Below are 57671 nucleotides of genomic sequence, written 5' to 3'. Positions count from 1 at the left end.
AATACTTAAACAGATAAAGGTGCGTTACTCTGGTGCTAATGTGCCTTTATTGGTAGTAAATTTAAAGCTAAAAATGGGAAGTATCTATAATCAGGATTTCTTTAATAATTTAGTTTTGAATCCATCTGAAAGTTTGTCTGTAGAGATTAAAAGATGGATCGATCCTCAATCTAAAGAGGGTATGGCGAAGATAGCCAAGACTTGCATTGCCCTCAGAAATAATGATGGAGGTATATTACTAATTGGTTTCAACAATGATAGTTCTCCTGATATTCAGGGAGCGCATCAAAATCCAAGAGAAAGTTTTCATCCTGATGTTATTCAGTCTATTGCCAGTAAATTTTGCAGTCAATCTTTTGAAGTAAAAATTCACTATCTTAAAAAAGATGGTCAAGAGTATCCAGCATTAGAGATTCCTTCTGGATTTATAACACCTGTAGCAGCAAAGACTGGCTTAAAGGATGAACAAGGTAAGGATCTAATTAAAGCTCATAGTGTTTATGTGCGAAGTCTGAATACAAATAATACTGTTAGCAGTTCAGAACCTCGCTGTAATGACTGGGAACGCATCATGAATTTATGCTTCGAGAATCGTGAAGCAGATATTGGTCGTTTTTTACGCCGCCATCTTGGTGGTGTCACGCCTTCTCTGCTCCGTGAATTGGCTTTCACAATTGCACAAGGAATACAACTAGAGGAACCAATTGAAGATATACTGCGATGTTATCTTCAAGAAAGTGAAGAAAGATTTAACACCGTAGTTAAAGAACGTAGTATTACTTTACCGGAGCATGGTACTTCGCAGGTAGCATTAATAATTATTGGAGAAGTACCTCTACACTCTGCAAATGAGCAATTCTTTAATCTCTTGAGTTTTAATAATCCTAAATATACTGGTTGGCCTGTGTGGCTAGATAGTCGAGGTTTCGTTGACAAAGACCGACCTTATGTTTATAACGGAGCTTGGGAAGCGCTTATTGTTAGTCTGGATTCAGGTTTGAGCAGAGATATTGACTTCATGCGGTTCGATCCAAAGGGTAAATTTTATCTGAGGCGAGCATTAGAAGATGATATGTCAGTCAAGAATTACGCACCCCCACCTATGACAGTTCTTGATTTTGCTCTACCTGTAATTAGAACGGCTGAAGCTATAGCAGTTGGTATGGAGTTTGCAAAGGCAATGGGTTGTGACCCAGAAAAAACGCAATTAGCTTTTGCATTTAAATGGACTGGCTTGCGGGGACGTAGACTTCGTTCTTGGGCAAATCAAGAGCGTTCTATTTATTCACAAGGTTCAGCATATCAAGATGAAGTTTTGGCGTTCGTTAATCTACCGCTTGAAACACCTCGCTCGGCGTTAGCACAGTACGTTAATCAGGCTGTTAGCCCTTTGTTTACGATTTTTAATGGATATCAACTGAGTATAGATGTAATCGAAGATTTAACTCGACTGTTGATAGAAAGAAGGTTGTAGTCAAGATACTAAGAACTAGGAAACTCTAACTCAGCGCTTCTCCGTTCTAACTGCACCACCTCAGATGGTAGCTGTCGCTCCAACCAATCTTCTAAATCAGCTAGTACCTCGCGGTAATTTAGGTCACTCTGAAGTTCGTGATAGGCTTCTGGATACTCGATTCTCAGCTTATCTGTGCAGTTTACCCGTTGGCAAAAGATGTCGCTTCCCCCCGGCAAAGCTACTCGGTCTGCACCACCGTGGAGAATCAGTAATGGTAATTGCCAATCACGTGCGTGAGCATTAATCCAATTAACTGTTGCAAAGAATTCTGTAGCTAGACGGGCAGTAGCACGGGTATGTCGCATTGTATCCTGAGCGATCGCGGCTAAAACCTGCGGATCTCGTGAAGCAGCACTGATGTCAATGCCTGTATTCAGGGTGAAACGTGGCCATACCCGTGAGAGCATTTTTCCTAAAAGTACCCGAATAGGTGAAACCCCTACTTTCCCCAAGCTTGGCGCAAGAGCGATCGCACCCTGCAATAATGATGCTTGTTGGAAATAGCGCAGAATGTAATCTAAGACAATCACTGCGCCTAAACTGTGACCCAAGAGAAAAACTGGGCATCCAGGATTCTGAGTCTGAATTAACTGTAAAAAAGCTCCCAGGTCTTCACGAAACTCACTCCAAGCGTTGATATAGCCTTGCTGACCTGGTGAGCGTCCATGACCGCGCAAGTCTAAGGCGTAGACAGCATATTGCTTGGGTATCAAATGCTCAATTACATTACTGTAGCGATCGCTGTGCGCTCCGAGTCCATGCACAATAACTAATATTGCCCGTACTTTACCCTCTGGATGCCAGCTTTGGTAATACAGTTCAAGTCCTCCAACACCTTGGAATCTGCCTTCTTTACGAGAAGCTAGGCGATCGCTATGGTCAATCATAGGGTTAATTTTTTACGTATTCTCCCAACAAGCTACTAAAAAGTCAACATCTATAGTAATTACAGTTAATTGAGTTACGCTCATCCATTCCTTTTTCAAAGTAAGGGTCGAACACCTTGAAAGGATACCTCATATCATGTCCGGTTAAAGACTTATCATTAAGACCGCTCCAGGGGCAGAGGGGCAGAGGTGCAGAGGGGATGGGTTTTTGGGCTTTCTGCATAGAGAAAGGGAATTATAACTAATTAGCCGGACATGATATCAGAAACCTGCAATTCTAGCAGTCAACTATCTCCACCACATCGATCCCTTGCTCCTCCTAGCTGAACTTCCCACCCAACCTTACTATTACATCCTGGGTGATGCTCGTACCCTCTATAAAAATAAAAGTGGTGGAAGCGCTTCATCCTGGATTTGCTGGGGGCGTGATTCCTTTGGAACGGGTGGGCAAAGAAGAAATTGCTGTCATAGAAGCGGCTAAAGCAGGAAGGCAAGATTCAGTTTATCTTGCAGCAGCAATTAAACAGACAGTACCCACAGGGCAAAACATGCATACACTGTGACAAATAGACCGGATTATTCTGGCAATTTTGACTCGTGGGGATGGGATGATTCTCTTTCCTGAAGGAAGACTAGGAACTGCTGAAGCTCAATTGCATCTCCCTTTGAAGCGCGGGACTGTAATTTATGCCTTGCGGGCTGGTGTACCGATTATTCCAATTGGGCTGATTGGAACTCATGACCTCTATTTGGGAAAAGAGTTAACAATTCGGGTAGGCGAACCATTACACTTTCCCCAAACAACCAGACCAAATCGCCAAGAAGTAGACATCGCTTTGGAAAAATTGCAAAATGCGATGCTGGCTCTTTTGCCAACTGATTACCCTGAACCAACAGGATTAAAGCTGTTACGTTATTTACTCAATCATATATTGTGGTGAGAGATTATTGTTCTAAAAAGTTTGTAACTTTGAAATTTGATGTTCCCTCCCAACAGTGGTTCAAAAATGCGTTTACTTGAGCATCTGCTGCATCAGCCGATTCCCTAGATGCATTAAATTGCACTGCTGTCACAATGTATTCAAAGATAATGACAAACTGCTTTTGGGGTGAAATTCTTTCGACTACAATTGTTTCACCTATCTTCGGGATTTGAGATACATTTACTACAAACCTCTCAATTTTCGGTTTATCTAATGGATTTTTGAAATTGAAGTATTTACAGTAAACAATAATTTTCACTTAGACAACCACCAATAACATTATAGATAATCTTAATTATCCTTAAATTGAAAAATTGCTACTATAATAGTTTATTAAAAAATATCTACTAGCTTATACAAATTCTCCAAAATTAGGCTACAGATGTAAACCTGGAAACCCAGATACAATTTGACAAGTCTTAATTACGAATTACGAATTAGTATTATTTCCCTTGCCATAGCTGCCGCAACGACTGAAAAATCTTTACAAATCTTTCTTCTAGCCAAACCATAACATAATCAAGCCATTCCAAAAGTTGCTCTAAGGGGTGCTTTTCATAGCCAGTTGAAGTTGCTGTCGTTTCTATCCAGTCTGGCTGTGCCTCAACTTGACTGCTTTGGTGAAATTGCTGTTGCAAAATTTCCCCTTTACGACTCTCGCTTTTAGTTTGGGAAATGCGGGTTTGAGTTTGTTTTACAGAGGCGACTTTTCCAGATGTTTTTTGACTTGAGGCGAGATTACTACTTGGTTGTTTTCTTTGTACCAAACCAGATCCGACTTTAGATTGTTTTACACTCAAATTATTTTGTGGAAAATGCCCTATTGATAAACTTGGGGCTAAAGCAGGATTTTTCCCCCCAGAAAGTCTAACTGGCTTGTCAGCAACGGTTTTGGTGTCACCAAATAAATCATTCCACGTTAGCCAAGGATCGTCTGTTAAATCCTGGTTCTCTACCAGAGGGCTTTTGGACAAAGCTTTTCTCAGGCGTGACGAAAATAGTTTACCTGGCAATCTCTCATTACTAGTTGTTGTCTCAAATGTTTTTCTATTACCGACACCAAAAAAGTAATTAAGCGCCGCCTCAATCAAAGCCTGAAAATTCTGTGAATGAGTTTCTAAACCATCAGCATTAGGGGCAATTTCTCCTTTGGCAGCTAATTGCTCTTTGCCATAAAGAAATATGTTTAACTGAGTTTGGGCAACTTGAACAATTTCCTGGCTACGTTCTTGCACTGGGACTAAAGCATTCGATTCCAACTTAGCAATGGCTATATCTAGAAATGCTAATAATCTATCTGTATTAAGTAAATCTTTTGGTATATCCTCCGCTAAAACTGGAATTTTAGCTGGATTTACGTCAGTGAGTTTTGCTAATAATCGGTCAATTTGTCGTAATAGCTGCGTTTCTTTTTTAGCTACAATCAAACGCCAGGACTGCCAGTAATTAGCAACTTCGTTAATAATTCGGTCTTCTAATTTTGCCTGTTGTTCGGGTGTTAAGATATCTAGAATTTCATTGTCGGCAGTAACAAGTACTAAATTTCGATTCATCAAATTTGTGGCAATTCCTCGAACTATTGGAAGACGCTGTTGAAGGGCATTCTCTAATTGTGAAGGGTTGAGACTTACAGCTTGATTAGCCGTAATATTTGATGATTGAGTAAGATTAGAGTTCTTTTCAACGAATTTCAGCCGAAAAACTTCCAATAAAGCCAAGGGATTGAAATGTTCAGCTGCTTTCGTAGGAGTGGAGGCGGGTTCATCTGATGACAGGTAATTGACTGCCTCTAGTACATTTTGAATGGGACTATCAGCATTGGGTAGAGTTTCAGGCTGGAAATCGGTATCATTTGGTTGTAACTTTAATCTAGTTTGTGGTTCTTTAGTATGTAGCGTTTTCCCAGATGATTCAGATGACTGAAACAGTAGATACACTGGGTAAAGTAGTACCTCGACACCCCACTTAGTGGCAACTTGCAAATGCCGAAAGGTATGTTCCCACTGTTGTGTCACCCGCCGAGATTGCTGGTGGACAAAGTTAAATAGTCTGCTTTGATAACGACCAGAGGAACCAGAAGACATAGTAGTAATTTTTTAGTTCAAGTCTTGTTAAGTTGTGAGACTCGCGCCAAACAATAAAAACGACCAACACCTCATCTTAGCGAATATATGACCCCGACTGTCTCTCAATCCCAGACCAAATTTATCTCACAAGCAATTGAGCAATTGCGCTCTTTTTGTCAAGTTAATCTTCAGTCTACGTGGCTGTATCAGGAATCTGACTTAGTTATTACTGATGTTGTAGCTGCTGATTTGTCTCATTGGCAACCTGCCCAGTTGAATGCTAAAGAACATATTGCTTGGACGGGCGGGAAAAAAGTGCTATGGCTAGTGCAAAGATTGGTGGTTCCCCAAGATTTACACGGTTATCCTTTAGCTGGGTTATCTTTGCGGCTGGTACTGGTTTGGTGGGCAGATTCTGCTGAGATTTATGTAAATGGTGAGTTAGTACTGGAGGGTGATTTATTTGATTGTTCGCCTAGAGTACTTCTCAGCCAGGGGGTGACGCCAGGGGAAGAATTCACTGTGGCTTTGCGGTTAGTGAGTCCGGGACATTGTGATGGTGCTTTAGTGCGATCGCTCCTAGTTTATGAGTCTTATGTTGATAATAATCCCGATCCAGGTTTTGTGGCTGATGAGTTAGCTGTAGTGCAGCTTTATTTGGAAAAATTTGCGCCGGAGAAGTTGGATGTTTTGGCGGCGATGGTGGCGGAGATTACGAACCGCAGAAGCACAGAGGACACGCAGGAAGAGAAGGGAGAGTTGGTACAGTCGTTTTTAGCTCTACGCCAAAATTTAATTCAATCTGATATCTTAGCCCCCTTTTTGAAGGCTACGGATATAAAATCTAAAATTTTTTTATTGGGTCATGCTCACTTAGATTTAGCATGGTTATGGCCTGTGAGTGAAACTTGGAATGCGGCGCAAAATACTTTTGAGTCGGTTCTGAAGTTGCAAGAAGATTTTCCTGAGTTAATTTTCTGTCATTCAAGTCCCGCACTTTATGCTTGGATTGAAGAACATCGCCCGGATTTGTTTAGGGCAATTCAAGCACAGGTAGCTGCTGGACGTTGGGAAGTTGTCGGCGGAATGTGGGTGGAACCAGAACTCAACCTAATTGCTGGTGAATCAATAGTCCGTCAGCTACTGTATGGTCAGCGCTATATCCAGGAGAAATTTGGCCAGCTTTCAACTGTGGAATGGGTTCCAGATTCTTTTGGTTTCTGTGCAACTTTACCGCAGTTTTTCGCTAATGCCGGAATTGAGTATTTTGTGACGCAGAAGTTGCGGTGGAATGATACTACTAAATTTGATTATGAGGCTTTTTGGTGGCGATCGCCTGACGGTAGCGAAGTCTTTAGTTTGATGTCTGCACTCATCGGTGAAAGCATTGACCCGCTTAAAATGGCAACTTATACTCTTGAGTGGCAAACCCAAACTAGTTTACCAGAATCTCTCTGGCTTCCCGGTGTCGGCGACCACGGCGGCGGCCCCACCCGTGATATGTTAGAAACGGCCCAACGCTGGCAAAAGTCGCCTTTATTTCCAGACTTAGAATTTACGACGGCTGAAAAGTATTTACGGCAAATCAGTAAAGGAGGCAGGAGGCAGGAAGCAGGAGGCACGAGGCAGGAGGCAGGAGATAATAGTGATAATTCTCCCTTATTCCCTACTTGGAATGACGAATTATACTTAGAATTCCATCGCGGTTGCTACACTACCCACGGAGATCAAAAACGCTGGAATCGTCGTTGTGAAAATTTATTATATCAAGCTGAACTATTTGCTACCTTGGCAACTGTAGGCTGTGGTGTGACATATCCGAAAGCAGAAATTGAAGCAGCTTGGAAATTTGTGTTATTTCAACAGTTTCACGATATTTTACCTGGTTCTTCAATTACCCAAGTTTACACAGATGCCTTGCCCCAATGGCAACAAGTGGAACAAGTGGGAACGAAAATATTACAGGAATCACTTTTAGCGATCGCATCTCACATTACCCTATCAGAACCACCAAAACCCGATAGTCTGCCTATTTTTGTTTTCAATTCTCTCAATTGGCAACGTTCTGAGGTAATCTCTGTAGCCTTACCCACACCACTAACAACTACCCAAGAATGGCAGATTTACGATGCTTCTGGAAAGCAACTTGTCTCGCAATTATCTGAACCATCAACCATACTATTTCTCGCCACCGAAATTCCACCCGTAGGCTACCGCATATTTTGGCTTTCCCCTTCACTCCCCAATACAGACGAGATTAATCGCGTCTCTCTCTCATCTCCCCCACTCCTCCCAGACTGGATTTTAGAAAATGAATTCTTGCGAGTTGTTATAGATCCTGACACCGGAGATTTATCAAGTGTTTTTGACAAAACTTATCAACGAGAAGTTTTGAGTGGGGCGGGGAATCAATTGCAAGCTTTTAAAGACAGTGGGCAATATTGGGATGCTTGGAATATAGACCCCAATTATGCTCAACATCCCTTACCCTCAACAAATCTTCAATCTATTCAGTGGTTAGAACAAGGCCCAGTGCAAAGTCGTGTACGCGTGGTACGTCAGTTGGGTGAATCGGAATTTTGCCAAGACTATATTCTGCAAAATGGTTCACGTCTGCTGAACATCGCTACAATTGTCAATTGGCAAGAAAATCATGTATTAGTGAAAGCTGCTTTTCCTTTAAATATTGAAGCCGACTTTGCTACTTATGAAATTCCCTGTGGCGCGATTCGCCGCCCAACTAAACCACAAACCCCCGCAGAACAAGCAAAATGGGAAGTTCCTGCTTTGCGTTGGGCTGATTTAACAGCAGAAGATACACAGACAAATACCACAATCCCAAATCGTTATGGTGTCAGTTTGCTCAATGATTGTAAATACGGTTATGACAGCAAACCAAATCAACTCCGCCTAACCCTGCTACGCAGTTCTAATTGGCCAGACTCAGAGGCTGACCGAGGTTTTCATGAGTTCAAATATACCTTGTATCCTCATGCTCATAGCTGGGAATCAGCCCATACAGTACGGCGTGGCTATGAATTGAATATACCGTTGCAAGTGATATTCAATTGGCCACTGGCTCAACCCTCCGCTACCGCTAACAGCACTATTGAAGGAGTAAGTTTCCTAGATTTATCAGCTGAAAATTTAATCTTGATGGCCTTGAAGCCATCTGAAGATGATCCACAGCAGTTAATTTTGCGATGTTATGAATCTCACGGAGAAACGGCCGAGTTATCTTTGCAAAGTGATTTAGGGTTGAATCTCGGAAATACAGTAGATTTATTAGAGCGTTCCGCGAGTACTGAATTTTCATCTCAGCAACAAATCTTGATGATACAACCTTGGAAAATCGCCAATTTCAAGGTGATACCAGCTATTAATCCCAGGCTGGAGTGAGCCACTATAGTTAATGGTTAGTGATTAATAGAACAACCACTAACCATTACAGAGACATCTGGTGAAATTAAATATATGTTATCCAAACTTTTGTAGAGATGTAGCAGTGCTGCGTCTCTACATTCTTTTTCACCAGATTTCTATTAACAATTGGCTTATATCATATCCGGCTAATTAGTTATAATTCCCGAATCTATCCAGAAAGACCAAAAACTCGTCCCCTCTGCCCCTCTGCACCTTTACCCCTCTGCGGTCTTAATGATATGTAAGTCTTTAACCGGACACGATATTATTTGTATCACCAGTCCTCAATAGACATCTCTAGAAACTAATTATGTGCCTTATCCAAAATCCTTAGTAGGCAAAATTCATGTAGCCGAAGGCTTCCTATACCACTTCGTGGAAGCAAGCTACGCGTAGCGTCTCTGTTATGAGAGGGGTATTATGCCTACGTCATTTTTACTCATATCTCTAATACCGTCGTCGGATAATCTGGTATCGTCCGTAGGGCTGCCGTCGTTCGATAATCTGGCGTTGTCCAAAACGCTGCCGTCGTTGGATTCTCTGATATCGTCCGTAAGGCTGCCGTCGTTGGATTCTCTGATATCGTCCGTAGGACTGCCGTCGTCGGATTATCTGCCGTCGTCGGATTCTCTGGTATCGTCCTGACCGCCGTTGAGCAATCAAAAGCTCTCCGGTTTTATTTCCAACCAGGTTAGCATCTGGTGCAATGCTCTGTTCATTCAGAGCATTACTTAAAGAAATATCTTTCGCTTCAGCTAATGAGGGCGGAGACACAAAGGCAAATAGCAATACTGCTATTGAAGATAACTTCCTGAAACCTTTCATGTTTTTGCTTCTCTAAACTTTCGGTAATAACTTTATTAAAACACTTTAAAGTCTGAAAATTACCGCTCGCGCACTTTTTTAAACTTAATTTAGTATGAAATTCAATATTGCAATTTCACCCTTTTGTATAATTGTAATTTTTATAAGCTTATGTATATAAAAAGTTAGTATTTAACAGGATGTAATTTATTTCACCACATAGATAAAGTATACAGTTATTAATTAAATACGCTAATTTTTTCTTGTGAGATGGGTTCAAAAGCCTGACTGGGTAAGGGAAATATCCTCCCAAATTTTGATTTTGGAAACACCTTAGATCAGACTTATCTCCATCCCACAAGATGTATCAAAACTGTATCAAATACAAACGATAACTGCTAAATATTCTTAGCGGAAGCTGTAAATAATAATCTGTCACTGGGTTTCTAGCTCCGACCAACTATCTTGTTAAGTGCTGCGTTTTTCCTATCTTCTGCCTCCTTTAAGGATATCTTCTGCTACCTCCACCCACTACACCAATTTTGTGGCGATAGGAGAGTTCAGCACCGAACCAACCAGAAGCACTAGTCAGTGTACCGACAACAAGCGAGATTAACAGTCCCCAAGGTACTATTCGGGACTCAGCGTCGCCCAAGCGTAGGAGAAAGTTAACGAGCGATAAAACTAGTATAGAAACGTTAAGTATCAAATGCGTCCAACCGGCGGTGCGCTTACGGACTCGTTCAATTTTCACAAAGTCGCTCAGACCGATCGCAGATGCAAGGAGGCCTCCAGCTAATCCAAGTCCGATTAACCATAGCGAAGCCCTAGCCCAAAAGAAATCGCCAGTTAACCAGTAACCAATGTCACTTCCCAAAGCGGCGGCTAAAAAGGCTATGGGAAAGATCACACTCAACGGGTGTAGAGGATGTCCGGCGATCGCAACTGTACTGGGTACACCAGTATCACGATACTCACTGTCGTTACTTTCAATAACTGGTGGAATATTTGGAAAAGGTGTTGAACCTGTTTGCGTTGTTTCTGTAGTTTCCATTATTAGTATCCTGAATTTATGAACGTTACATTTTTAAGCTGAAGGAATTTTTTCAACATAAGCTTCAGCCTGTAGGATTAGTTTGCCTACTTCTACTTTTAGTTGGTTGACTTGCAGACTCATACCATCTAAATCAAAGTTACTTAGATTCAAAATTTCGCTAGTTTGATCTATCAAAGCTTTTGTCAAATCTGGCGAGATTTCCTTACTTTCGCCATACTCGATATTTTCCAAAGTAACACTTTTTCCATTGCTGCTAATCCTGGGGACTGCAGAAAAAGCAACTTGCTGATTTTCACCAGTTTCTACTAATTTTATGCTGGCATTTAGTGCTACTTTCCCATCACCCGGTAATCGAAAATCTACATCTTGAGGTTCAATAGTCCTCAATTGTCCGTTAATATGTATTTTTTGACTTTGCAGTTGTGAACGCACATATTCGGAGTTGAAAGCACAATTGATATCAGCTTCGGTTAACACAACCTGTGCATGAGCTTCAGTCGGTTTAGTAAGTTCAATTTTGCCAAAAGCCACACTTAGAGGATTAATGGCAACATTAGTCATTTGCATTTCCAATTCCTCCATGCGGAGGTCTTTCTGCATAACCAAACCTTCACCTTGAATCGTGACTTCATCCACCTCTCCCTGAACCAGTTTCAGCGGGTCTGTCTTGATGTCTACATCTAGATTTTCTACTTCATCTAACTGACTAGATAATCCTATTTCTACCGCTTTATTGAGCGCTTGCTCTCCTAATCCAGGATTGCCTAGCATTATGTTAAGTTAACTCCTAGTTTAAAGTACATCCTTGAGTAAATTTAATAAACTAACAGCAGAGTTTTATCTATCTGGCGATGGAATATAGATTTAAATGTTGTTTATCTAATTTCAAATTTCAATTTTCCCCTTGTACCCTTTTCATTCTTTATTACCTCTGCACTTGGAGCGATTTGTTATAAAATTGACACAAACCCAATATTTCAGTTGAGTTCTTCTGACTGCTGGAATTTTTTTATACAATGCTCTCAGAACGTTTTACCGCAGCCCTTACCTACGCTACCCAACTACACGCTAACCAAGTTCGTAAAGGTTCAGGTGTCCCCTACGTTGCCCATTTATTAGGTGTCGCCAGTATTGCTTTAGAATACGGGGCAAATGAAGATGAAGCGATCGCAGCCCTCTTACACGATGCGATCGAAGATCAAGGTGGCGCTGCAACACGAGAAGAAATTCGTCGTCGCTTTGGTGACAATGTAACGGCAATTGTAGATGGTTGTACTGACGCTGATACAACTCCAAAACCCCCTTGGCGACAGCGTAAGGAGGCATACATTGCTCATATTGCTACTGCTTCCCCATCAGTTCTGCTGGTGTCATTAGCTGATAAACTTTACAATGCCCAATCTATTCTCAAAGATTATCGCATTTTGGGCGAATCTCTTTGGGAACGTTTTCATGGGCGTAAAGAAGGTACTCTTTGGTATTATCGAGCGCTTGTAGATGCCTTTAAAAAGACTGAAAGCACTGTAATAATTGAGGAATTAGAACGGGTGATTTTGCAAATTGAAGTGTTAGCATCTAAATAAAAAAATTTTATTTACCCAGAAGTAGATAAAAGATTTATCAAAACTAGACAAATAGATTTTTTATAAACACGATATAGTCATGTTTCTCAGGAATAAATTTTGGCTTTTAGGTTCTCTCTCTAGATAAAAAATCTTTCTCTCGATAGATAGGTGTACTGACATTATTATGGCTGCTATGTTACCAATATGACGATAGTAAGACAAAACACCCTAAATCCAACTGTAAATCCTTCAGTAAGTCCTCCAGAAAACTTGGCAGAAAAGTATATAGAAGCAGAGCGTATGCGTGATGTTCTGCTTTTACTGCAAAACTTGATTAACAGTGAAGAAGCCACTGTGAAACTAATTCTGGATTGTCTTTATGATGTTGGTTCAGTCAATTTGATTAATCAAAAGCTTCGCCTGAAACCTTTAAACAGGGTGATGAAATTAATTGCCCGAATGTCTAAACCAGTTTTTAGAACCTTAGCTTTAAATTGGTTTAAAAAGAACTGTCCCCAACTGATTACTAATTGGCTACACACGCAAGTCTCTTTTAAAAATCCCCAAAAGACACCCGAACAAGTAGCTATTGAAGTTGTACAACTGGAACCATATTCCATACCACAGACACAAAGTCTGAGCCAAGAGATTAAAAATCTGCGCTCTCAGGTAAGATGGCTAGCTGGAATTTCAATAATTGCGATCGCTGTTTTAGTAGTAAAAGCCACTTGGTTAAACTGAAACCTATGAATGATGAATAATGAATGATGAATTATGAATATTATGTCTCTGCCAAAACCCCTCTTGGAGGATATAGAAATACACCTGCTCTTGGAGGGTGTGTATCAGTACTATGGTTATGACTTTCGCAATTATGCTCTTTCCTCACTCAAGCGTCGTATTCAGGGCTTCATGCAATTAGAAGGGTTAGCAAATGTTTCTGCATTGCAAGAGCGGTTACTCCACAATCGCCCCTATTTAGAACGATTTTTGCTTGCTCTGACGGTGAATGTAACATCAATGTTTCGCGATCCCAGCTTTTATAATACCTTCAGAAATCAGGTTATTCCCTTCTTACAAACCTATCCGTTTATTCGGATCTGGCACGCTGGATGCTCAACTGGTGAAGAAGTCTACTCAATGGCAATTTTACTGCAAGAAGAAGGACTTTATCATCGTTGCCGCATATATGCCACTGATACGAATGAGAAGGTATTACAAAATGCCAAAAGTGGGATTTTCTCGCTGAAACTGATGCAGGAATATACTCACCTTTATCTGAAAGCAGGTGGCAAGAAATCTTTCTCCGAATATTATACAGCAGCTTATGATAATGCTATTTTTCGATCGTCCCTAAGAGAAAATGTTGTTTTTGCCCAGCATAATTTAGCCACTGATAGTTCTTTTAATGAGTTTAATGTTATTCTTTGTCGTAATGTCCTTATATATTTTAATCAGAGACTTCAAAAGCGGGTACACGAACTATTTTATAATAGCCTTTGCACCTTTGGCATCTTGGGTTTAGGAAGACAAGAATCTATCAGGTTTACCTCTTATGAGCAGTACTACGAAGAGTTAATCAAGGGTGAGAAAATATATAGGAAAATAGCAGGTGGGTGAAGAGAATGCTTTGAATGGGTAATTGAATTATGAATTATGAAGTATGAATTATCCTAAAATAACTAATGCCCAATGCCCCAAAAATTATGAATAAAATTGCGTAGGCGTAGCCCATCGTAGATATCGCTGTCAAAAGACAGTCTGTCAAACATTTTTTATTGTGTTCAGAAGATAGATTTAGACATCGCTTAAGGTAAATTACACATTAAAGTCTTAAAGGAGATTGTCGATGCAACTTCTCGAATGTCCTCCTGTTGCAGTTATTGCTGGAGAAAATGCGGTTCATGTTTCTCAACTACCTTCTATATGGCAAGACATTGCTAGAGGAACCACGAGTGTCGGACTTTCCCAACCCGAAAGCTATGTTGAGATGGCACAGTTGTTTTTGTATAAATTAGAACGTGGTGATGTTGATTTATTTAGCGATCGCCCCCAACTAGCTCACTTGATACCGTCATTTTCCCAGTTATTTGCACAACTGGCATGGGAAACTTTAGAGTTTTTTGGGCAAGACTTTCTCAAACACAGCTATCCGAACTTTGCAGAAATTCTCCGTGATGTGGAGTCAAAAGGAATCGATTACGCTGATGAAATAAAAGTGGCTCGTATTGGCATAGATTTGTTCAATGAATTTGGTTATGAACTACCTGCTAGCTTTTATCACGTGCATTTAGCACCAATTTACCGCGATCATGTTTTTGAAGAACGTGCTTTACGATTCGATCAACGCGATATTGAGCATAAACGTGCTTGGGATGCCATACTCCATGCAGGTAAGGTATTTGCTATTCAAATGAAGGTGCAAAGTATTGCTTCTAAATATGGTTTTACTTATCAGCATGGCTGCGGTTGCAACTCTCACCTATCTTCCATTGATGTATCTCGTGGGGCGTTTGAATATGAATTGAGTCTCGACAAGCGTCAGCGATGGATTCGCAGTTTCATCTGGACTGCTTGGTACGAGTATGCCTTCTTTGCGATCATACCTAATACAAGTTATTTGGTTTAACAACAAAGGAGTCAGGAGTCAGAATTCAGAATTGAATTGTGTGCGACTGGTGGATAGCGCAAGGGTAGCGAGTCCAGCCTTGCAGCCAACAAAGCAAGCTACACGGAGCGTCATGTAGAGAACATCTTGATTCTTACCGGAGGCGGAGTGTCTCCGGCTCCACTCCTGAATTCTTCTTCAAGAAATCGGTTCAAAAACCATTTGCGGAATCAACACTTCATCTTGTAATTGTCCAACACCTAAAAAACGAATCTCTTCTTGATAAACTCGCACTATCCCAGTAACATCAGAATTTAGAGAAACTCGCTGACCTTGACACCATTTTTGAGCAGATGTTGCTGGTAAAGTCACAGACAACAAATGTTGTAAGGCTGCATCAGGGGTAAGAGGTTGAAATGTCCCGCCTTGCAATTTAGTTTCTAAGTCGGTGAAAGTGAGACTATCTGTTAAATCGAAACCACTGCTTTGGGTACGGATCAAAGCCGCAAGAGTGCCACCGGTTTCTAAGATTGTACCTAAGTCACGAGCGATCGCTCTAATATATGTACCAGATCCACAGGCGATCGCCACATCCAATTCAGGAAAATCTCCTTCTCTCCAGTCCAAAATTTCTATGTGAAAAATTTCCACTGTCCGCACTGGAACTTCCACTATTTTCCCTTGGCGTGCTAAGTCATAGAGACGTTTGCCATCCACTTGAATTGCACTATAATTTGGTGGGATTTGCTCAATCTTGCCTTCAAATTGTGCCAGTGCAGTTTTCACCTTTGCCAAACTCAACCCAGCACAAGCTTGAGAACTAATGATTTCACCTTCTAAATCATCGGTTGTAGTCTGCACACCCAGACGAATCGTAGCCTTGTAAGCTTTGTTTTCTGGCAGATATTGCAATAATCTTGTAGCTTTACCAAGTGCGATCGGTAAAACGCCTGTTGCTGCTGGATCTAAGGTTCCCGCATGTCCTACACGCTTGAGGCGCAACAATTTTCGCACCCGTGCTACGCAGTCGTGGGAAGTCCAGTCAAATGGTTTGTTTAAGTTGAGAAAACCTTGAAATAACACAAAATCAATACTTACAGCTTCTAAACTCTATTAAATACTTATTTAATGCTCAAAGCATTAATATTTATACCATTTCTTTGTGAGCCTGCGCCAAATCCTTTAACTTCATTCTTTCTTTGTGTCCTTTGCGTCCTTTGCGGTTCGTTTTTCTTTCTTATCCTTAAACATGGTTTAGCGCATCTTCATACAGAATTGGTATTAGCAATCAAAGTTTATTTAAGCATTATTTTATCAGTATCAAGACATTCTCTAAGCACTTTACCGAATAATATACAAAAAGTGCAGATAACGCCGAGTATTTTCCGCAAATATCACGATGTCATTTATAACTTCCAAGACATAAAACTGTAATAATCAAGAAATATCATAGAAAACTTCATGAAAGTTTTTATTGCCAATCAAATATTTTACCGTAGCGCTTTTAGTAAAACAACTATCAATAGCTTTTATGAACATAAATCAAATGAAAAAATCAATCTTCACTACTACATTTATTTTTTGCTCTATGTTGATTGTAAGTTGTAGTAACTCTGGCAATAGTGCTTCTCAACAGAATAAAGTTAATCCAGCAAATACTGCAACAGCTACCCAAGTGAATTCTGAATCTATTTCTGTAAATAAAGTCAAACTAGATAATAACCAAAAAACTATTAATTCAGCATCAACTGAAAAAACATCTCCTAAAAACAATCAATCCAAGGAAATTAAAAACGATAATCCAATTTCTGGTACTATCAAAGATATGCAAAACGGAGACTTAAAATGCTACGTTACTGTTGTCGATAAAAATGGCAAAGTATATGAAGGTGTCGGTGCAGTCTTTGAGGTTTGCAAACCAGAGAAATACGTCAACAAAAAAGTAAAAATGTCTTATTCTCTAGAGAACGTCAGTGATTGCCAAAGTTCTGAGCCTTGCGGGAAAACAATCAAAGAATGGTTAATTAGCAAGATAGAAATTCAAGATCAATAATTACAATATGCTTTTTAAAATTATCTAAATCAAGTGGATGATGGGGATAGTTGACCAGTTGGGCATATCTTTGGTAAGCTAACTGTAACTTTAGTTCCTTGCCCCACTTCACTCGACAAGGTAATATTGCCACTATGTAACTCGACACAAGCTTTAGCGATCGCTAGCCCTAAGCCTGTACCAGGAATTGTGTCAACGTTACTTCCACGACTGAAGGATTGAAACAAATTTTCTTGATCTGCCATCGGGATACCAATTCCTCGATCTTTGATGTAAAAAATTGCTTCTGATTCTTTGCCGATCAGGTGGAATTCTATGCTACCTCCATCTGGAGAGTACTTGATTGCATTGGACATTAAGTTAATAAAAATTTGTTGCAAAAGTCCGCGATCGCCCCAAAATCCATGATGATTACCAGTAATTTTAAAAATCAATTCGTGGCGATCGCCTACTGTTTCTCGCTCTTGTTCTACAAGGTCAGAAAAAAATTGCAGTAAATTGACTGAAATTGGTTTAAACTTGGGTTTTTCCAGTTCAAGTTGGTTAACCAATAGCATATTATCCACGAGTTTGGACATATACCTTGCTTTCTGTTCAATGATTCCCAAGAACCTCTGTTGTTTAGATTCATCTAGTTGCTGTCTATGTTTTACCAAAGTTGATGCCGCAGCCAGAATTGAAGTTAGCGGCGTTCGATACTCATGGGAAACCGTTGTAATTATTTGGGATTTAAATACATTGAGTTGCTTTTCTTTGGCAAGGGCTGCTTGAGTTTGGGCTAACAATTCCGCTTGTTGAATAGCAATTGCTAGTTGCACTGATACTTCATTGAGCATTTCTGCATCATCAGTTTGCCAGTGTCGCTCCCCGGAATTATGGTGAGCAATCAATAAACCCCAAAGCTTGGGGGTTGGGTTCCCATTGTTGCTCAGATTAATCGGAACTACCAGATTTGCCTTAGTATTAAATTGCTCTTTGAGGCTGACACAATTACACAAGCCAAGCTCATAGATGTAAGGGATTGGGGATGGGGAATTGGGCACAAGAGGCAGAGGGGCACAGGGACGGAGGGGCACAGGGGAAACACCTACTGCAACTTCCTCCCTGCTCCTCTGCTCCTCTGCTCCCCTGCTCCCCTGCTCCCCAATCCCGACGCGATCGCACAATGCCACAGTGCGGTATGACTCAACTGATGAGGCGACTATTTTACCATTTGTATCTGGGGCAAACTGATAAACCATCACGCGATCGCACTTCAGAAGTTGCTGTACCTCAGCTACAGCCGTATTCAAAATTTGCTCTAGGTTAAGAGACTGGCGAATTCGTAAAGCAGTTGTGGCAATTAGGCGTTGTCGCTCTTGAGTTTTGATCAGTTGGGCTTGCAAGCACGATTGCTTAATGGCGTTGCGGACTGCTAGTTGCAGCACATCCTGTGTAAGATTTTGCTTGACTAAATAATCCAAAGCACCCCGTTTCATTACCTGCACAGCGATTTCTTCATCGCCGCGCCCTGTCAACATAATCACGGGGATAGAAGTCTTAAATATCTCCTGCTGTATGCGATCAAAAAGTTCTAACCCACTCATATCAGGTAGGCAGAAATCCAGCAAAATGACATCGCAGCGTACTTTTTGGCACAAAGCAAGTCCTTCTTCTGCACAGTCTGCCTCCAAAATCTGGTATGACTGGTGCGGATCTTTCAAAAGATATCGACGATAGATTTTCCGATCTGCGGCACAATCATCGATGATAAGTAGCGTCCATGTGTCCAACATAAGGTTATGAGGATCAGGGAGCCATATAGATCCCTTTTATCCAGATTGTGTTTTCTTGCATAATTCTAAAAATAATATAAAATAAGTGTAAATAAAATCTAAATTCTTTAGTAATCCTAAAGAAACACCAAATAGTCAAAAACAGGAAAATGGGGAAAAGGAATCTAACACAGACAAACAGACACACTGACTCAAACAGGAAAATGTCTCTGTGTCCTCTGAGCCATCTCCTTTATTATCGTTCTTCCCCTACTGCTACATCAACAAAAAATAAACAAATTAATCCAACACAGGCGGCGTATTGGCTTCAAGCCAGTAATCCACGAATGCCTGAATCGTCTTTTTTAGTTCCTGAGCATCCATCGGTTTTACCAGATATCCATTTGCGCCCTTTTGGTAGCACAATTCAATATCCTTGGGGTTAGATGATGTGGTAAAAACAACGATGGGGATTCCCTTGAAACTCTTGTCTTGCTTGAGCCGATCTAAAATGTCACGCCCATCAATACCTGGCAAATTCAGATCGAGCAAGATTACAGAGGGTCGTAATGCTACTTTAGAGTTGGGTAAGTCTTCGTCCTTAGCGTAGGCATTGTTTCCCTGTTGATAAAGAAACTCTAAAACCTCATCTCCATTAGTACAACGGTGTATGGGGTTCTGGACGGACATACGCCGCATCAGACGTTGCAGCATCCGAAAATCTTCATTGCTGTCCTCAACAACGAGCAGCGGTTCATGAAGTTTTTTTGTCATTCGTGGTCTTAAAAGAGCTTAACAAAAATACATATTTAGCATTTAGCCACTATCTTAAACTATTCCAGCGTAAAATAGAACATTGAGCCAACGCCTACAGTAGATTTCACCCAAATTTTACCGTTATGAAGCTCAACAATCTTCTTAACAATAGCTAGTCCTGCACCGGCTCCTCCACCGTATTTTTCCTGGGAATGGAGCCGCTTAAATAGTCTAAAGATAGTTTCTAGGTGATGGTGTGGAATTCCAATACCGTTATCTCGGATATAAAAGATTGGGCATTGGGCATTGGGCATTGGGAAAGAGGAGGCAGGAGGCAGGAGGCAGAAGTTCTTTAATTTTGAATTTTGAATTTTGAATTTTGAATTGATTTCTCCCTCATCTCCCCCTGCTCCCCTGCTCCCCTGGCCCTCTGCCTCTTCTTGAGAAATGTAGCCAATCTCAACCCATTGCTTTGCCTTATCGTTGTATTTGAACGCATTACCAATCAGATTGCTGAAGACTTCATTAACGAGAACTCGGTCACACTGAACTGTTGGTAAAGGGCGAGGGATGCGAATATCCACAAGCTGAAAGTCTTGCCGACTAGCACGAAAGACTTCAATTACTTGGTTGAGCAATTCGTTGAGGTCAGTTGCTTGCACACGCAGTTGCGCTTGTCCTAACTGTGAGAGTCGCAATAGAGCATCAATCAGAGTTTCCATGCGTACAGACAAGGATACTACTGTTTGCAAACACTCAATTCCCTCATCATCTAATACTTGGGCATAGTCTTCTAGCAACACTGTCGAGAAGTTATAAATGCCCCGCAAAGGTTCTTTGAGGTCATGGGAAGCGGCGTAGGCAAAGGATGCCAGTTCTTGGTTGCTGCGCTCTAACTCCAGGTTGATTTTAGCTAATTCATCCGCTTTCGAGAGTACAATACCAACGATCGCATTTCTCAAAGCGATCGCACTGTCAAGTTCACAAGGTTTCCAAGGTAGAGAAGTTAATCTAACCGTTTCTTGCCATTGTTCAAAGGATTTTCGGGGAGATAGGCTAAAGCTACCATCTGCCTGTGCTTGCATGGATTCCTGTGGATTTCCTGCCCAGTGTACCGTTTGGATAACTTCAGGGCGAAACCAAAGGATGTAATAGCGCCGGACTTTAGAAATCCGCAGTAGTAACAAGCCACTAACAGTATCTTTAAATATCAGCGCCTCTTGGTAAAGCTTTGGCAGAGAATCAGTAGAAAATAGGTTATCACTAACTTGGGTATCCGCCCATTCAATAAGTGCCTGAACTTCATGAATATTTGGTGTTGCTCCCACCAGGGTAATTTCATTATCCAGACAAACCGCCGCTCCTGAAGCACTAACAAGATCGAGCAAGCGGATTTCCGGTTTGATTAGGGCATCGATAAAATTGTCTGCTTGGGAAATAGATTCTAGAAACTCAGACTGTAACGATTTGAGTTTTACTTTATAATCCCATTCCGAGTAACTAATTTTGTGCGCTAACTCTGAAGACGCAATCTGTCCCAAAAATTCGCACATCTTGCGGACTTCGTAAGAAATATACTTTGGTGTTTGATGGTGACAGGATATTAATCCCCAAAGCTTTTGCTCTTGAATGAGTGAAATCACCAAAAGAGCCTTTACTCCCATATTTTGATGATATTCCGCACAACACCAATCAAAACTTCGTAGCACAGAGTAACTTAAGTCAAGATGCTGATGTGTTGTCGGATTTTCCGTTGGAACTAGTTTAATCGGTTCGGCAGTCAAATCGGGGAGAAATCGCAAAAAGCAGCGCGTATATAACTCCCTAGCCTGCGCCGGAATGTCTGTAGCGGGATAGTGGAGTCCTAAATAAGGTGATAAATCCTCCCGTTTAACTTCTGCAACAACAGAACCCGCTTCTGACTGGTCAAATTGATAGACCATCACCCGGTCAAAACCGATGATTTTTTGGATTTCTTCAGCTACCAGATGCAAAAATTCTATCAGATTGGATGTGCTTTGCATTTTTGCGATCGCTTCACCCGCCAAAGCATGAAAGCCCAAGAAACTCAACTCCGATTCCGAGTCTGTGGGTTCTAACTCCAGAATCACAGCCTCTTCTGTACGATGAGCAATAGCATCAAAATCTCGTTCCCCATCCAAAATACTTATTGATACTTTTAAAGCATTAGCACTGCCAATCTTTTTTACTAAGCACTGCTTGACAATTTCCACTTGCTGAGGGTCAAGTAAATAGCTCAAAGGTTGACCGAGCATATCTTCTGGCTTTTTGCCCAAATACACTTGGGTATTGTTGCTAACTTGCAGTATCTCTAGCTGAGTACTGAGTGCCAGTAGAACGCCATGAGGTTGAATAGAGCCAGGTATGTGAATAGGTTTGCGATCGTGGTTAGTCAGGGCAGTAACTTGGGCTGTAGTATATTCAGGCTGGCTCATAACTGAACTTATGTAAAGCTGACTTTTACAATAGCGCAATTAAATGTCACATTTCTTTAAAGTATACGTCGAGAAGTATGAATGCGATCGTATATCAATTGGGCTTGTTAGAGTTTTTACAATAAGTAGGTAAGCGCAAATAATTAGAAGATGGTTTTCGGTACGTTATAGAAGCTGTAATATCATGTCCGTATAGCTAATTATTATTTACACCCATAGTTATTGCACCCTACTGACTCTAATAGTCACTGCCGTCTTAAATACGGTGAAAAGCTTGACTATCGTAATATACCTGACAACCTGACAAGTCTCCATCACATTGTTAGCCTGTTTTCACTAGCAACTTAGCGCAAACTGCAAGAAAACCACTGATGAGTGGATGAGGTTTAGAAGGAGTTGACGAAGTTTGCGGCACAAACAAACTTGCTAGAAAGAAGGGATGAGTTGGTAACTCCAAAATACGAGGTTCACCATCTTGGTCTGTGCCAGAAATCTGCATACCTGCCTCAATGAGAGCATCACGATACATCGGATTCATTCCAAAGTGGCAGAAGTATTCCTCAACTGCTACGTTGTTGCTGTAGAGATCGTGAGCAAGACTGTTGGGTTGAATATTGACAGTCATCTTCTCTCCTGCAATGTTACACGCAAGCGGAGTCAGAATTAATCGAGGAGCAGATGGATCGAATTCAGCACTGGTAGCATCTGCAATCCATAATACGTTGCGGGCAAACTCAATAACCGCATACTGAAATCCAGCACATGTTCCAAAATAGGGCTTGTGATTTTCACGAGCGAAGCGAATTCCTTGGAGCGTTCCTTCCAACTCCTGAACATCTCCTGGCCCGCCAAAGATGCCATCAAAATCCTGCAACATTGCACTTGCATTAGGCTTGGCAAGAGTTTCTGTTGGTATCCATGTTTCTGTAACTTCTAGGTCAAGAACTGCTGCGGCATGACGGAGCGCTACGCCCAATGTAGCTTGAGGTGGAAACACTGGGTCATAGTCACCAACAACGGCTACCTTGATTGGTTTCATTGGCTTACCTCGATTTGTAGTATTTTTGTAGCATAACTTCTTGTCTTCAGTGCTTCTATCACTCTACAGACAGATTCAAAACTCTGCCCCCACCAATAACTTGAGGGCTAACTAGTTATTAGAACAATCGAATGGCTTCTATAGTTATAGTTTGTCCAATTACTAATCAAAAAAAAAGGTCTTAACTTTGAGGTTCCGCTTGCTGACGGAATGATAACCAGTGGCGTAGTGCTAGCCGATCAGATCAAATCACTGGATTGGAAAGCTAGGAAGGTGTTGTTTGTAAAGAAAGTTGAACAGGAGCTAATTGAAGAAGTGCAAGCAAGAATTAAGTCTCTAATTTTATAAAGACGCAAATAAATTTTATAGACGTAATTAATTACGTCTGTACAAATCAAATAAAAATCATTACATGCAGCAATGCAACACCAATATCCAACATCCAAAATCCGAAGCTGACTATGGTGTTGGGAACTTTTTTTTTACGAGTTTGGCTCCTTTGATATCCAATAATTGTGCTAATTCGGTTGTATTCAATGACTTGACGAGACTCAAACCAAGAGACTTACTAGAAATGCTTTGAGTATAGGCGGCGTTCAGGTAGGGCGTGTATTGCGGCCTGCCTGCAATGTATGTTTGGAAGAAAGGTAAACTTAAAACATTCATGTAACGACGTGCTTGAGAAGCATCACCAATCATATCGGCAGGTAATGCAACTTGTTGATTTGCAGGGTTTGCATTGCCAATGGTGGAAAAGTGTGTGCCACCAACAAGCATGACGAGATACTTTTGGGAATTTGTCAACCAGGAGAAAGGTAAAATTTGCTCGGATAAAGCTGGTGCAACTGTATCATCACTACTGCTGACAATCATCACTGGAGTTTTAATTTGACTTAAGCCAGCTTTGCCGAAAATCGAACTAGTAATGGGATTAACTGCGATCACAGCTTTTACTCTCTCATCCCGCAGGTTATAATCTTTACCAGACTTGCTGATGCTCAATTCTAAAGCGCGACACTGGAGCAGTAAAGACATATTCCAGGTATTTTGCAGTGCTGCTGGTTGACAGTCTTGTTTTAGCTGCTCAAAGTTGATTTTAGCGCCTGCTAGGGCCAAGGCTGTGTAGCCTCCCAAAGATTGACCAAATACTCCGACTTGTTGCAGATTTAGGCGACCTTTAAACCGTGAATCAGATTGATTACCTTTTTGCAATTGATTCAGTATATATGTTACATCCAAAGGTCGGTCTTGAAATTCACTTGGTTTTGCTATTTCAATAGCGCGTCCTTTTAACAGAGAACGTAATTGTTTCGCATCACTACCAGGGTGATTGGGAACAACGACAGCAAATCCGTAAGAAGCTAGATGAGTGGCTAAATATTGAAAGTTACTGCTGTCTAAACCCAAGCCGTGAGAAATTACAATTATCGGTGCAGTCTTCTGGACATTGGGAATGTAAACATCAGTCAATAAAAGTCGATTGCGGGTTGAGTCGAAAAACTTCAGGATGTATTTTTGCGACTTAAATTTTCCCGGAACCTTTAAATTGGGCAATTGCGAGAAATTTGGTTGGGAAATGCTATCAGCTTCTATTTTAGACTTTTGGGAAACAGCTGCGATCGCTTGATGGGTTTGGTTAACAAGTTTCTCCAATTCCGTAGCTATTTCCAAAGTCTCAGCGACATCAAGGCGAATGCTACTAGTGGGATATTTACGCAACACATTTAAAAGTGTCAAGCCTCCCGATTCACCAGAGGCTAAAATTAGCGCCGAACGCAAAGCACCAAATCCTGGTTCTGGTTGACTGGTTTTAATCACTTGCGCCAAGCGATGCAGTAAAAATTCTCCTTGGGGTGTGTAGAGAAGTTGCGAAACTACTACTGGACTAACTTTCACACGATTAAGCAAAATCCGCCGCAATTCTTGAAGCTGTTCTAAAGGCAGATATCGCTGATAGGCTGCTAAGTCTTCGTTAATTACACCTGTTTTGGCGTAGTTCTCTAAAGTCGTGACTGAAATGGAAAGCTCCAAAGCTGAATAAGATGCATAAATCCGCTCTGCTGCCAAGACAGAATTACTAATTCCAAATGTTGGCAGCACCATTGAAAGAACCAGCAATAAAGAATTTTTTCTGAGGGTGCTGGCCCAATTACCAAACAAACTATTCATCGCTCAACTGTTTCGGTGGTCTGGTTTTATCGGGTGTTGGCTTTGGTAGTTATTCGGGCGCCCTGCTTGGTTTACTTAAAGTTATCAGCCTCAATTTTATCAAAACAGAATTTAGGAGTCAGTAGTTATAATTCACGATGAATTATGTATGACTTGCGAATGTAGCTGACTGAAAATAATGGGTATAAATGGGTTTAAAATCTCCACCAAATCTTAGATTTAGTAGTCAAACAAAGTAGTGATTCCCAATGCCCTAGTAATTTATTCTGACTCCTGAATTTTGATTTTTGAATTCTTTTGCAAGGATATTTCGGCTATAAAGTCAACAATCAAATACTACAAAGTCACGCAGATGGGTAAAGTATGCGGCTGACTTCAGTAGTTTGCCTTCACTATTAAATCATAACAAATAAAAAATAGTCTGCCTCAGTATTTATGTTGTAGCTTTGAATATTGCACAAATTCACTAGCTGAAAAATCCAGTAAAAAGCCTGAAAAACATGGTGATTAATCAGCTTTTCCCAAGGCGATCGCTACTGAACCTGTAACTACTAAACCCGCTCCGAATATTGCTATGAGGGTGAAGTGTTCTGGTGGTGTCCAAGAAGGTGCAATAACTGATACAACCGCAACTGATATTAATGTCACAATGGGAGCTAAAGCTATTACTGCACTTACTCGTGATGCTTCCCAATGTTGTAATGATTCAGAAAAAGCACCGTAAGCGATTAAAGTATTCAAGGCACAAAAAATTAACATTCCTAAATGGAAAGTATCGAGTATAAAAAGTGATTTAATTTTAGCTAGAGGAGTGAATAATAAAGCACAGCCTCCATAAATAATCAACATGATGCTGGTGGAAGATAAAGATTGTAATAACTGCTTTTGTGCCAAAGCATAAATAGCCCAAGCCGTTGAGCCTAGCGCAATTAAAATACTACCTAGTATATATGTGCCATGTGCTGTAATTAAATTCGTTAGTTGTTCATGGAAAAATAAAAGATAACCACAAATCATTACACTAACGCCAATCCATTGAGACAGCCGATAACGTTCTTTAAAAATTACTAACCCTCCAAAACCTAATAAAAGGGTAGATAATTGAATGAGAACTTCAGCATTAGCAGGCGATGTTAATGCTAAACCTTGGGTAAACGAAAAGTAATTAATCCCTAAGAATATTGTCGCGATCGCTAATAATTTTCCAGAAGCAGAGCGCAGTTGTTCTAATTTTGGTAATTTGCCGCGTATCCCTAAATACATAGCAAGCAATACAAATGATACCAAAAAGCGAAACCAAATAACGGTATAGACATCAATTACTTGTAGAGTTACTCCAAGAGCAATAGGTAAAATTCCCCACAACAACACTGTCAATAGCGATAACGCTAGCCCTAAGCGCCACCGACCAGAACTTTGATGTAGTAACATTAAAATATCCTAAAAGTAGGACTGATAAATAAGTTATATCTAATTTAAATATCTAAACATTTTATCAAACTCTTATCGATAAAATATATTAGTAGCTTAGTTAATGCAAATTCAATATAAAATAATCCGCTGACCAAACTCAATTTATTATTCGTAGCCCCAAGAGAGTATTTTTTGTGTTCACGTAAAATTCGTAATTTGCGTGTTTATTTTACATGAATATTAAATTTCAAACTTCCTCGTAAATGTATACTTTATCTCGGTGTTACTTTATAATACAACTATGGGGATTATACCCATAATCAGCTTAGTAATCTTTACCACTGCTTTATCAAGTTGCTTATTGCTGACCTCAAGAGGTCGATTTTTGCTCAAATCTTTGGTGACAAAAATAAAGCAGCAAGAGTGGAGATTCAGATATGGCAAGCCTAACTACTTGAGATCGAGATTTTCAAGGACTATAACAATTGCTGCCATTATTCTGGCAGCAGTAATAGCTGGAAATACTGTATCAGCAGGGGTTACAGGCCCATCCCCAATTTCGCTCAAGAGCGTATCGGTTCCAGAACCTAACAATCTTGGAGACTTCGTAAAAGACAAAACAGCTGCAATCAAGTTAGGAAAGACTCTTTTTTGGGATATGCAGGTTGGGAGCGATGGAAAGACCTCCTGTGCTAGTTGTCACTTCCATGCTGGAGCCGACAATAGATCCAAAAATCAGATTGCTCCTGGGCTTTTGCGGGTCAACGCCGATGGTACAGAGAATCCAGATTCAGTTTTTAATGTCGGCGGACTACCAAACTATCAGCTCAAACCAGAAGATTTCCCCTTCCACAAGCTGTCAAACCCAAACGATCCTAAGACTGTTGTATCTGACCATAACGATGTCAGTTCTTCTCAGGGGATTTTCAATACGAAGTTTGTGGATGTCACACCTGGTAATGCAGAAGACAAAGTTACAACCGAGCCAGATCCGGTGTTTAAAGTCGGAGGTATCAATGTGCGGCGCGTCGAGCCGCGTAACACGCCAACCGTGATTAATGCCGCATTCAACTTCCGCAACTTTTGGGATGGAAGGGCACAAGACATCTTTAATGGGGTGAATCCCTTCGGTTTAAGAGATCCTAACGCCGCTGTCGTCAAGGCTATAAACCCAATTCGTGTAGAATTTGTGAAAGTCAGCCTAAAGAACTCGTCTTTGGCATCTCAAGCTGTTGGGCCGCCACTCAGTTCCTTTGAGTCATCCGCAGATGGTCGCACTTTTCAAGAAATTGGTGATAAGTTCGGGGGTGATAAGTTCGGGCGAATTGACATAACACCTCTCACCGTTGGTAAGGGTAAAAAGCTCCCCCGAAAACTTGCGAAAAAGTTATTACCTCTTAGACCGCTAGCTAAACAGATTGTGCATCCACAAGACAGCGTTTTAGGTAAAGATAGTAGATCGCCTCAACCTGGACTTAAAGATAGAACATACGAGCAGATGATTCAAGATGCCTTCAAGCCGGAGTGGTGGAATTCTTATCGCCTCATCCAAGTTGACTCTGACGGTAAACGGACTATTGTCAAGAGGCCCGATCGCACCTTGAATAGTAATGAGTACACATTGCTAGAGTACAACTTCTCGCTATTCTTTGGGCTGGCAATTCAGTTGTACGAGTCTACGCTCATTTCCAGTGATACGCCCTACGATCGCTACTTGGAAGGAAACACCAGCGCCTTAACCGCGCAGCAGCAACGAGGGAAAGGACTGTTTGAGGGCAAAGGTCTGTGTATTGCTTGCCACAGTGGAGTAGAATTAACAGCTGCTTCAGTAAGCAGCGTGGCTAAAGACGGACGAATCAAACGTGCGCCGTTCGGGCCAAAATCTCCTGAAGACAATGGTTTCTTCAATATCGGTGTCAGACCTGCCACAGACGACCCCGGTTTGGGTGGTTATGACGGTTTGCAGAATAACGGTCAACGTAATCCGCTTTCAGAGGCACGATTGGCTCAGTTGGGTAAATTTAAGGATCTCCTTGGCGAAAATCCCCCAACCCTTAATCCACCATTGAATTCCGGTGAAACTGTGTTTGCAAATGGAGCTTTCAAAGCACCTGGACTTCGCAATGTAGAACTAACTGCTCCCTACTTCCACAATGGAGGTCAGGCGACTCTAGAGCAAGTGATTGATTTTTATAATCGTGGTGGTGATTTTGCAGTACTTCCGCCGCTAAATCTTTCACCAGAAGAAAAACAGGAATTGGTCGCCTTTTTAAAAGGGCTGACTGATGACCGAGTTCGGTATGATAAAGCGCCCTTTGACCATCCACAATTGTTTATCCCTAATGGACATGTGGGTAATTCTAATTATGTTGTCAATGACGGCACTGGTAAAGCTACAGATGACACAGTGGAAATTCCTGCTGTTGGTAGGAGTGGTAATGGTGGTACACCAAATTTCCTGAGTTAATCCCATTTCACGACGAAATACCTGAATACAGATAGATATATAGGGATGTACAGATGTACGTCCCTATTTTTGCGATTTGGTGCAATAGTGGTAGTTACGATCGCAAGACTTAACGAGTGCGTAGGCGTAGCCCGCCGGAGGCATCGCCAAGTATTGGTTCTATATTGCTAACTTTGGTATTGTCTAGGTAATTATAGACTCTTCTGGAAACTTCACGGACAAAATCTCCAGCTTTGGGATCGTAGTTTGGTCTTTGCACCAAAACACCTGCTAAATAGCTTTTGCCGTTGGGCATTTGAATAATACCCGCATCACCAATGATAAATCTCAATGTTCCAGTTTTGTGGGCGATGGTCGCTCCTTGACCGATACCAGCTGGTAGTAAACTATTGGTTTTGACATGGCGCATAATGCCTAAAACTTGATTGCGGCTAGTTGGGGATAACAAACGATTATTAGAAACTAACGCCGCCAATCTGACCAAATCTTTGGAACTAGTTGTATTTGTGCCACCGATGTCTGGAAGGAGATTCCGAAGTGCTGTATTTTGCAATCCCCAGCTACGAAAACGTTGGCTAACTTTTGCGGCGCCACCCAAGCGATCGAGAACTAGATTTGTGGCGGTATTATCGCTGATTGTCATCATCAAGGTAGCAGTTTCCAGGACACTAAATTTAGTGCCGATGGGTTTGTATTGCATAATTCCAGATTCGCCAACCTTTAAATCGCGCCGCATCACTAATTTATCGGTGAGTTTAATTCTCCCTGCGTCTATTTCTTGGAAAAGAGCCACTAATAAGGGAAATTTGATTGTACTGGCAGCAGCAAATCTTTTTTCGCCATTAATATCTATATAATTTCCTGTATCTAAATCTAAGAAAAATATTCCCGGATTCAATGTTTTATAACTTGCTAACAAACTGCGAATCTGAGAAGTAATACCAACCATCTCTTGACCAAGATTGACAACTCCAGCAAATGTAGCGGCATCTGTGGATTTGATGGCAATATCTTCTCGATTTTCTCCAACAATGGGATTATTTTGGCGGTTAAATGAATTGAATTTGAAAATCCAATGAGAACGGGAATCTCCTTTAATTGATATATTTTGGGAAGTAACATCAAAACCAGGAGCGAACTCTACGACAAAACGAGTGGTTTGAGAGTCTGGTTTACCAAGGCGAATTTCTTTCACCGCCTTACCAAAACTTTGTTTGACAGTCTCAGAATTAAAATTAGTTCCAGGTAAGTCAATCACCAATCGATTCGGATTATCTAATAAAAAGGCTTTTGGTTCTATTCCCGAAGTGGTAGTTAAGTCTAATTGGTTTTGGCTAGAATCATAGTACCAAGACTGTAATTGTGAGGCTTTAGCTTGTCCTGCAACTAGAACCAAACTGCTTAAACCAATCGCCAGTAGATGTGATTTCATTTTGTGAATGTGTGTGTGCAAGTAAGGAGCAACTAATCAGGTTTACTTAGATTGTTTTCTGATGACTGTGCTGAACTTCCGGAGAAAAAGTCATAAATCCCGTTGAGTTATTTTTACCAGATGAGTTTTGGGATTAGATAAGCACGATAAATCATCATTACTTATTAAAAGTAAATCGCTGACTGTTTTTTTTGTGGTGTGAGTTGACAACAACAGAAATTGTTAATCTAGCGGAAGGACGAGCGAAGGATTAATTATGTTTCCAACTTATGTTTTGTAGAGAGAGAAAGTAAAACCCATTCACTAAAACCCTAATACATATAGATTTCGCGTAGGGGCACGGCATTGCCCATACGTGTCAACTTAACGTGAAACCCTTGTTAAGACGTGATATTGAGTTCATTCACTTACGGTTACTCACCGCATCACCCCACCCCGGTTTTGTCTAAAGCCAAAACCGCCCCTCGCCGATGCCTCTATGGTGTATACACAAGTCTGAAATAGCTGATTAACCAGGGCTTTACCCCACCCTAACCCTCCCCTTGGAAAGGGGAGGGAACTAGATTTCTTATTTCCCCCCTTTATAAGGGGGGATTAAGGGGGGTAATTTGACTGTGTGTACACCGTAGTCTAAAAAAAGAAAGGCTTTGAGGCTTACTCCCCTTCCCTCTCTTCTCTACGAGAGGCTGCGCCAACGAGACGCTGCGCGAACGCAGGGAAGGGGCTGGGGGGTTAGGTCTGTATTTCCCGCAATTGAGAACCGCTATATTTGTTATTTTGGCGAACGCATTTGTTATTTTGGCAAACTCATTTGTTACTTTGGCGATCGCATTTGTTATTTCGGCGATCGCATTTGTTACTTTGGCGATCGCATTTGCTATTTCGGCGATCGCATTTGTTACTTTGGCGAACTCATTTGTTATTTCGGCGAACTCATTTGTTATTTCGGCGAACGCATTTGTTACTTTGGCGAACGCATTAGGGGAGGGAACTAGATTTCTTTTTTCCCCCTTCCAAGGCTACGGTGTATACACAAGTCTGAAATAGTTTACTCACCTGGTTTTCGCGTCAGTTTTACCCCACCCTAACCCTCCCCTTGGAAAGGGGAGGGAACTAGATTTCTTGTTTCCCCCCAATACATCGGGGGGATTAAGGGGGGTAATTTGACTTGTGTATACACCCTAGCCTTTCCAAAGGGGGATTAAGGGGGGTAAAGTCGCCAACCGAGAAATTTCTCAACCAGGATTTTCTTACCACGTTACTACTCGCTGCAACAACCGCGAGTTTAACCTGGCACAACGAGAATGTCGTGAGGTCTTTTTGTATGCTATCAAAAAGGCTTTGGATAAATATGGTTTTAAGCTTTATGCTCTGTGCATTCTGTCAAACCACGTACACTATCTCATAGAACCTGCCGCCCACCAAGACTTGCCCAAAATCATGCATTTCTTGAATTGGTACAGCCCCTTTGGGGAATTCAAAAATCAAAAGTCAAAAGTCAAAAAATAGGTACTTTCATCTCGTAGTGTGATGATATTTTTGCCAGATTATGTTTTTAGTATGAATAATCACATACCAATTTCTGATAGAACATTTGAGTTTGCTGTTAGAATAAGCAAACTTTGTTCTTATCTAGATAAGCAACCAGGAACACCGCGATTGCTAGCTGCTCAGTTATTTAGATCAGGTACATCAATAGGCGCAAATATTGAAGAATCTCGTTCGGCTGAAAGTGATAGAGATTTTATAAGTAAGCAGTCTATAGCTTTGAAAGAGGCAAAAGAAACAAGATATTGGCTAAAGCTCTTAATTAAATCAGAAATGATGTCTGAAGAGAAAATATTAAGTCTTTTGGATGAATGCGAACAGTTGATTAAAATTATTGCTAAATCAATAATAACAACTAAAGAAAAGTTGAAGAAATAATTTTTTGACTTTTGACTGTTGACTTTTGACTTCCCGATAGGGAGTGGCATCCAGCTTTTTTACAACTGGGCAAAACATTAGATGAATGTGCCAAAAAGTATCGCGGGTTTTGCCAAAGGTATAAACCGAAGTTAAAAACAGCCAGCAAGCCTTACTGGGGTAGTAAGATGCTGGCTGGTCAACCCCCTTTGGGGGAATTCAAAAGTAAAAAGTCAAAAGTCAAAATGAAAAGTCTTTTTTTTGACTTTTGACTTTATAGTTAATGTATCAAACCGTCACAGGAAAAATCAAGCTTTTATACAAAACATCGTACTTTTCCTACTTTTCCTACCTTTTTGACATACCGCTCCTTTAATAAGCCACACCGAAACTAACTTTTTTACATTTATTTGTTGGGAGACGGACATCCCTCTGTGTGATTTGATATCATGTCCAGTTGAACAATTGTCACAAGAGCGAAGCGTTGCGAAGCAATCGCAAAGGTGTTGAGATTGCTTCACTGCACTTCGTTCCGTTGGCAATGACATATCGCAACTATTTAGCGAACATGATATGACTACGCAAAACCGTCCCTACCTCAAAGAGGAACAGGCTTACCTTGAGTTCAACTCGCATAGAGGTTCGTTGACATCTCACATTAAAAAAAATCAGCCACCCAAGGAGAGCTACCTGCAAATATTTGCGTAGCTGCTGAAATAGCGGTTTGTGTCCCATGCAGTTTTCCGGCTATTTGTAAATGGTAGGGAGCGAACAAACTTGTATATAGTGGTGCTAATTCTCGGATATCTAACTGCAACTCACCTTTTCCACCTTTTGTAACTTCACCGCGTCCATTGGCAACAGAAAGAATGAATTTACCATTGTTTGCATCTAGCAAATTATCTTGAATATCTAGGTGCAATTCAGTTTCAATTCCCAAAGGATAACCCCGCATCTCCAGCGCCTTGACTACATCTACTACCCGCAGCATCCAACGCATCGTATGCCTAAGCTTGGCAGTTTGCTCTGGTAGCAGCAATGTCAAGGAATCGCTCACAGAACTTCTCCATCGCACGTGTTCAATTTGGGAGCGATGACTGGCAAGAAAAGACCAGAATGTTTGTGCAGCCGCTACTGTGAGAATTACCCAATCTTTGATTCGCAAAATTGCGCCATCCTCTTTTGAATGTTGACTGAAGAGGATGTAACCTTCGGGTTTCTCTTTTGTACCGATAAAATATGCGTAAAATGTTTCTTTCTCATCTGGCTGGATTAAGCGCTCCCAGATTGCTCGATGTCGGTCTAAATATCCATGCGTTAGTCTCGCCTGCTGCTGATATAGTTGATGAAATACTTGATGATTGATACTCACTATTGGTTGCAAAGGTAGGGGTTGCTCTCGTACTTGGATACTCTTAGTAGAAACTTCCCAATTACACCAGCTACCCCCCTGCTCATACCCGACTTTTCGATACAAGCTTTGAATAGACGGATAAAGAGCAGAGAGCGGTATACCTCTAGCATAAAGTTCTTTGAGCGTCTGCTGCATGAGAGCGATCGCAGCTCCCGAACCGCGATACTCTGGAGCAATACCCACAGCGGCAATTCCTGTCATTGGTACACGCACACCACCCCACCACTGACCCATATCCAGAGTTGCCAATCCACCAACTAATTGCCCAAATCCCCGAATAATACGGAAATTTTCTACGCCAATGAGATTGATATAAGCTTCCTCGCCACCAACTCCGCTGATGAAACACTGCTCAAGAATATACATTAGTTGCTGAATATCCTGTGGATCGGCAAGAGTGCTGTATTCAAATTGAGCTGTCATCTTTCATACCATTAGTAGGACAAAAACACAATCATACTACAGCAGACGTTGCCCCAATGCTTGAGCAATTTCATCGCCATAAGGCCCCGGAATCAGCCTCAATTATACTACTGCATATTTGGTTTTAAATGTCAGACACCTATACCGTTTCTTTGTGAAGCTGCATATATTTACCTACCGACTACGCCGTTCCCCCAAAGCATCCTCATTGAGAACTGATATTACACTTGTAAAAATTTTTCATGAGTTACTTCAGGACTGCTTATTCTATTTTTAGGGCGAGTTGCTCTTAACAAACCACTTACAAAAAATATGTCAACAAGTTGGATTTACCTTATATTAGCAATCCTCTTTGAAGTTTCAGGCACAACTTGCATGAAATTATCGCAGGGATTTACTAAAATAGTTCCTTCAGTATTAATATTTGTCTTCTATGGATTTTGTTTTACTTTTTTGACCTTTGCTCTCAAGAGACTTGAAGTGAGTGTCGCCTATTCTGTCTGGGCTGGATTGGGAACTATTCTAATTGCTATTATTGGTATTATTTGGTTTCGGGAATCTGCCACATTAATCAAACTTGTGTCGATCGCCTTAATCATCATCGGGGTAATTGGCATCAACGCAAGTAAATGAAGGAGGCAGGGGGCAGGAGGCAGAGGAGCAGGCTTGCCGTGAGCGTAGCCGAACGGGAGGAGGGGAGAGGGTTTGCAGATTTTACACAGCTTAGTATTCGCCGCTTTAGCTAAACATTACTTAGGTAGCGGTGAACAAATTGAATGGCGATCGAACCTTCTCCCACACCGGATGCCACCCGCTTAATTGAGCCATAGCGGACATCTCCGGCTGCGAAGATTCCGGGAATGTTGGTTTCTAGTAAAAAAGGAGAGCGTTCCAAAGGCCAACCACGAGGAGATTTGCCATTATGCATCAAGTCTGGGCCTGTGATGATAAACCCCTGAGCATCACGTTGAATAACACCATCGAGCCAATCAGTTTTGGGGCTAGCACCGATGAAGATAAACAGCGATCGCGCTGGCACGGTTTCGGTTTGTCCAGTGTTGGCATGGGCAATCACGATTGCTTCTAAATGTTCCTCTCCTTTCACTTCTACGACGCTGCAACCTGTGCAAACTTTGATATTTTCAGTCGCAGCAATTTGGTCAATCAAATATTGAGACATACTCAATGATAGTGACTCACCTCGCACCAACATAATCACTTTGCTGGCATACTTACAAAAATGCATTGCTGCCTGTCCAGCAGAGTTTGCCCCACCTACCAAGTAAACCTCTTCGTTGGTGCAGGCGATCGCCTCAGTCATGGCAGCACCATAATAAATTCCTGCTCCTGTGAGCTTCTCTGCTCCTGGAACCTTTAGCCAACGGTAGGAAACGCCGGTTGCAACTAAAAGTGCATGGCAACTAATCTCGCTACCATCCGCCAATTGCAGAATCCGATAAGGATCTTCCAGTCGAACCCCAGTTACTACTTGAGGAGTGAGAATTTCTACTCCAAATCGCCGTGCCTGGGTGACTCCCCGCCTTGCCAAATCACTGCCACTCAAACCAATAGGAAACCCTAAATAGTTCTCAATCCGCGAACTTGTACCTGCTTGTCCTCCTGGTGCTTCACGCTCAATTAAGACAGTACTCAATCCCTCAGAAGCACCATAGACGGCGGCTGCCAGTCCGGCAGGGCCAGCACCCACGATCGCTAAGTCATAGAAGGGTCGCTCTGCCTGAGTTTGCAGTCCAATTTTGGCGGCAATCTCTAAATTAGATGGTTGAATTAACCGGGAACCATCGGGAAACAGCACCAATGGCAATTGTTGTCTGCCATCAGCTTGTGCGTATTCTACTAATTTTGCGGCATCCGGTTCCAGTTCAATATCTAACCACTTGTATGGAATCTGGTTACGTGCTAGGAAGTCTTTCACCTGATGTGAAAAAGGCGACCAGCGATTACCAAAGACTCGAATGCCTTCAAAGGGTGGGCGGAATCCAGCTAGCCAGTCATCTAGCAAATCATCTAAAACCGGATATAGTCTCTCTTCTGGTGGATTCCAGGGCTTGAGTAAGTAATAATCAATTCTGGCACTATTAATCGATTTAATGGCAGCATCCGTATCTGCATAGGCCGTCAACAAGGCACGTTTCGCATCGGGAAAGATGCCTTTTGCCTGTTCTAGAAACTCTACGCCTCCCATTTGGGGCATACGTTGATCCACTAGAAATAAAGCAATTGCCTCATTCCGCAATTTTAGTTGCTGCACCACATCCAGAGCCGTGATACCTGAATCTGCCCGAACAATGCGGAAGCGATCGCCATACTGATGACGCAAGTCTCGTGACACCGCTTGCAACACTTCTGGATCGTCATCGACGGTTAAAATTGCTGGTTTCGCCATAACTACTGTTTCTTAACAATTGCAGTGTCTAGCCGTTATCTTCAAAAATCTGTCGTCAAAATATCTACTGTTTAACCAGTTGCTTTAAACGAAAGTATGCCTCTTCTGGTGTCAGCGGTTCCGATTGACTTTCATTAGGTATATAAAATACCCAAGTATCAGGAAAGTAATGTACCACAAAGCTGGGAATCAAACCCAAGCTTACTGCTTGCTTTCCGAGTTTTTCAGTTTGTTCCTCTAAACTCAGTTGGTCATGAAATGAGTGTTCAACCATACTTTTACATCTCCCTGTACTTTATTTGACCCTGGAAGAAAGTTCAAAACCAGCATTGCACGAATTTAGCTAAAGGTGATTTACTATTCACTATGTTTTAGAATGAGCTTGAGAATATTTTGGTAGTAAACCTAAATAATTTCAAATATGCTTTCGTAGAGAATCATAAAACTATTTTGGTCATTCAGGGTAACTGAAATTGGATTGAATCAGGCAACAGGGCATTCCTTACGTTGAGGTCTTAGGAAATCATTTTATACTACTCATACTCTCGGCACAATCAACGATGAGAGGCTTTGCCAACGGTGGTAAACTACCTTTTAGCCAAGTATTGCGCTATTGCTGTTCTCCACACTACTGAGAAATGGCAGGCGTTATGCAATTGGGTTGGAAAATCGTCCTATTCCTTTCCTCTCAAGGCATTAATTCATCTTGCCATCTCTAAAATAAGCGAACGAACAGCTACCATTTTTTTCTAAGAATTATAAGTAAGTATGCGATCGCTCCAGCTTGCGTGGGTATAGTGGTGGACAGAGTACAAGGGAGCCTTGAAGAAGAATTCAGATCGCAATGCTTATTTAAACCCCAATGGGAACAAATCTCTCCAACAGGCTAATTGTTGGCTGTAATGACTGGGCTTCAACAAATAGCGCACTTTGCTCACCAAAAGCAGTCCAATTTTGGTTATTGGATAAAGGCTCAGAAGCAACAATAACTTGGTTTGGCTGCTTGAGTTCATCATAAGACCAATAAAGAGTAGGTGCTTGTGTGCGATAAGCATAGCGAATTGCTGCAACTGCTTGACCATCACTGACAATTACATTGGCACTAAAGCTGGTGTCATGTTTTGATGCCAACTCAGTCAATTTTTGAAGTGTGGTATTTAATGCTGACAACAGAGTGCTGTCTGGAGACGACTGCCATATTTCGACTAGTAGGGCGAAGATGTGTTCAGAGTCAGTCGTACCTTTAATCAGGCGGTAAGTGGAATCAGAGAGGCTCTCACGTATTGGTCTACAAAGAGTTTGTTGAAAGTTTGATATCTCGCCATTATGCACAAACAAAAGTTTCCCACTACGAAATGGCTGACAATTGCTAATGTCGAGCGATTCACCTATCCCAGCTAATCGGACATAGCCTACAGTACAACTGGATTGTACATAGTTGCTCAACTCTTCCAGATTCGGCTCGTTCCACAGCGGGATAGTATTTCGGTAAATAAAGGGTTTACCCACTTCGTTGTACCAGCCTACACCTACTCCGTCTCCACAAACTACTCCTGATTTTAATTCCAAAGGACTGTAACTTTGTTTGTAGAGCGAATGCTCTTGTTTATACAGCAACTCATCTAAGAGGATGGCGTTACCAAGATAGCCAATTAATCTACACATAAAAAACGATGTTGCTGAAAGAGTAAGAAAAATCAGTCACAAGCCCCGATAGAAATCGAACCTGATATAACTGGACAATTATTGCAAATCATTACTAATTTAACAACTATTGTTTATCTTGTGTATGTTTGATCTGTGACTTTAGTCATGGTTTTGTTGTCTTGCTAAAAATATAGAACAGAAGCTAAAGTAATATTTATTCCTTACCTTTGTTTGAGCTTGATTTGTAAATTATCCGTTTGCATTCAAAGGATTTTAGAGAACTATGCCAATTAAAAAACACATTAACCTTAATCAAGGATGTTTCCTTAATCCCACAAATAAACTGATAGTTGTCAATTTAGGCAGTGAAGATATTTTAAATTTAATCACGCAAGAATTAAAAACTCGTTACTCCCCAGAAACTCAAAAAAACCTACTTGAGGAGAGTTCAAAGTTATTACCTAGTTTTGTATTTCAAGAATTATTACAACGCCAACAGCAGGTAGTAGATATTAACCCAGATAGTTTAATTGTCGTTAGCTGTCAGATAGCAGAGACAGAAGTCGATGATTTGGGATTTGATTTAAATGTCGAAGTATATTTTGTAGTTGGAGATACAAAAGGTCAAAACCATTTTCGGGCTAATCAAATAGTCCTTTGGTCGAATATATGGGGTGATGAAGAACAGCCTTTTGATTTAGAAGATGAGCTAGGTGAACAATTCTGGACAAGTTATCAAATTCAGTTGCTTTTTGATGAAAAAGAGCAGCAAACAATTGAACTGGAACTATCACAAACAGATGATTCTGCCGCGAGGTTAGAATTTTCCCCATCACTAAAAAGATTTTCACCGTCCATAGTTCCTTTTACGGATAATGACTTCTAAAAATTATTATCTGCACATACAGTGAATGTAAATTAATTATTTATATTCACTGAGGATTTTATTTTTTGGAAGTTATCTTTTAAAAAGATGAAGTCTTCAATCCCTCCTACATCCTCATTGTGGTTCGATAATTGAACCCATAAACAAAATGTTTCCCGTCTGATTATCCCTGATGGCACAGAAGAAGGGGCGATCAACAATCATTCGGAATGGTTCTGGTTCTTGTCTCAAAGATGTTGCTACTATTCCCACTGAAGTAGCCGCAGCCGCTTCCGTACCTTCTTCGTTTACTTCAACAAAAGTTTTATGCTTAACTTGGCTAATGGCAAAATTTTTACCCATGCCAGAAAAATTGGCTTTGTTGCTGAAAGCCTCCCCCATACCTAAAGTTTTTAAAGCATCATTGAGTGTAATATCGTAATCTGTTTTGAAGCGGGGTAGGCGAATAAAACCTTTTTGATTGTTGAACTGAGTCATCCATTTTTCCCAGTTCTCAACATTCAAGTTTTGATAAAACGCTTTGAGGTTAGAATTCTTTTTGGGTAAGAATATATAAAAACTTATCTTACCATCTTTCCCATAAGGTAAACTAACTGCCTGAAATTTTTCGCTTTCATAGTATCTATAATCACCCTTCTGTGACATCATTGGCTGTTGTTTTTGCCTGCCAAATGTGATGTAAAAAGGGTATGGAGCAGTTTGCTTTTTGTCAAACTCGTTACTCCAATTACCTTTAAAATATATGGCATTAATCAGAAATAACACCTGATCTGGTTCAATGTTTTCAACTATTTTAGTGATTTTGCCGTTAGTATTTTCTTTGACCCAGTTATTGATAATACTAGATGCGGCGGCATCTTGAAAGTTTAAATTGCTGACTTTGGCTTGATAGAAGTCCTGGGTTCTCTTGAGAAAGTCTGGTGCAAAGCTAACATCTTGATTTGCCCAAAGTGAGTTAGCAATTTTCAATTGCACTTTCGTATCCGAATTGTCTAAAAGCTGTTTTAATACCGCCGCGTAAGAAGAGTTGATTTCTGGTAGATTCATCCCCTGTAATTCCAGGGTTTTTGCCATTGCTTGTTGAGTCGAACCGCTAGCGCCGTTGTAAGTCATAGCAAGAGCGATCGCAACACTCGAAGGTGAGATAAAAATATTTTTCTCACCCCGATCGTTTTTCAGAACTTCTGAAAATAGTTTGAAGCCAAACTTATTGCTAGACTCAACAATTTTTGTATCAGTGTTGGCTGTTTTTTTTTGCAATGGAGTTTCTGGCTGAGGTAAACTAGATTGGGCAAGGGCACTTTTATTACTATCGACTTGAGAACACCCTAATACACTGAATAGAACAACACTTGCAGCAGCCAGCGCATAACGTCTGCCCAGACTAACACCGTAACGTCTTTGCAGGAAATTTTCTTTTGCATCACTCAATTTCTGGCGATTCATTCTGCTACCTCACTTGCCAAAGATTCCCGATTTGTGCTCAGAGTTGACGCAGATACTGTGTCAATGACTAACTATTGCATTTACTCCAATAGGAAAATGGGACTGTTACAGTTTTCGTAACAGCAAATTAGTAGCTTAGAGGAATTAAACACAACTTATGGAGTTGCTAATTCCTTATTGAGACGGCTATACAGACGAGTTATAAAAAATTTTGATTTCTAAGAATTTTTATCTTTACGTATAAACGTATTGTAAGCTACGTAATCATAAAATAACCACTTCTGTTAGGTTTTTATAGATTGAATAACGTTTCTCAGAGGCACGAAATCTCGTTCCCATACGGAGCATGGGAACGAGAAAAACGCTGTAATTTTACACAGATATTTGTGCTGTCCTATTTCAATTAATAGGTACACTCCACCAAGCTAAACTGTAGGGTTGAGTCGCTTCATTGAGCTTTTGACGAAACTGGACACGGATTTTGTAATTTCCAGTAACAGTAACGGGGCAGAAAATATGTTCTACACTATCAATTTGGCTGATTGAGGAGCAAACAGCACCAGCATCAGAATTTTGAGCATCAGCTTTGACCAAGTAGAGGTCGAGATTATTCAAACCGCGATCGCGAAAATTTTCGCCTACGTCATATTGCTGGTTTTTATTTTTATCGTTGAGTTCCACCAATCGATCCCAACTCAGGGTGACAGCAACAAAACTTCCCTGCTTTAACGGTTTTGCTAATATATAGTCAACAGATGCTCCAACATCAACTGTGCGATAATCCCAACCAATAGCCGGCACCGCAGTTGATGCCTGCCATTGACCAGCACTAAATTGCTGATAAGCGCGAAATACATTCAAATGACCCGCTCCCATTTGGGCATCCAAGGGAATCTTTGGATCTTTGTAAGCATCAGAATCTAGCCAGTTTTGATTTTGCTTATCAATTAGCGTCCGAGTCATTCCCAACCGTAAGCCATCGCCGCTATCTAGAAGTTTGTCTGCTGAATTCAGCAATACAGCTTTCATCACTTGATGACGCCGAGAATCAATGCTCCAGTGGGGTTGTTTTGTCCGCATCTGTCGGTCAGCAAGTTCCTGCAACAGAGCAACAGTAGCTGTAACTTGAGGTGCTGCAAAACTTGTACCTGTAACCTTGTTCAATTTGCCATCTGGATTGAGCAAAGGAATATTATTTCCAGGAGCAACTAAACTGATAGCGCGACGCCCATCAAGGTCAAATTCCCTTCCAGCGAGTCTTCCATTCACCCCTTGGTTAACACCCGCCAGATTCGCCACATCTACTTTGTTAAAAACTCCACCTCGGCGCGATGAAAAAGCCACATTTATTCCGTTAAAATTATCTGTAGGAATAGGAATACCGCCTTTACCCTGGTTGCCAGCGATCGCATACAAAACATCATGAGCGCGACTAGACCAGTCAACACATAAAGTTAGTAAAGCATTGCCGTCTAAAGTAGCTTCCGGTCGAGGATCGCGGCTCAGAGGTTCCCCAAAGCTAAAGTTAATCGCACGGACATCGCCACCATTTTGGAGCGCTATGTGCTGTGCCGATAAGCACTCCTCTGGCTGACCCATATTTTTAGTCGAACCCACCGCTGATGAATACAATCGCGCTCCCGGCGCAACTCCTGGCAAAGCTTTGTCTTGACTCACCATCACACCAGCAACATTGTAGGCGTGGGGGTCAACACCAGTATTAGACTTAGCTGGGCCATTGCGTAAGAAAACCGCTGCTAAAGATATGGCACGATTTTTAGACACTGCCTTATCCCATCCAAACATTCCCGGTCGGCCAATTTCCACTTGACCAATAGCAATCTTACGACCGATTAAATTATAAGGAGGTTTGTGTAACTTCAGAGCATCAATGCCATTAGTTCCTAGTGCAGATTCTAAAGCTGAAGCAATTACCGGCGCACTCAGACAAGAAGCAGTTAATCCCCAAAATATCCAAGTTAGTTTTTTAGTCATTAGTTATTAGTCATTGGTCATTAGTCATTGGTCATTAGTCATTGGTCATTAGTCATTGGGCATTGGGTATAGGTTATTCTCCTTGTCCCCACTCCCCAAAAAACCGGGATCAAAATTATGAGTCTTGTTCAATGTTTTGTTACAATGCGTACAGACGAGGACGCTTAAAAATCCACTAGCCATGACCCAAAACCTATCTCAAAAGCCCATTGTAATTGCTCCATCTATCCTATCAGCCGATTTTAGTCGTCTGGGTGACGAAATTCGCGCCATAGACGCGGCTGGAGCAGATTGGATTCATGTTGATGTCATGGACGGTCGTTTTGTACCTAATATTACGATAGGCCCTCTGATTGTGGAGGCGATTCGTCCGATTACAACCAAGCCACTGGATGTCCATTTGATGATTGTGGAGCCAGAAAAGTATGTAGAGGATTTTGCTAAGGCGGGTGCCGATCATATCACCGTACACTGCGAACATAATGCTTCTCCACACCTGCACCGCACCTTGGGGCAAATTAAAGAGCTTGGTAAGAAAGCTGGAGTTGTACTTAATCCTGGCAGCCCTCTAGAACTAATTGAATACGTTTTAGATTTGTGCGATTTAGTACTAATTATGAGCGTCAACCCTGGTTTTGGTGGTCAAAGCTTTATCCCTGGTATATTACCCAAAATCCGCAAGCTACGCCAAATGTGTGATGAACGTGGTCTTGACCCGTGGATTGAAGTAGATGGGGGACTGAAGGCAAATAATACCTGGCAAGTTTTGGAAGCGGGAGCCAATGCGATCGTCGCCGGTTCAGCTGTGTTTAACGCAAAAGATTATACTGAGGCTATTACAGCAATTCGCAACAGCAAGAGTCCTACTCCAGAATTAGCTAAGGTTTAATTCGTTTTTTAATTAACCAATCATTAAACATGGAAGTGAAAAAGAATGTAGAGACGTAGCGGTGCTACGTCTCTACAAGGGTTATAGATTAATTTCACCCTAGTCTTCACAAAAAATAAGGTGGGCAAATTGCCTACCTTATTTATTTTTATATACAGATAAAAAACTGGAAGCTATTCAAGTTTTGAACTTCCAGTAGTTGTATATAAATTGAAAGTTTAGAAACCAAAGATAATCCAGGTTAGGAGGACTAGGATTACAATAGTCGAAAGAGAAGCGTATGAGCTACTAGTTCTACCAGCCAAGGACAATAATTTCACCGTAACTTTTCTATTTCCGTTCCTGGAATTGATGTTAAGCGTTTGCTTTATTAACTAAAGCAACACCAACCACAGGATAGAAAGTTTTATCACCATTACTTGCACCGTCTGCAGTCAGTGAAAGCTGTGTAAAATTTGGATTGGGGGAATCCACCTTCCCAAATTATCTGTGCTCAGACTTCCTCAGAAAAAGAACCACCAGTAGCAACGGTTGGATTATTGGTCTTGGTCTAGGAGTTATTTACTCCATGAAATGCTGACTACTTTTGTAATCAGTTTGATTTATTTCATAGTTAGAACTAATCGTTGATTTTATTTTTTAAATTAACTTGCTTGCCAAATCACCTCTATTTTAGTTTAAATTGTAGTTGTTATTAGTTTACCAATATCATTAGTATATATTTGCCATTTTGGCAGATTTTTGCAAAATACTATCAAATTAATGACTGCGATAGAAAACCTGTCATGCTATAAATTTCAAATTAGCATAACAGGCTTTCAGATAATCAATCAACTTTAGAACAGAATCTATTGATTCCAAATACTTTTTAATTGAATCCACAGGATTTCAAGGAAATGTCTTGAACATTTTCTGGTTTTAATGGCGATTTGCTTGATTGATGTTCGTTAATTTGCTGTGTCAATCTCTGGTCTAAACTACCAGCACAGATTTCTGCTTTTTGCTTTCTAACTACTTCTAGATAAGCTACGTCTTTAATTTTGCTTAAGCAGCTTGATGGCACATTATTATCAGACTGGGAATCATGAGCATGTTTCAGCATTTTTAGATTTTCACTTTGCTGTTGTTTTGTCCTATCTGCTTGAGAGTTCTCTTTGAGCAATCGATTGTAGGTGCGATATGGAATGTAATGGAGAGGATTATAACCACCAAATCGCAGCATTAAAACACATGCCCAGGAATACTTTCCAGCAAGAATTGCTTCAACTACTTTGTCAAACTGTTGAGCTTTCACTGTCTTATCTAAGTTACTACTAATACCAGCAATGTCTTGATTCATCATAGTGTTTAGTTGTTTGGGGTGAAGTAAACTATTTTCTTCTCTGCGATTGTTGATGTTTCAATTGAGGTGTACAGACTGCACTAGCCTTTTTGCAAATCTTGAATTGCTTATGGCAAAATATCAGCAATGGAGCGGTGTTTGATGTTTACAAGGGATAAAAATCCATAAGTAAATAAATTTTCTTGGCTCACACGCTTATATTTCTTACTACTGTTGAATTAGGCAATTTCCGGGAAGTTTGCATATTTTTTTAGACTAAGAGAGAAAATATATTTATCTTTGAGCATTAACAACACCAGTCGTATTTATACTATTTTTTGTCGTTAATGTCATCTACTAATCTAGTATATTTATAGGTCAAATTTACTGAATATATTCCGATACTTACTTGTGTATTGTGCAGCTTTTAGTTTTGTCCTCCTTTGCTAATTCTTGAGGGGTGTTACCCCTCACCCGATATGATTTTAAAACCTTTATTATTGTCGAGTGACTAGAAAACAATACCATTAAATAGAATGTAAAACAACTTGCAAAAATATTAGGTAATAGAGAATAAAATCGTTCACAGCTATAGGATTGAACCTATTTTTCAATAAGTTCGATTAGACGATAATACTTATTAGACTTGTCTTTATTGGTTTGCAAAAACTACGGCTTTAGCGTATCTAAATATAATCGCTGTCAACCGCTCGTAAAAATTTCATAATGATCAGCCAGTAATCATAAAATAGACCAGTTGTAAAATCAAATTACTGGTTAGTGATAATATAGTTATAAAGAGCCTTCGCTGAGTCAAGAAAAAGTCCGCAAATGGATAACTTTACTCAAAATAATGTAGCAGGCTAAGTCTGTAGAATATTAGAGAATTTAAGAATAGGTATAAAGCTAATCAACACAAAATATTATTAAGTTGATTCAGCAGTGATTTATATATGTATGAATATCTAACAAATTTATAAAATTGAGATTACAAATGTAGTAGTAATTAGGCTAAATGGTGGTAAAAGCTCAAAAATCAATATGCGATCGCCTTTATCTCTCCAGACAACTACACAATGAATTACTTGACAATGAGCTATCCAAGAGTTATAGTATGAGTCCACCTTACTTAGACTAGTCCTCACTGATAGCGCTTCATATCCTGCAAGTTTGGGCTGCTTCTACTAAAGGCTGGTGAAATGCACATGTAAGATTTACTGGCGTTAAGTTACGCAAACTGTAGGGGTTTAAGCGTATGCCCTAGTGTTGGCTAATCATTGCTAAACACGCAACGCCACAATCTGATAAACTTTGCTGTTGAGTTAAAGGAATAGGCACGTCATAACCTAGCTTTTAATTGTGAACGTAGTCTGGAACTATTAGCAATATTTATAGCTAAAGCTAGTAATATTTGCATTTTTTGAAACATTAGTCTTAAATTCTCAATGCTTCAACTCTTACCATTACTGAAATTTTCCTTCGCTTCCGGAAACACTCGGAAAATAAAATCACAAATCTAAAGTCTGCTTTCTCAGATGAAGACAGGTTAAGTTTGGTAAAGACGCACATCTGTCATAGGTATCAACTTAAGGTAGAAGTTAGCTAAGAGTAAGGGTTCTAGGGTTGCCCTCATCCCCTAACCCCTTCTCCCAATATGGGAGAAGGGGAACTGGAGAATTTCCTTCCTTCTGCTAATTTTTGGAGAAGGGCTGGGGGTAAAACTCATACAGTCAGAAAATTTCAGCTTAAGTTGACACCAATAACATCTACGTGTGTTGCTCAAAACGAGAACCGCTTTGATAGTCAATCAATTAATAACTAAGTAAATTCCCCAAATCGCCATTGGCCGCAGGTAAGTGCTAGCGCGAAAAGTTCCAGTTGCGGTGATAGCTTCCGGCGTGCGAAATTGCAGACCATTTTCATAAATTTGCTGCACCACAGCTTGCGTCAACTTCAACGCTTCATCTTTCATTCCCATCTGCACGAGAAAAGCCGCCAGCCCAAAGTTTATCCCCGTCCAAACTTCTAAGGGATGAGTAGCTTTGGGATTTTCTGGTGAACCATCACGACGAACACCATTAGCAGCACCAAACTCACCATTGCAGAATTTCAAAAAGCAAGCGTCATAAACAGTTTTCAGAGCAGAAAGGACGCGATCGCTCGGTACAATATCAGGTAAGTCCAGCAGACGAGCGTAGAATTGTCCGCACAATTGATCTGCCATTACCACATCGGAACCACTTTTACTATCAAGGCGGTAATATTCCCCATTCCAGAGTTTTTCTTGGTAAATAGGAAGAGATTGTTGTAACCAAGTTTCATAAGTGGATTTTTGCGCCGTCAACTCCGTTGTGTTACCTGTCTGGTAAGTTAATAAAATATCGCTAATTGCGATCGCAGCCTCTAACGCCGCCAACCACAACCCCCCACAATAGGCGCTGACTCCTTGTAACCGCCAATCATCAAAAGTTTGGTCGGGCGCACCAGAATTTTCAGGAATCCCATCGCCGTCGAGGTCAAAAGTTTTCAGGTAGTCGAGGGTTTGAACGATCGCATTCCAACAATCTGCCAGAAATTCTACATCGTCAGCACCCGTGAGCAAAAAATCACGGTATACTTGCAAGACAAAATCACTACCTAAATCTTTCCATAAATTACAGTCTTGATAGCTGGTGTAGTTAGTTTTCTCCCAGACGTGTTCATTCGGTGCGCCTAAATCGTGGGGTGTTGCACCTGCAACTTTGCGAACTGCAATCGGGCTTTCTGCCTTAATTGTCATATAATAGCCAATTATTCGGGGAGTATCATCACCTTGAGGAATCGCCCGTGCAAATGCCCGCATTACCGACTTTTCTAATTCTGGAAATAGCATCACCAGGGCAAAAGAGCCATACAAGCGCACATCTAGACTTTCATACCAACGGTAATCTAAGCACTCCAGCACCGCAAACTGACCGATGGGGTTAAGTTCTGACGCTGCACTCCAGAGAGTACCGCCGCTGGTAAGGTCATAAAGCTCATTAAATAAAGCCATTTTAAACCAGTTGGGTAAATCTTCCCGGTCGAGAATGGGTTTTTGCCAACTTTGAATTTGCGATCGCCAGGTTTGGTATTCTTGTAACGCAGTCGATGCGATCGCCCAAGCGTTGTTTCCATTTTTACTAAAAAAGTCTGTATATCTGCGGTAATAGTTAACTCCAGCCGCAAATTCTGTGATCGGCAAATCCCAAGCGAGGACAAAGGGAATTTCGAGAGTTTCACCTGGTTGAAGAGTGAAACGGATTGCGATCGCAGCCCCGATTTGTGTATTCTCTGTTGCTGGAGTAGTATCAACATAATTAGGCAAAGAGCCATCTTGGGCAAAGCTTTCCCATATTTCCTCACCCGTACCTTCAGGATTCCAGCGGCTGTGGTGAAATACTTCCACTTGGGGATGTTTCAGCGTCGCAATACACCAAGTTCCATCGCCTTCTTGCAAAGGTTCATCACTATCAACCCGACCTAAAACACAGCCAAACTGTTGTGTATTTTCAACTATCTGGTTGTAGTTTCCTTGACTTTCGCCCCAGCGCAGTTGGTATTCGTAAACCGGACTACCATCATCGCGCACCCGCACTTCGGGAGATTTGAGAGCATTTGTAAACCAGCCCACCATATTTCGCCAAGTGAGCATAATGCTGAGAGTAATCGGTGCATCTGTGGAATTATGAGCATTCCAGAGGAATATTGCTACAGGGTAGCTAGTTTCTTGGTAATTACCTGCCCAGACTGGGGAAAATTGCTCACAAGTCAACTGTGCTTGAAATACATTTTCATACACAAACCAGCTACGTGGATATAGCGCGTGATAATTGCCCGTCCCCTCTGTGTCGGGAGTTGTTGGATACCATTGCCACGCTTTGAGAGTACCATCATCGGGCGCTTGGGTAGACAAAGCGTAGGTTTGGGAAGATGTACTATTGGATTCAAACACACTGAATTGACAAGCGGGAACGTTTTTGAAGGTATGCTCACCGCCGTCGATGTGCCACAGGTTAAAGTCTCCCCGTGAAGAACGACCGATGCAACCTGCACCAAAGCCGCCTAAAGGCATACCATGCCAAGGGCCATCATCAATATTACTTGCATAGCGAACGGTATAAGGTTTATCCCAGCCTAAGCCGATGGGACGGCTCCAAGTGCAAGAGGGAATTTTCGGAGAGAGTTGATTTGTCATCGCCTAATGTTACAGCGTGCAGTTACGTCAATGAAGACTAGCGCGATGTGAGATTTTTCTCAAGGTAGTGGCACGGTAATGCCCATTGGTGTCAACTTAAGCTGAAATTTAACTGGTCGTAGCCCGCCCTTAGACATCGCTCCCGTAATTACTACCGGACTACAAGGTATAGAGCTTATCCCAGTCACTAAGACTTTAATATTGTGCTTCTACCGCGTATTGCTCAACCGCTACTGGAATTTTAAATCTAGAGTTTTTAACTCTAGTGGGTAAATCACTAGTTAATTTGGGTATTTTAAAGCACAGAGGTAATTTTCTCAATAGTTTTAACAAAACAAGATGACACAATACGCCCTTGTGGTTGAAATTGCTCAGAATGACAACAGTTTAGGCAGCCTGACTAAACTTATTAATGATGCAGAGGCTGTGGTTAACACAGAAAAATTTTTGCTGGTGGTAGATGAGTTCGAGAAAGTATTTACAGTTTGTATAGATAAGGAAGAACGGCAGAGATTTATTGAACTACTGACTGGGGTAGTAGAGATTCATGATTCGCGGTTAGCAGTTGTAATTACTATGCGAGGTGATTTTCTTGAATCCTCTTTAGATAATCCTTCTCTGACTCACCTGATTCAAACCCAGGCAGTTGTTATACCACCTTTAACTGGAGTTGATTTAAAGGAGACAATCGCGAAACCTGCCAAGCTTCAGGTTCATAGTGTTGAAGAAGCAGGAGTATTAAAAATTCTCCAAAATCTTCAACAAGAACCAGGGAGTTTGCCATTGTTAGAGTTTGCCTTAACTAAACTCTGGGAGAAACGCGAGCAAAAGAAACATCAACTTACCCAAGAAGAGTATGAGAAGTTGGGAGGATTAACTGCGGTGTTAAATCTCCATGCAGAAAATGTTTATCACTACCAAGATTATGAGCAAGAATCCCCAACTCAAGAACGCACTCAGCAAGAGAAAGAATGGATTAAGCAGATTTTTCTGCGGTTAGTGCGAACGGGAGAAGGAGAAAAGGATAGCCGACTGCACCAACCAAAAGCCACATTATTAAATATTGCAGGTGATGATGCCAATCAACAGCAACAACTTAGTGAGTTGCTAGATGGTGAAGCAGGATTAGTTAAGGGACGCTTATTAGTTACCAGGAAAGATGAAAAAGGAGAAGTCTGGATTGATTTAGCCCATGAAGCTTTAATTGAAAGTTGGCAGCAGTTTGCCCAGTGGCGACAACAAGACCGAGACTTGCGACCGTTGAGCGATACATTAGAAAATACCCGACGGGAATGGTTGAACGAAAGACCGGATGACAAATATTTAATGCAAAAGGGATTGCTGGCCCAAGTGAGGGATAGCTGGCAACAATTGCAGCCCCATTTGCAATCACCCCAACAAGATGAAAATTTTTACCAGCGCAGCGATGCCAATGACAAAGACCGGATTGCTGAGATGGAAAGGGTGCTTACTGAATCTCAGTTGCGAGAGAAAGCGGCTAGAGTAGACGATTTATTGCCCTTACAACCGCTAGATAGTCTAGTTTTGGCAATTCAAGCTATGGGGGAGAATCAAGAGAAACTACCCCAGCAGATTCTTGCACCAGTTCAGAACAGTTTGAATCGGGTGGTGAATAAAGCAAGAGTCTCGATTCCCTTCTGTGGTCATGAGGGTAATGTCTCTTCTGTCGCCATCAGCGCTGATGGGCAGACGATTGTTAGTGGTGGTAGTGACGGTACAGTCAGGTTGTGGAACCTGCAAGGTCTTTCCTTAGCTGAACCTTTGCGTGGTCATCAGGGTAATGTCAATTCTGTCGCCATCAGCGCTGATGGGCAGACGATTGTTAGTGGTGGTAGTGACGGTACAGTCAGGTTGTGGAACCTGCAAGGTCTTTCCTTAGCTGAACCTTTGCGTGGTCATCAGGGTAATGTCAATTCTGTCGCCATCAGCGCTGATGGGCAGACGATTGTTAGTGGTGGTAGTGACGGTACAGTCAGGTTGTGGAACCTGCAAGGTCTTTCCTTAGCTGAACCTTTGCGTGGTCATCAGGGTAATGTCAATTCTGTCGCCATCAGCGCTGATGGGCAGACGATTGTCAGTGGCGGTGCCGATGGTATGGTGCGGTTGTGGAACCGCCAAGGTCTTCCCTTAGCTAAACCATTGCGTGGACATAAAAATGATGTCTCTTCTGTCGCCATCAGTGCCGATGGGCAGACGATTGTCAGTGGTGGTGCCGATGGTATGGTGCGGTTGTGGAATTACCAAGGTCTTCTCTTGGCTGAACCTTTGTATGGTCATGAGGGTAATGTGAGGTCTGTGGCCATCAGCGCCAATGGACAGAACATTGTCAGTGGCGGTGCTGATGGTACGGTGCAGTTGTGGAATCGCCAAGGTCTTTCCTTAGCTGAACCTTTGCGTGGTCATGAGGGTAATGTTAGGTCTGTGGCCATCAGCACTGATGGGCAGACGATTGTCAGTGGCAGTGATGGCGGCACTGTGCGGTTGTGGAATCGCCAAGGTCTTCCCTTAACTGAACCTTTGCGTGGTCATGAGGGTAATGTTAGGTCTGTTGCTATCAGTACTAATGGGCAGACAATTGTCAGTGGTAGTACTGACGGCACGGTGCGCTTTTGGAACCACCAAGGTCTGACCTCAGCGGAACCTTTGCGTGGTCATAAGGGTTGGGTCTATTCTGTCGCTATCAGCGCCGATGGTGAGACGATTGTTAGTGGCGGTACTGACGGCACGGTGCGGTTGTGGAACCTGCAAGGTCTTCCCTTAGCTGAACCTTTGTGTGGTCATGAGGGTTGGGTCTATTCTGTCGCTATCAGTACCGATGGGCAGACGATTGTCAGTGGTGGTAGTGACGGCACGGTGCGCTTGTGGAACCTGCAAGGTCTTCTCTTAGCTGAACCTTTGCGTGGTCATCAGGGTTATGTCAATTCTGTCGCCATCAGTGCCGATGGGCAGACGATTGTTAGTGGCGGTGATGACGGCACTGTGCGGTTGTGGAATCGTCAAGGTCTTGCCTTAGCTGAACCTTTGCCTGGTCATGAGGGTTTTGTCAATTCTGTCGCCATCAGCACCGATGGGCAGACGATTGTTAGTGGTGGTACTGATGGCACTGTACGGTTGTGGAATCTGCAAGCTCTTGCCTTAGCTGAACCTTTGCGTGGTCATAAAGGTTGGGTCTATTCTGTCGCCATTAGCGCCGATGGGCAGACGATTGTTAGCGGCGGTGATGACGGCACTGTGCGGTTGTGGAATCTGCAAGGTCTTCCCTTGGCTGAACCTTTACGTGGTCATGAGGGTTGGGTTTATTCTGTTGCCATTAGCGCCGATGGGCAGACAATTGTTAGCGGCGGTAAAGATGGCACTGTGCGTTTGTGGCGCGGTGACTGGCGTGCATGGTTGCAAGTCTGTTGTGACAGATTACGTTACCATCCCGTCTTCACCAATCCGCAAACAGAGGAAGCAAAAGCTGCCTGCGAAACCTGCCAAAAATATGTTTGGAGTAAAGTCAGTGGGTAAAAACGCGGCATTGCCGTACCTCTAAGAAGGTCTGTACTCGACTCAATTGCAAACGGCTATCAAAGCAGTAGGTAAAAAGAGGAGAATACGAAAAAGAGACTTATTATCTTCACTATTTAGGCTCAGAACTCCAGTTTTCTCCTTCAAAATTTGGAGGTTCATGCTCAAAACTCGGAATTTTATGTTCACAACTGCAACAGCCGAGATCCAAGGGTAATACCAATTCAATTAATGATTGCAACACATCCTTGGGTAAAGACGCGATGAATCGCGTCTCTACAAATGGTCTATTTGTCACATTCTTTTTTAAAATTGGTATAAATTATGGTGAGTGAAAGGCTTAGGCGTAACCCGTACTTTGACGAAACTCACCTTTTGAACTTGGAATTTTTATTGGTGTTATTGAAATTTAAATTGTATATGTGGGCACTCTAAAATTAAGCAACATACTGGAGACTAATTTCTATGTCCACAGCCCCAATTAGTGCAACACTAGCGCAATCAGATAGAGATGCTGTGTTACAAGCGATCGCTACAATAAAAGACAAATTACCATTTTTGATTGATTTAAGTAACGAGGAGCGTAAAGCTTTACCCAAGATGGGAGATAAAAGCCGCGCCTTTGTCAGCAAAGCATTGGAAGTAGCGACACAGAACCCAGAGTTTTTGCCGCGATCGTTTGACCTCGATGAGATGCGGAAAGACGTACAATTATTTGAAGCTTTGTATCCAGTATTGCTGTCTTTGTCACAATTACAAGAGTTGCTGGATGATACATCTATAGCAGTGGGCAGTGAAGCTTATGCAGCCGCGTTGCAGGTGTATAACTATGCCAAAGCTAGTGGACAAGGCGCTGGTTTAGATGGAGTAGTTGAGGAAATGGGGCAAAGGTTCGCCCGTAAATCTCGGAAATCCAAGCCTCAAGCAGCAGTGTTGTAGAAAATAGCTTCAACATTGCACTTCTTAGGTGCAATATTGAAGCTAAGAACTCGGATGTTGGAGTAAATTGCTCGGCGTTCCGAGTTCTGAACTCGAAGCTTCAACCTCAGAACATGGAATTTCGAGATGAGAAGACGAAACTTGAAGCTCTGAACAGCAACGTCCGAGATCCAAAGGTGAATGATGGTGAGTGGAGGGCGATGGCTCCCCTTTTTAACTCGGAACTTCGTGCTTTGAACAGCAACATCCGAGATTCAAGGGTAAATTATGGTTAATGAAAGGCGTAGACGTAGCCCATCAAAGACATCGCTTCCATAATGTTTCGCATAGCTGAAGGTATAAAGCTCATCGCTGCTAAAGCAAAACCTCAAGTACTGGAATTTTGCTTGTTTTCAGGAAACTTACACTTCACCTCAATTTCAAAATTACTCTCCGCCGAACCTTCAGTTACGAAGGGGATACCAGTTTTTCCGCCGATCTTCAAGCCAAACTTCAGAGTCACCTCTTCGACTTCAGCAGCACCTAAATTTTTAAAAGCGCCAATGGCATATTTGGTATAAGCTCGAATTTGATGGTGAACTTCCTCAATCTTGACAAATGCATCTTCCCGAAAGCCGTAGGATTCTTTCTCTTCATCAACCTCCGGTGTGACAACTTCTGGTATATTTGGTGTTTCCTTTGACTCGAACAGAATTGTATAGATTTCCCCGTCTTCTTCAAAGACTAAACGTTCTATGTTCGACATCAAGCCCTCAGATTTTAGGTGTATTTACGTTATCTTATTCTGTAACAGACAACTTAAATATGTATAGATGGCTCGTTACGCGCTTGTTGTTGGCATTACAGATTATACAAATCAGCTTTCCAACCTCACAAAACCAGCTACGGATGCAGAAGCGGTGGAACGAGTACTAAAAGCGCATGGTGATTTTGAGGATATTGCTGTTCTCAAAGGGAAAGTTAGTACAACTAAGTTGGCTGAAGCTTTCAAAACACTTTTGCAACAACAAGCAGTTAAAAACGAAGCGTTAATTTACTTTACAGGGCATGGCATCACCGTATCTGACAGCTTAGGAACACAACAAGCATATCTAGCAACCTCTGACTTGACAGTTGTCACTCAAGGCAATCAGATTATTGAGCAAACAGGCGGGATTAGTCTTCTGAGCCTGAACAATTTAATTAGAGACTCCGACTTGAGTAGTCTAGTAGTGCTATTAGATTGCTGTCATAGTGGTGAATTTTTAGAACGCAATCTCATCGAAAAAACTCTTACTGCCTTTATTTCACAGCGCGATTACTACTTTGTTGCTGCTTGCAGAGGTTTTCAACAAGCCTATGCCAAAAAAAACGCACAACACAGTATTTTTACAACAGCTTTGCTGGCTGGTTTGTCACCAGAGAACACCAATGATCATGGAAAAGTGACAGGCGATCGCCTCTTCGATATACTTGCCACAAAACTTAAAAGCAGTGGTCAAGAACCAATCCGCATGGGTTGGGGGCGTTCCATTACTCTAATTACCCACAAAAATCAAACACAAGCTCAAACCTTTGAGGTAAAAGATGAATGTCCTTACCAAGGTTTAAAAGCCTTTGAAGCGGAACAAAAACAGTTTTTCTTTGGGCGCAAGCAGGTAGTAAGGAAGATTCTGGAGAAACTGGCACTAAAGCCCTTTGTTCCGATTATTGGCGCTTCCGGGAGTGGTAAATCTTCTGTGGTTCAGGCGGGTTTGATTCCAGAATTAGATGATAGTGTCTGGCAAATTTTACCGCCAATCAAGCCGGGATTTCAGCCTTTGCAGGAATTGCGAGGAGTTCTGAAAGCATTTTTTCCAGGAGCGAGAAAAGAAAAATTGCTTTGGGAGTTGATTACTAATGAAGCGAATCCTTTACCTGTAATTTTGGATCATCTCACTGGTGCAGAAAAATTTTTATTGGTAGTAGATCAGTTTGAGGAACTATTTACTGTCTCTGTTGCTGAAGAAAAGCAGAGATTTATTGAATTGCTGACTCAGGTAGTAGAGATGACCGATTCGCGGTTGAAAGTTGTGATTACCATGCGATCGGATTTTCTCGAACCATGTTCAGACTATCTGTCTTTAAATAAATTGATTGAAAATCAGCTTGTTTTGATGCTGCGTATCACTGGTGTTGATTTAAAAGAGACAATAACCGAACCTGCTAAACTTCAAGGTCATAGTGTTGAAGAAAGACTAGTACTAAAAATTTTAGAAGATGTTGGTAAAGAACCAGGATACTTGCCGTTGATGGAGTTTGCTTTAACTAGACTCTGGGAAAAACGTGACCAACAAAAGCATCAACTCACCCTAGAACAGTATGAAAACTTCCAAGGATTGACAGGGGCGCTAAATCTTCATGCAGAAAATGTTTATCTTTACGAAGATTATCAGCAAGATTCCCCGACTCAAGAACGAAATGAACAAGAGAAAGACTGGATTAAGCAAATTTTCCTGCGATTAGTGCGGACGGGAGAGGGAGAAAAGGATACGCGACAGCGCCAACCAAAAGCTGAACTGTTAGCCATTGCTGGTAATGAGCAAGAAAAGCAGGAAGCATTAAGTGAATTGGTAGATGAAGGATTGGTGAAAGGACGTTTGCTGGTAGCTGGGAAAGATGAACAAGAAAAAGCGTGGATTGATTTAGCCCATGAAGCCTTAATTGAGGGTTGGGAGAGGTTTTGGGAGTGGCGACAACAAGACCGAGACTTACGGCGGTTACATGATAAATTAGCCGATGCTTTGCGAGAGTGGTTGCATAAAAAGAAAGATGAACAATACCTCATGCAAAAAGGATTGTTAGCAGAGGTGCAGAACAATTGGGAAAAGTTAAAGCCTAATTTATCATCTCAAGCCAAGGACTTTTATCAGCTCAGCCTTGCTTATGAAGAAGAACGGAGTGCCGAACGGCAAGTTGCTCACAGAGTCCGCGTTGAAAAGTTTTTGCAAGACAAAACAGCAATTATCAAGAACATACTCCCTGTCCAACCTCTCACAGCTTCGGTTATGGCAATACAAGTCATAGGTGAGAATCTGGAGAAAATGCCAGAGCAAATTCTCACTCCAGTTCAGAATAGCCTGCAACAAGCGATGGAGGTCTTAACTCCTTTCTGTAGTCATCAGGGTAGGGTGAATTCTGTCGCCATTAGCCCGGATGGGCAGACCATTGTCAGTGGCGGTGAAGACGGCACAGTCCGGTTGTGGAATTTCCAAGGTCAGCCCTTGGCTGAACCCTTCGGTGGTAATCAGCGTAGGGTGAATTCTGTCGCCATTAGCCCGGATGGGCAGACCATTGTCAGTGGCGGTGAAGACGGCACAGTCCGGTTGTGGAATTTCCAAGGTCAGCCCTTGGCTGAACCCTTCGGTGGTGAGCAGGGTAGGGTCTATTCTGTCGCCATTAGCCCGGATGGGCAGACGATTGTCAGTGGCGGTGATGACGGCACAGTGCGGTTGTGGAATTTCCAAGGTCAGCCCTTGGCTGAACCCTTCGGTGGTAATCAGCGTAGGGTGAATTCTGTCGCCATTAGCCCGGATGGGCAGACCATTGTCAGTGGGGGTGATGACGGCAGAGTCCGGTTGTGGAATTTCCAAGGTCAGCCCTTGGCTGAACCCTTCGGTGGTAATCAGCGTAGGGTGAATTCTGTCGCCATTAGCCCGGATGGGCAGACCATTGTCAGTGGGGGTGATGACGGCAGAGTCCGGTTGTGGAATTTCCAAGGTCAGCCCTTGGCTGAACCCTTCGGTGGTAATCAGCGTAGGGTGAATTCTGTCGCCATTAGCCCGGATGGGCAGACCATTGTCAGTGGGGGTGATGACGGCAGAGTCCGGTTGTGGAATTTCCAAGGTCAGCCCTTGGCTGAACCCTTCGGTGGTTATCAGGGTAGGGTCTATTCTGTCGCCATTAGCCCGGATGGGCAGACGATTGTCAGTGGGGGTGATGACGGCAGAGTCCGGTTGTGGAATTTCCAAGGTCAGTCCTTGGCTGAACCCTTCCGTGGTTATCAGGGTAGGGTCTATTCTGTCGCCATTAGCCCGGATGGGCAGACGATTGTCAGTGGCGGTGATGACGGTAGAGTGCGGTTGTTGTGGAATTTCCAAGGTCAGCCCTTGGCTGAACCCTTCCGTGGTGATCAGGGTAGGGTCTATTCTGTCGCCATTAGCCCGGATGGGCAGACGATTGTCAG

General features: G+C 41.8%; 43 protein-coding genes and 1 pseudogene. 19 read left to right on the top strand and 25 right to left on the bottom strand.

Translation table 11 applies throughout. From position 1 onward, the window contains the following. Positions 1-73: 73 nt before the first annotated feature. Positions 74-1474 carry a helix-turn-helix domain-containing protein gene (locus HWQ40_RS02270; protein ID WP_292774738.1) on the top strand — a complete coding sequence of 467 codons (1401 nt, stop codon included), beginning with the start codon at positions 74-76 and terminating at the stop codon, positions 1472-1474. An 8-nt stretch (positions 1475-1482) separates the two neighbouring features. On the opposite strand, the gene HWQ40_RS02265 is transcribed toward HWQ40_RS02270, so the two are convergent. After that, entirely contained in the window at positions 1483-2403 is a 921-nt protein-coding gene (locus tag HWQ40_RS02265; RefSeq protein WP_292774736.1) for an alpha/beta hydrolase, read from the bottom strand. Positions 2404-2671: 268 nt separating this feature from the next. Between HWQ40_RS02265 and HWQ40_RS02260 the strand changes: the two are divergent. Next, positions 2672-3344: pseudogene (locus HWQ40_RS02260) on the top strand (1-acyl-sn-glycerol-3-phosphate acyltransferase); the annotation flags it as partial. Between the two features lie 4 nt (positions 3345-3348). Here HWQ40_RS02260 and HWQ40_RS02255 read toward each other — a convergent pair. Beyond that, positions 3349-3645: a hypothetical protein gene (locus HWQ40_RS02255; RefSeq protein ID WP_292774735.1), complete on the bottom strand. Its 297-nt coding sequence runs from the start codon at positions 3643-3645 to the stop codon at positions 3349-3351. A 184-nt stretch (positions 3646-3829) separates the two neighbouring features. Continuing rightward, complete coding sequence (locus tag HWQ40_RS02250) at positions 3830-5470, bottom strand: hypothetical protein (protein ID WP_292774733.1); 1641 nt, start codon at positions 5468-5470, stop codon at positions 3830-3832. A gap of 87 nt (positions 5471-5557) precedes the next feature. Between HWQ40_RS02250 and HWQ40_RS02245 the strand changes: the two genes are divergently transcribed. Further along, on the top strand, positions 5558-8851 hold the full coding sequence (locus tag HWQ40_RS02245) for an alpha-mannosidase (RefSeq protein ID WP_292774732.1): 3294 nt from the start codon (positions 5558-5560) through the stop codon (positions 8849-8851). Between the two features lie 471 nt (positions 8852-9322). Here HWQ40_RS02245 and HWQ40_RS02240 read toward each other — a convergent pair whose 3' ends face one another. The 3 genes from HWQ40_RS02240 to HWQ40_RS02230 form a co-directional block, all read right to left on the bottom strand. Further along, entirely contained in the window at positions 9323-9700 is a 378-nt protein-coding gene (locus HWQ40_RS02240; protein WP_292774731.1) for a hypothetical protein, read from the bottom strand. 481 nt (positions 9701-10181) lie between these two features. Then, entirely contained in the window at positions 10182-10733 is a 552-nt protein-coding gene (locus HWQ40_RS02235; protein ID WP_292774730.1) for a DUF2231 domain-containing protein, read from the bottom strand. Between the two features lie 33 nt (positions 10734-10766). Further along, positions 10767-11507, bottom strand: coding sequence for a DUF2993 domain-containing protein (locus HWQ40_RS02230; RefSeq protein ID WP_292774728.1), 741 nt, complete (start codon positions 11505-11507; stop codon positions 10767-10769). A gap of 245 nt (positions 11508-11752) precedes the next feature. Here HWQ40_RS02230 and HWQ40_RS02225 point away from each other — a divergent pair, with 245 nt between their 5' ends. The 4 genes from HWQ40_RS02225 (at position 11753) to HWQ40_RS02210 (ending at position 14930) form a co-directional block, all read left to right on the top strand. Next, a complete protein-coding gene (locus HWQ40_RS02225; protein WP_292774727.1) occupies positions 11753-12319 on the top strand; it encodes an HD domain-containing protein in 567 nt (188 codons plus the stop codon). A gap of 186 nt (positions 12320-12505) precedes the next feature. Further along, entirely contained in the window at positions 12506-13042 is a 537-nt protein-coding gene (locus HWQ40_RS02220; RefSeq protein WP_292774726.1) for a hypothetical protein, read from the top strand. Between the two features lie 42 nt (positions 13043-13084). Beyond that, entirely contained in the window at positions 13085-13921 is an 837-nt protein-coding gene (locus tag HWQ40_RS02215) for a protein-glutamate O-methyltransferase CheR (RefSeq protein ID WP_292774923.1), read from the top strand. A gap of 229 nt (positions 13922-14150) precedes the next feature. Beyond that, entirely contained in the window at positions 14151-14930 is a 780-nt protein-coding gene (locus HWQ40_RS02210) for a hypothetical protein (RefSeq protein WP_292774725.1), read from the top strand. Positions 14931-15107: 177 nt separating this feature from the next. Here HWQ40_RS02210 and truB read toward each other — a convergent pair whose 3' ends face one another. Then, positions 15108-15992 carry a tRNA pseudouridine(55) synthase TruB gene (gene truB, locus HWQ40_RS02205; protein WP_292774724.1) on the bottom strand — a complete coding sequence of 295 codons (885 nt, stop codon included), beginning with the start codon at positions 15990-15992 and terminating at the stop codon, positions 15108-15110. A 463-nt stretch (positions 15993-16455) separates the two neighbouring features. Between truB and HWQ40_RS02200 the strand changes: the two genes are divergently transcribed. Further along, positions 16456-16962 (top strand): hypothetical protein, encoded by a 507-nt coding sequence (locus HWQ40_RS02200; protein WP_292774722.1) that lies wholly within the window; start codon positions 16456-16458, stop codon positions 16960-16962. A gap of 29 nt (positions 16963-16991) precedes the next feature. Here HWQ40_RS02200 and HWQ40_RS02195 read toward each other — a convergent pair whose 3' ends face one another. From HWQ40_RS02195 to HWQ40_RS02180, 4 genes are all read right to left on the bottom strand, one after another. Then, complete coding sequence (locus HWQ40_RS02195; RefSeq protein ID WP_292774721.1) at positions 16992-18737, bottom strand: ATP-binding protein; 1746 nt, start codon at positions 18735-18737, stop codon at positions 16992-16994. A gap of 279 nt (positions 18738-19016) precedes the next feature. After that, a complete protein-coding gene (locus tag HWQ40_RS02190; RefSeq protein ID WP_292774720.1) occupies positions 19017-19490 on the bottom strand; it encodes a response regulator in 474 nt (157 codons plus the stop codon). Between the two features lie 59 nt (positions 19491-19549). Beyond that, on the bottom strand, positions 19550-21928 hold the full coding sequence (locus HWQ40_RS02185) for an ATP-binding protein (protein ID WP_292774719.1): 2379 nt from the start codon (positions 21926-21928) through the stop codon (positions 19550-19552). Positions 21929-22250: 322 nt separating this feature from the next. Next, positions 22251-22967, bottom strand: a complete 717-nt coding sequence (locus HWQ40_RS02180) for a hypothetical protein (RefSeq protein WP_292774718.1) — start codon at positions 22965-22967, stop codon at positions 22251-22253. Positions 22968-23177: 210 nt separating this feature from the next. Here HWQ40_RS02180 and HWQ40_RS02175 point away from each other — a divergent pair, with 210 nt between their 5' ends. After that, complete coding sequence (locus HWQ40_RS02175; RefSeq protein ID WP_292774716.1) at positions 23178-23315, top strand: type II toxin-antitoxin system PemK/MazF family toxin; 138 nt, start codon at positions 23178-23180, stop codon at positions 23313-23315. A 111-nt stretch (positions 23316-23426) separates the two neighbouring features. Here the strand turns inward: HWQ40_RS02175 and HWQ40_RS02170 are convergent, their stop codons facing one another. Both HWQ40_RS02170 and HWQ40_RS02165 read right to left on the bottom strand, forming a co-directional pair. Next, entirely contained in the window at positions 23427-25136 is a 1710-nt protein-coding gene (locus HWQ40_RS02170) for an alpha/beta hydrolase (protein ID WP_292774714.1), read from the bottom strand. Positions 25137-25643: 507 nt separating this feature from the next. After that, positions 25644-26567 carry a DMT family transporter gene (locus tag HWQ40_RS02165; RefSeq protein ID WP_292774713.1) on the bottom strand — a complete coding sequence of 308 codons (924 nt, stop codon included), beginning with the start codon at positions 26565-26567 and terminating at the stop codon, positions 25644-25646. Positions 26568-26850: 283 nt separating this feature from the next. Here HWQ40_RS02165 and HWQ40_RS02160 point away from each other — a divergent pair, with 283 nt between their 5' ends. Next, positions 26851-29016: a cytochrome c peroxidase gene (locus HWQ40_RS02160; protein ID WP_292774712.1), complete on the top strand. Its 2166-nt coding sequence runs from the start codon at positions 26851-26853 to the stop codon at positions 29014-29016. 109 nt (positions 29017-29125) lie between these two features. On the opposite strand, the gene HWQ40_RS02155 is transcribed toward HWQ40_RS02160, so the two are convergent. Further along, positions 29126-30448 (bottom strand): serine hydrolase, encoded by a 1323-nt coding sequence (locus HWQ40_RS02155; RefSeq protein ID WP_292774711.1) that lies wholly within the window; start codon positions 30446-30448, stop codon positions 29126-29128. Between the two features lie 798 nt (positions 30449-31246). Between HWQ40_RS02155 and HWQ40_RS02150 the strand changes: the two genes are divergently transcribed. The 3 genes from HWQ40_RS02150 (at position 31247) to HWQ40_RS02140 (ending at position 32374) form a co-directional block, all read left to right on the top strand. Beyond that, positions 31247-31495: a hypothetical protein gene (locus HWQ40_RS02150; RefSeq protein WP_292774710.1), complete on the top strand. Its 249-nt coding sequence runs from the start codon at positions 31247-31249 to the stop codon at positions 31493-31495. Between the two features lie 153 nt (positions 31496-31648). Then, the gene (locus HWQ40_RS02145) at positions 31649-31957 is read left to right on the top strand and encodes a transposase (protein ID WP_366933897.1); all 309 of its coding nucleotides are present in this window, start codon (positions 31649-31651) and stop codon (positions 31955-31957) included. A 51-nt stretch (positions 31958-32008) separates the two neighbouring features. Beyond that, on the top strand, positions 32009-32374 hold the full coding sequence (locus tag HWQ40_RS02140; RefSeq protein ID WP_292774709.1) for a four helix bundle protein: 366 nt from the start codon (positions 32009-32011) through the stop codon (positions 32372-32374). A gap of 637 nt (positions 32375-33011) precedes the next feature. Here the strand turns inward: HWQ40_RS02140 and HWQ40_RS02135 are convergent. Then, a complete protein-coding gene (locus tag HWQ40_RS02135; RefSeq protein WP_292774708.1) occupies positions 33012-34190 on the bottom strand; it encodes a GNAT family N-acetyltransferase in 1179 nt (392 codons plus the stop codon). A gap of 312 nt (positions 34191-34502) precedes the next feature. On the opposite strand from HWQ40_RS02135, the gene HWQ40_RS02130 reads away from it, so the two are divergent. Then, the gene (locus tag HWQ40_RS02130) at positions 34503-34823 is read left to right on the top strand and encodes a multidrug efflux SMR transporter (RefSeq protein ID WP_292774707.1); all 321 of its coding nucleotides are present in this window, start codon (positions 34503-34505) and stop codon (positions 34821-34823) included. 109 nt (positions 34824-34932) lie between these two features. On the opposite strand, the gene HWQ40_RS02125 is transcribed toward HWQ40_RS02130, so the two are convergent. From HWQ40_RS02125 to egtC, 3 genes are all read right to left on the bottom strand, one after another. Next, positions 34933-36597, bottom strand: a complete 1665-nt coding sequence (locus HWQ40_RS02125) for an FAD-dependent oxidoreductase (RefSeq protein WP_292774706.1) — start codon at positions 36595-36597, stop codon at positions 34933-34935. Between the two features lie 64 nt (positions 36598-36661). Then, positions 36662-36871 carry a hypothetical protein gene (locus HWQ40_RS02120; RefSeq protein WP_292774705.1) on the bottom strand — a complete coding sequence of 70 codons (210 nt, stop codon included), beginning with the start codon at positions 36869-36871 and terminating at the stop codon, positions 36662-36664. Positions 36872-37449: 578 nt separating this feature from the next. After that, a complete protein-coding gene (gene egtC, locus HWQ40_RS02115) occupies positions 37450-38262 on the bottom strand; it encodes an ergothioneine biosynthesis protein EgtC (protein ID WP_292774703.1) in 813 nt (270 codons plus the stop codon). Positions 38263-38527: 265 nt separating this feature from the next. On the opposite strand from egtC, the gene HWQ40_RS02110 reads away from it, so the two are divergent. Further along, entirely contained in the window at positions 38528-39130 is a 603-nt protein-coding gene (locus HWQ40_RS02110) for a hypothetical protein (protein WP_292774702.1), read from the top strand. Positions 39131-39244: 114 nt separating this feature from the next. Here the strand turns inward: HWQ40_RS02110 and HWQ40_RS02105 are convergent, their stop codons facing one another. Together HWQ40_RS02105 and HWQ40_RS02100 are read right to left on the bottom strand one after the other, a co-directional pair. Then, complete coding sequence (locus tag HWQ40_RS02105) at positions 39245-40576, bottom strand: serpin family protein (RefSeq protein WP_292774700.1); 1332 nt, start codon at positions 40574-40576, stop codon at positions 39245-39247. Between the two features lie 399 nt (positions 40577-40975). Next, on the bottom strand, positions 40976-42571 hold the full coding sequence (locus HWQ40_RS02100) for a S8 family serine peptidase (RefSeq protein ID WP_292774699.1): 1596 nt from the start codon (positions 42569-42571) through the stop codon (positions 40976-40978). Positions 42572-42752: 181 nt separating this feature from the next. On the opposite strand from HWQ40_RS02100, the gene rpe reads away from it, so the two are divergent. After that, positions 42753-43460 (top strand): ribulose-phosphate 3-epimerase, encoded by a 708-nt coding sequence (rpe, locus tag HWQ40_RS02095; RefSeq protein ID WP_292774697.1) that lies wholly within the window; start codon positions 42753-42755, stop codon positions 43458-43460. 868 nt (positions 43461-44328) lie between these two features. Here the strand turns inward: rpe and HWQ40_RS02090 are convergent. From HWQ40_RS02090 to HWQ40_RS02080, 3 genes are all read right to left on the bottom strand, one after another. Beyond that, positions 44329-44799, bottom strand: a complete 471-nt coding sequence (locus HWQ40_RS02090) for a HetP family heterocyst commitment protein (RefSeq protein WP_292774921.1) — start codon at positions 44797-44799, stop codon at positions 44329-44331. A gap of 1242 nt (positions 44800-46041) precedes the next feature. Beyond that, entirely contained in the window at positions 46042-46119 is a 78-nt protein-coding gene (locus tag HWQ40_RS02085; RefSeq protein ID WP_292774920.1) for a cysteine peptidase family C39 domain-containing protein, read from the bottom strand. 469 nt (positions 46120-46588) lie between these two features. Then, positions 46589-48997, bottom strand: a complete 2409-nt coding sequence (locus HWQ40_RS02080; RefSeq protein WP_292774695.1) for a GH116 family glycosyl hydrolase — start codon at positions 48995-48997, stop codon at positions 46589-46591. Between the two features lie 339 nt (positions 48998-49336). Here HWQ40_RS02080 and HWQ40_RS02075 point away from each other — a divergent pair, with 339 nt between their 5' ends. Beyond that, positions 49337-52528 carry a WD40 repeat domain-containing protein gene (locus HWQ40_RS02075; protein ID WP_292774694.1) on the top strand — a complete coding sequence of 1064 codons (3192 nt, stop codon included), beginning with the start codon at positions 49337-49339 and terminating at the stop codon, positions 52526-52528. 112 nt (positions 52529-52640) lie between these two features. Here HWQ40_RS02075 and HWQ40_RS02070 read toward each other — a convergent pair whose 3' ends face one another. Then, positions 52641-52826 carry a hypothetical protein gene (locus HWQ40_RS02070; RefSeq protein ID WP_292774692.1) on the bottom strand — a complete coding sequence of 62 codons (186 nt, stop codon included), beginning with the start codon at positions 52824-52826 and terminating at the stop codon, positions 52641-52643. A gap of 167 nt (positions 52827-52993) precedes the next feature. On the opposite strand from HWQ40_RS02070, the gene HWQ40_RS02065 reads away from it, so the two are divergent. Next, positions 52994-53467, top strand: coding sequence for a hypothetical protein (locus HWQ40_RS02065; RefSeq protein ID WP_292774691.1), 474 nt, complete (start codon positions 52994-52996; stop codon positions 53465-53467). A 367-nt stretch (positions 53468-53834) separates the two neighbouring features. On the opposite strand, the gene HWQ40_RS02060 is transcribed toward HWQ40_RS02065, so the two are convergent. Then, complete coding sequence (locus HWQ40_RS02060; protein WP_292774690.1) at positions 53835-54212, bottom strand: CU044_2847 family protein; 378 nt, start codon at positions 54210-54212, stop codon at positions 53835-53837. Positions 54213-54279: 67 nt separating this feature from the next. Here HWQ40_RS02060 and HWQ40_RS02055 point away from each other — a divergent pair. Continuing rightward, positions 54280-57671: caspase family protein (locus tag HWQ40_RS02055; RefSeq protein ID WP_292774689.1), on the top strand; the 3392-nt coding region annotated here is incomplete at its 3' end.

The organism is Nostoc sp. NMS9, from assembly GCF_017114995.1.
Lineage (GTDB): Bacteria > Cyanobacteriota > Cyanobacteriia > Cyanobacteriales > Nostocaceae > Nostoc.
Note: the sequence above shows the minus strand (reverse complement) of the source record. Positions and strands in the feature narration are given on the sequence as shown.

What these genes read in the sequence shown, in the direction of transcription:
- HWQ40_RS02270 (WP_292774738.1), top strand. Translation starts at nt 74, where the DNA reads ATGGGAAGTATCTATAATCAGGATTTCTTTAATAATTTAGTTTTGAAT.
- HWQ40_RS02265 (WP_292774736.1), bottom strand. Translation starts at nt 2,403, where the DNA reads ATGATTGACCATAGCGATCGCCTAGCTTCTCGTAAAGAAGGCAGATTC.
- HWQ40_RS02250 (WP_292774733.1), bottom strand. Translation starts at nt 5,470, where the DNA reads ATGTCTTCTGGTTCCTCTGGTCGTTATCAAAGCAGACTATTTAACTTT.
- HWQ40_RS02245 (WP_292774732.1), top strand. Translation starts at nt 5,558, where the DNA reads ATGACCCCGACTGTCTCTCAATCCCAGACCAAATTTATCTCACAAGCA.
- HWQ40_RS02240 (WP_292774731.1), bottom strand. Translation starts at nt 9,700, where the DNA reads ATGAAAGGTTTCAGGAAGTTATCTTCAATAGCAGTATTGCTATTTGCC.
- HWQ40_RS02235 (WP_292774730.1), bottom strand. Translation starts at nt 10,733, where the DNA reads ATGGAAACTACAGAAACAACGCAAACAGGTTCAACACCTTTTCCAAAT.
- HWQ40_RS02230 (WP_292774728.1), bottom strand. Translation starts at nt 11,507, where the DNA reads ATGCTAGGCAATCCTGGATTAGGAGAGCAAGCGCTCAATAAAGCGGTA.
- HWQ40_RS02225 (WP_292774727.1), top strand. Translation starts at nt 11,753, where the DNA reads ATGCTCTCAGAACGTTTTACCGCAGCCCTTACCTACGCTACCCAACTA.
- HWQ40_RS02220 (WP_292774726.1), top strand. Translation starts at nt 12,506, where the DNA reads ATGACGATAGTAAGACAAAACACCCTAAATCCAACTGTAAATCCTTCA.
- HWQ40_RS02215 (WP_292774923.1), top strand. Translation starts at nt 13,085, where the DNA reads ATGTCTCTGCCAAAACCCCTCTTGGAGGATATAGAAATACACCTGCTC.
- HWQ40_RS02210 (WP_292774725.1), top strand. Translation starts at nt 14,151, where the DNA reads ATGCAACTTCTCGAATGTCCTCCTGTTGCAGTTATTGCTGGAGAAAAT.
- HWQ40_RS02200 (WP_292774722.1), top strand. Translation starts at nt 16,456, where the DNA reads ATGAAAAAATCAATCTTCACTACTACATTTATTTTTTGCTCTATGTTG.
- HWQ40_RS02195 (WP_292774721.1), bottom strand. Translation starts at nt 18,737, where the DNA reads ATGTTGGACACATGGACGCTACTTATCATCGATGATTGTGCCGCAGAT.
- HWQ40_RS02190 (WP_292774720.1), bottom strand. Translation starts at nt 19,490, where the DNA reads ATGACAAAAAAACTTCATGAACCGCTGCTCGTTGTTGAGGACAGCAAT.
- HWQ40_RS02185 (WP_292774719.1), bottom strand. Translation starts at nt 21,928, where the DNA reads ATGAGCCAGCCTGAATATACTACAGCCCAAGTTACTGCCCTGACTAAC.
- HWQ40_RS02180 (WP_292774718.1), bottom strand. Translation starts at nt 22,967, where the DNA reads ATGAAACCAATCAAGGTAGCCGTTGTTGGTGACTATGACCCAGTGTTT.
- HWQ40_RS02175 (WP_292774716.1), top strand. Translation starts at nt 23,178, where the DNA reads ATGATAACCAGTGGCGTAGTGCTAGCCGATCAGATCAAATCACTGGAT.
- HWQ40_RS02170 (WP_292774714.1), bottom strand. Translation starts at nt 25,136, where the DNA reads ATGAATAGTTTGTTTGGTAATTGGGCCAGCACCCTCAGAAAAAATTCT.
- HWQ40_RS02165 (WP_292774713.1), bottom strand. Translation starts at nt 26,567, where the DNA reads ATGTTACTACATCAAAGTTCTGGTCGGTGGCGCTTAGGGCTAGCGTTA.
- HWQ40_RS02160 (WP_292774712.1), top strand. Translation starts at nt 26,851, where the DNA reads ATGGGGATTATACCCATAATCAGCTTAGTAATCTTTACCACTGCTTTA.
- HWQ40_RS02155 (WP_292774711.1), bottom strand. Translation starts at nt 30,448, where the DNA reads ATGAAATCACATCTACTGGCGATTGGTTTAAGCAGTTTGGTTCTAGTT.
- HWQ40_RS02140 (WP_292774709.1), top strand. Translation starts at nt 32,009, where the DNA reads ATGAATAATCACATACCAATTTCTGATAGAACATTTGAGTTTGCTGTT.
- HWQ40_RS02135 (WP_292774708.1), bottom strand. Translation starts at nt 34,190, where the DNA reads ATGACAGCTCAATTTGAATACAGCACTCTTGCCGATCCACAGGATATT.
- HWQ40_RS02130 (WP_292774707.1), top strand. Translation starts at nt 34,503, where the DNA reads ATGTCAACAAGTTGGATTTACCTTATATTAGCAATCCTCTTTGAAGTT.
- HWQ40_RS02125 (WP_292774706.1), bottom strand. Translation starts at nt 36,597, where the DNA reads ATGGCGAAACCAGCAATTTTAACCGTCGATGACGATCCAGAAGTGTTG.
- HWQ40_RS02120 (WP_292774705.1), bottom strand. Translation starts at nt 36,871, where the DNA reads ATGGTTGAACACTCATTTCATGACCAACTGAGTTTAGAGGAACAAACT.
- egtC (WP_292774703.1), bottom strand. Translation starts at nt 38,262, where the DNA reads ATGTGTAGATTAATTGGCTATCTTGGTAACGCCATCCTCTTAGATGAG.
- HWQ40_RS02110 (WP_292774702.1), top strand. Translation starts at nt 38,528, where the DNA reads ATGCCAATTAAAAAACACATTAACCTTAATCAAGGATGTTTCCTTAAT.
- HWQ40_RS02105 (WP_292774700.1), bottom strand. Translation starts at nt 40,576, where the DNA reads ATGAATCGCCAGAAATTGAGTGATGCAAAAGAAAATTTCCTGCAAAGA.
- HWQ40_RS02100 (WP_292774699.1), bottom strand. Translation starts at nt 42,571, where the DNA reads ATGACTAAAAAACTAACTTGGATATTTTGGGGATTAACTGCTTCTTGT.
- rpe (WP_292774697.1), top strand. Translation starts at nt 42,753, where the DNA reads ATGACCCAAAACCTATCTCAAAAGCCCATTGTAATTGCTCCATCTATC.
- HWQ40_RS02090 (WP_292774921.1), bottom strand. Translation starts at nt 44,799, where the DNA reads ATGAATCAAGACATTGCTGGTATTAGTAGTAACTTAGATAAGACAGTG.
- HWQ40_RS02080 (WP_292774695.1), bottom strand. Translation starts at nt 48,997, where the DNA reads ATGACAAATCAACTCTCTCCGAAAATTCCCTCTTGCACTTGGAGCCGT.
- HWQ40_RS02075 (WP_292774694.1), top strand. Translation starts at nt 49,337, where the DNA reads ATGACACAATACGCCCTTGTGGTTGAAATTGCTCAGAATGACAACAGT.
- HWQ40_RS02065 (WP_292774691.1), top strand. Translation starts at nt 52,994, where the DNA reads ATGTCCACAGCCCCAATTAGTGCAACACTAGCGCAATCAGATAGAGAT.
- HWQ40_RS02060 (WP_292774690.1), bottom strand. Translation starts at nt 54,212, where the DNA reads ATGTCGAACATAGAACGTTTAGTCTTTGAAGAAGACGGGGAAATCTAT.